40 protein-coding genes, 1 rRNA gene and 7 pseudogenes (1 of these 48 running past the window's edge) are annotated in these 55,755 nt (G+C 43.8%); 36 read left to right on the top strand and 12 right to left on the bottom strand.

Annotated features, from left to right (window positions below; all coding sequences use genetic code 11):
* Together M3194_RS05195 and M3194_RS05190 are read left to right on the top strand one after the other, a co-directional pair.
* Positions 1 to 1,647 (top strand): 23S ribosomal RNA (locus M3194_RS05195); the annotation flags it as partial.
* Positions 1,648 to 2,049: 402 nt separating this feature from the next.
* Positions 2,050 to 2,688, top strand: a complete 639-nt coding sequence (locus M3194_RS05190) for a cell wall hydrolase (protein WP_251652061.1) — start codon at positions 2,050 to 2,052, stop codon at positions 2,686 to 2,688.
* Positions 2,689 to 2,733: 45 nt separating this feature from the next.
* Here M3194_RS05190 and M3194_RS05185 read toward each other — a convergent pair whose 3' ends face one another.
* Both M3194_RS05185 and M3194_RS05180 read right to left on the bottom strand, forming a co-directional pair.
* On the bottom strand, positions 2,734 to 4,080 hold the full coding sequence (locus M3194_RS05185) for an Nramp family divalent metal transporter (protein WP_251652059.1): 1,347 nt from the start codon (positions 4,078 to 4,080) through the stop codon (positions 2,734 to 2,736).
* Between the two features lie 268 nt (positions 4,081 to 4,348).
* Positions 4,349 to 4,561 (bottom strand): hypothetical protein, encoded by a 213-nt coding sequence (locus M3194_RS05180; protein WP_251652057.1) that lies wholly within the window; start codon positions 4,559 to 4,561, stop codon positions 4,349 to 4,351.
* A 193-nt stretch (positions 4,562 to 4,754) separates the two neighbouring features.
* Here M3194_RS05180 and sigK (M3194_RS05175) point away from each other — a divergent pair, with 193 nt between their 5' ends.
* From sigK (M3194_RS05175) to M3194_RS05115, 15 genes and pseudogenes are all read left to right on the top strand, one after another.
* On the top strand, positions 4,755 to 5,453 hold the full coding sequence (sigK, locus tag M3194_RS05175; RefSeq protein WP_251652055.1) for an RNA polymerase sporulation sigma factor SigK: 699 nt from the start codon (positions 4,755 to 4,757) through the stop codon (positions 5,451 to 5,453).
* A gap of 158 nt (positions 5,454 to 5,611) precedes the next feature.
* Positions 5,612 to 5,836, top strand: a pseudogene (locus M3194_RS31615) (RHS repeat-associated core domain-containing protein); the annotation flags it as partial.
* Between the two features lie 9 nt (positions 5,837 to 5,845).
* Positions 5,846 to 6,544, top strand: coding sequence for a pre-toxin TG domain-containing protein (locus tag M3194_RS05165; RefSeq protein ID WP_285889144.1), 699 nt, complete (start codon positions 5,846 to 5,848; stop codon positions 6,542 to 6,544).
* The gene (locus tag M3194_RS05160; RefSeq protein ID WP_251652053.1) at positions 6,545 to 6,763 is read left to right on the top strand and encodes a hypothetical protein; all 219 of its coding nucleotides are present in this window, start codon (positions 6,545 to 6,547) and stop codon (positions 6,761 to 6,763) included.
* A gap of 108 nt (positions 6,764 to 6,871) precedes the next feature.
* Complete coding sequence (locus tag M3194_RS31610) at positions 6,872 to 7,006, top strand: Imm30 family immunity protein (RefSeq protein WP_397334280.1); 135 nt, start codon at positions 6,872 to 6,874, stop codon at positions 7,004 to 7,006.
* Between the two features lie 232 nt (positions 7,007 to 7,238).
* A complete protein-coding gene (sigK, locus tag M3194_RS05155) occupies positions 7,239 to 7,817 on the top strand; it encodes an RNA polymerase sporulation sigma factor SigK (RefSeq protein ID WP_311289617.1) in 579 nt (192 codons plus the stop codon).
* Positions 7,818 to 8,576: 759 nt separating this feature from the next.
* Positions 8,577 to 10,286 carry a fibronectin type III domain-containing protein gene (locus M3194_RS05150; protein WP_251652051.1) on the top strand — a complete coding sequence of 570 codons (1,710 nt, stop codon included), beginning with the start codon at positions 8,577 to 8,579 and terminating at the stop codon, positions 10,284 to 10,286.
* Positions 10,287 to 10,505: 219 nt separating this feature from the next.
* A complete protein-coding gene (locus M3194_RS05145; protein WP_251652050.1) occupies positions 10,506 to 12,290 on the top strand; it encodes a hypothetical protein in 1,785 nt (594 codons plus the stop codon).
* A 39-nt stretch (positions 12,291 to 12,329) separates the two neighbouring features.
* A complete protein-coding gene (locus M3194_RS05140; RefSeq protein ID WP_251652049.1) occupies positions 12,330 to 16,061 on the top strand; it encodes an RHS repeat domain-containing protein in 3,732 nt (1,243 codons plus the stop codon).
* A gap of 25 nt (positions 16,062 to 16,086) precedes the next feature.
* Entirely contained in the window at positions 16,087 to 16,497 is a 411-nt protein-coding gene (locus tag M3194_RS31605; protein WP_397334272.1) for an RDD family protein, read from the top strand.
* Positions 16,498 to 17,040: 543 nt separating this feature from the next.
* Entirely contained in the window at positions 17,041 to 17,493 is a 453-nt protein-coding gene (locus tag M3194_RS05135) for a hypothetical protein (RefSeq protein ID WP_251652048.1), read from the top strand.
* Between the two features lie 608 nt (positions 17,494 to 18,101).
* Positions 18,102 to 18,614: pseudogene (gene sigK, locus M3194_RS05130) on the top strand (RNA polymerase sporulation sigma factor SigK); the annotation flags it as partial.
* 455 nt (positions 18,615 to 19,069) lie between these two features.
* Entirely contained in the window at positions 19,070 to 20,077 is a 1,008-nt protein-coding gene (locus M3194_RS05125; protein WP_251652047.1) for a hypothetical protein, read from the top strand.
* Positions 20,074 to 21,528 carry a hypothetical protein gene (locus M3194_RS05120; RefSeq protein WP_251652045.1) on the top strand — a complete coding sequence of 485 codons (1,455 nt, stop codon included), beginning with the start codon at positions 20,074 to 20,076 and terminating at the stop codon, positions 21,526 to 21,528. Before M3194_RS05125 ends, M3194_RS05120 begins: the two co-directional genes overlap by 4 nt.
* Before the next feature lie 741 nt (positions 21,529 to 22,269).
* Positions 22,270 to 23,649, top strand: coding sequence for an ABC transporter substrate-binding protein (locus tag M3194_RS05115; protein ID WP_251652044.1), 1,380 nt, complete (start codon positions 22,270 to 22,272; stop codon positions 23,647 to 23,649).
* 88 nt (positions 23,650 to 23,737) lie between these two features.
* On the opposite strand, the gene M3194_RS05110 is transcribed toward M3194_RS05115, so the two are convergent.
* Positions 23,738 to 24,520 (bottom strand): helix-turn-helix transcriptional regulator, encoded by a 783-nt coding sequence (locus tag M3194_RS05110; protein WP_251652043.1) that lies wholly within the window; start codon positions 24,518 to 24,520, stop codon positions 23,738 to 23,740.
* 53 nt (positions 24,521 to 24,573) lie between these two features.
* Here M3194_RS05110 and M3194_RS05105 point away from each other — a divergent pair, with 53 nt between their 5' ends.
* Complete coding sequence (locus M3194_RS05105) at positions 24,574 to 25,398, top strand: sugar phosphate isomerase/epimerase family protein (RefSeq protein WP_251652042.1); 825 nt, start codon at positions 24,574 to 24,576, stop codon at positions 25,396 to 25,398.
* Positions 25,399 to 25,595: 197 nt separating this feature from the next.
* Positions 25,596 to 26,042 (top strand): annotated as a pseudogene (locus M3194_RS05100) (sigma-70 family RNA polymerase sigma factor); the annotation flags it as partial.
* 46 nt (positions 26,043 to 26,088) lie between these two features.
* Here the strand turns inward: M3194_RS05100 and M3194_RS31600 are convergent.
* From M3194_RS31600 to M3194_RS05090, 3 genes and pseudogenes are all read right to left on the bottom strand, one after another.
* Positions 26,089 to 26,157, bottom strand: a pseudogene (locus tag M3194_RS31600) (hypothetical protein); the annotation flags it as partial.
* A 441-nt stretch (positions 26,158 to 26,598) separates the two neighbouring features.
* Complete coding sequence (locus M3194_RS05095; protein ID WP_251652159.1) at positions 26,599 to 28,035, bottom strand: alpha-L-fucosidase; 1,437 nt, start codon at positions 28,033 to 28,035, stop codon at positions 26,599 to 26,601.
* A gap of 34 nt (positions 28,036 to 28,069) precedes the next feature.
* A complete protein-coding gene (locus M3194_RS05090) occupies positions 28,070 to 30,097 on the bottom strand; it encodes a beta-galactosidase (RefSeq protein WP_285889084.1) in 2,028 nt (675 codons plus the stop codon).
* Positions 30,098 to 30,296: 199 nt separating this feature from the next.
* Between M3194_RS05090 and M3194_RS05085 the strand changes: the two genes are divergently transcribed.
* From M3194_RS05085 to M3194_RS05065, 5 genes are all read left to right on the top strand, one after another.
* Positions 30,297 to 31,958: an extracellular solute-binding protein gene (locus tag M3194_RS05085; protein WP_251652041.1), complete on the top strand. Its 1,662-nt coding sequence runs from the start codon at positions 30,297 to 30,299 to the stop codon at positions 31,956 to 31,958.
* A gap of 94 nt (positions 31,959 to 32,052) precedes the next feature.
* On the top strand, positions 32,053 to 32,961 hold the full coding sequence (locus M3194_RS05080) for an ABC transporter permease (RefSeq protein WP_251652039.1): 909 nt from the start codon (positions 32,053 to 32,055) through the stop codon (positions 32,959 to 32,961).
* Between the two features lie 19 nt (positions 32,962 to 32,980).
* The gene (locus M3194_RS05075; RefSeq protein WP_091179955.1) at positions 32,981 to 33,850 is read left to right on the top strand and encodes a carbohydrate ABC transporter permease; all 870 of its coding nucleotides are present in this window, start codon (positions 32,981 to 32,983) and stop codon (positions 33,848 to 33,850) included.
* Positions 33,851 to 33,885: 35 nt separating this feature from the next.
* Positions 33,886 to 35,652: a sensor histidine kinase gene (locus M3194_RS05070; RefSeq protein ID WP_251652037.1), complete on the top strand. Its 1,767-nt coding sequence runs from the start codon at positions 33,886 to 33,888 to the stop codon at positions 35,650 to 35,652.
* On the top strand, positions 35,627 to 37,210 hold the full coding sequence (locus tag M3194_RS05065; RefSeq protein WP_251652036.1) for a response regulator: 1,584 nt from the start codon (positions 35,627 to 35,629) through the stop codon (positions 37,208 to 37,210). Before M3194_RS05070 ends, M3194_RS05065 begins: the two co-directional genes overlap by 26 nt.
* 1 nt (position 37,211) lies before the next feature.
* Here M3194_RS05065 and M3194_RS05060 read toward each other — a convergent pair whose 3' ends face one another.
* Positions 37,212 to 38,027 carry an AraC family transcriptional regulator gene (locus M3194_RS05060; RefSeq protein WP_251652034.1) on the bottom strand — a complete coding sequence of 272 codons (816 nt, stop codon included), beginning with the start codon at positions 38,025 to 38,027 and terminating at the stop codon, positions 37,212 to 37,214.
* A 347-nt stretch (positions 38,028 to 38,374) separates the two neighbouring features.
* Between M3194_RS05060 and M3194_RS05055 the strand changes: the two genes are divergently transcribed.
* The 3 genes from M3194_RS05055 to M3194_RS05045 all read left to right on the top strand — a co-directional run bounded on the left by M3194_RS05055 (position 38,375) and on the right by M3194_RS05045 (position 41,998).
* Positions 38,375 to 40,054 carry a type 2 periplasmic-binding domain-containing protein gene (locus M3194_RS05055; RefSeq protein ID WP_251652032.1) on the top strand — a complete coding sequence of 560 codons (1,680 nt, stop codon included), beginning with the start codon at positions 38,375 to 38,377 and terminating at the stop codon, positions 40,052 to 40,054.
* A gap of 110 nt (positions 40,055 to 40,164) precedes the next feature.
* Complete coding sequence (locus M3194_RS05050; RefSeq protein ID WP_251652030.1) at positions 40,165 to 41,070, top strand: ABC transporter permease; 906 nt, start codon at positions 40,165 to 40,167, stop codon at positions 41,068 to 41,070.
* 19 nt (positions 41,071 to 41,089) lie between these two features.
* A complete protein-coding gene (locus M3194_RS05045; protein WP_251652028.1) occupies positions 41,090 to 41,998 on the top strand; it encodes a carbohydrate ABC transporter permease in 909 nt (302 codons plus the stop codon).
* 143 nt (positions 41,999 to 42,141) lie between these two features.
* Here M3194_RS05045 and M3194_RS05040 read toward each other — a convergent pair whose 3' ends face one another.
* Entirely contained in the window at positions 42,142 to 44,157 is a 2,016-nt protein-coding gene (locus M3194_RS05040) for a beta-galactosidase (protein ID WP_251652026.1), read from the bottom strand.
* Between the two features lie 145 nt (positions 44,158 to 44,302).
* On the opposite strand from M3194_RS05040, the gene M3194_RS05035 reads away from it, so the two are divergent.
* Positions 44,303 to 45,136, top strand: coding sequence for an AraC family transcriptional regulator (locus tag M3194_RS05035; protein WP_251652024.1), 834 nt, complete (start codon positions 44,303 to 44,305; stop codon positions 45,134 to 45,136).
* Between the two features lie 56 nt (positions 45,137 to 45,192).
* Positions 45,193 to 45,723, top strand: coding sequence for a phosphotransferase-like protein (locus tag M3194_RS05030; RefSeq protein WP_251652022.1), 531 nt, complete (start codon positions 45,193 to 45,195; stop codon positions 45,721 to 45,723).
* 9 nt (positions 45,724 to 45,732) lie between these two features.
* On the opposite strand, the gene M3194_RS05025 is transcribed toward M3194_RS05030, so the two are convergent.
* On the bottom strand, positions 45,733 to 46,581 hold the full coding sequence (locus tag M3194_RS05025) for an AraC family transcriptional regulator (RefSeq protein ID WP_251652155.1): 849 nt from the start codon (positions 46,579 to 46,581) through the stop codon (positions 45,733 to 45,735).
* A 192-nt stretch (positions 46,582 to 46,773) separates the two neighbouring features.
* Here M3194_RS05025 and M3194_RS05020 point away from each other — a divergent pair, with 192 nt between their 5' ends.
* From M3194_RS05020 to M3194_RS05005, 4 genes and pseudogenes are all read left to right on the top strand, one after another.
* Complete coding sequence (locus M3194_RS05020; protein ID WP_251652020.1) at positions 46,774 to 48,231, top strand: alpha-L-fucosidase; 1,458 nt, start codon at positions 46,774 to 46,776, stop codon at positions 48,229 to 48,231.
* A pseudogene (locus M3194_RS05015) lies at positions 48,232 to 48,390 on the top strand (sigma factor-like helix-turn-helix DNA-binding protein); the annotation flags it as partial.
* A gap of 213 nt (positions 48,391 to 48,603) precedes the next feature.
* Complete coding sequence (locus M3194_RS05010; RefSeq protein WP_251652018.1) at positions 48,604 to 49,191, top strand: DUF1349 domain-containing protein; 588 nt, start codon at positions 48,604 to 48,606, stop codon at positions 49,189 to 49,191.
* A 16-nt stretch (positions 49,192 to 49,207) separates the two neighbouring features.
* Positions 49,208 to 49,441 (top strand): annotated as a pseudogene (locus M3194_RS05005) (sigma factor-like helix-turn-helix DNA-binding protein); the annotation flags it as partial.
* A 395-nt stretch (positions 49,442 to 49,836) separates the two neighbouring features.
* Here M3194_RS05005 and M3194_RS05000 read toward each other — a convergent pair.
* Both M3194_RS05000 and M3194_RS04995 read right to left on the bottom strand, forming a co-directional pair.
* The gene (locus tag M3194_RS05000) at positions 49,837 to 51,078 is read right to left on the bottom strand and encodes an MFS transporter (RefSeq protein WP_251652016.1); all 1,242 of its coding nucleotides are present in this window, start codon (positions 51,076 to 51,078) and stop codon (positions 49,837 to 49,839) included.
* A gap of 67 nt (positions 51,079 to 51,145) precedes the next feature.
* Positions 51,146 to 52,279 (bottom strand): winged helix-turn-helix domain-containing protein, encoded by a 1,134-nt coding sequence (locus M3194_RS04995; protein ID WP_251652014.1) that lies wholly within the window; start codon positions 52,277 to 52,279, stop codon positions 51,146 to 51,148.
* A gap of 451 nt (positions 52,280 to 52,730) precedes the next feature.
* Here M3194_RS04995 and M3194_RS04990 point away from each other — a divergent pair.
* Positions 52,731 to 52,847, top strand: a pseudogene (locus M3194_RS04990) (LysR family transcriptional regulator); the annotation flags it as partial.
* A gap of 104 nt (positions 52,848 to 52,951) precedes the next feature.
* On the opposite strand, the gene M3194_RS04985 reads toward M3194_RS04990, so the two are convergent.
* Entirely contained in the window at positions 52,952 to 53,923 is a 972-nt protein-coding gene (locus tag M3194_RS04985) for an SDR family oxidoreductase (RefSeq protein WP_251652012.1), read from the bottom strand.
* 506 nt (positions 53,924 to 54,429) lie between these two features.
* Between M3194_RS04985 and M3194_RS04980 the strand changes: the two genes are divergently transcribed.
* Positions 54,430 to 55,098, top strand: coding sequence for a Type 1 glutamine amidotransferase-like domain-containing protein (locus tag M3194_RS04980; protein WP_251652010.1), 669 nt, complete (start codon positions 54,430 to 54,432; stop codon positions 55,096 to 55,098).
* Between the two features lie 427 nt (positions 55,099 to 55,525).
* On the top strand, positions 55,526 to 55,755 hold the 5' end (the start) of the coding sequence (gene cysD / locus M3194_RS04975) for a sulfate adenylyltransferase subunit CysD (RefSeq protein WP_251652008.1). 694 nt of this gene lie beyond the right edge of the window; 230 of the gene's 924 nt are visible here — the first part of the coding sequence; it begins with the start codon at positions 55,526 to 55,528; the stop codon falls past the right edge of the window.

Genomic DNA, 55,755 nt, shown 5'->3' with positions numbered 1-55,755 from the left:
GTATACAAGTGAGAATGCCGGTATGAGTAACGAAAAGACAAGTGAGAATCTTGTCCGCCGAAAGCCTAAGGGTTCCTGAGGAAGGCTCGTCCACTCAGGGTAAGTCGGGACCTAACGCGAGGCCGAAAGGCGTAGTGGAAGGACAACAGGTTGAAATTCCTGTACCACCGTAAACCGTTATGAGCAATGGGGTGACACAGAAGGGCAGTGACGCGGACTGATGGAATAGTCCGTCCAAGCAGTGAGGCAGAGTTGTAGGCAAATCCGCAACTCGCGTAAGCTAGGCTGTGATGGGGAGCGAAAATTACAGTAGCGAAGGTCATGTACTCCGGCTGTCAAGAAAAGCCTCTAGCCAGGTGAAGGTGCCCGTACCGCAAACCGACACAGGTAGGCGAGCAGAGCATGCTAAGGCGCGCGGAAGAACTCTCGTTAAGGAACTCGGCAAAATGACCCCGTAACTTCGGGAGAAGGGGTGCCTCGGTAGGGTGAATAGCCCGAGGGGGCCGCAGTGAAAAGGCCCAAGCGACTGTTTAGCAAAAACACAGGTCTGTGCGAAGCCGTAAGGCGAAGTATACGGGCTGACGCCTGCCCGGTGCTGGAAGGTTAAGGGGAGCGGTTAGGAGCAATCCGAAGCTGTGAACCGAAGCCCCAGTAAACGGCGGCCGTAACTATAACGGTCCTAAGGTAGCGAAATTCCTTGTCAGGTAAATTCTGACCCGCACGAATGGCGTAACGACTTGGGCGCTGTCTCAACGAGAGATCCGGTGAAATTTTAATACCTGTGAAGATGCAGGTTACCCGCGACAAGACGGAAAGACCCCATGGAGCTTTACTGCAGCTTGATATTGGACTTTGGTACGATCTGTACAGGATAGGTGGGAGCCTGGGAAGCATGAGCGCCAGCTTGTGTGGAGGCATCGTTGGGATACCACCCTGATCGTATCGGAGTTCTAACCTGGAACCGTGAAACCGGTTCGGGGACCGTGTCAGGTGGGCAGTTTGACTGGGGCGGTCGCCTCCTAAAATGTAACGGAGGCGCCCAAAGGTTCCCTCAGAATGGTTGGAAATCATTCGGAGAGTGCAAAGGCATAAGGGAGCTTGACTGCGAGACCAACAAGTCGAGCAGGGACGAAAGTCGGGCTTAGTGATCCGGTGGTACCGAATGGAAGGGCCATCGCTCAACGGATAAAAGCTACCCTGGGGATAACAGGCTTATCTCCCCCAAGAGTCCACATCGACGGGGAGGTTTGGCACCTCGATGTCGGCTCATCGCATCCTGGGGCTGAAGTAGGTCCCAAGGGTTGGGCTGTTCGCCCATTAAAGCGGTACGCGAGCTGGGTTCAGAACGTCGTGAGACAGTTCGGTCCCTATCTGTCGCGGGCGCAGGAAATTTGAGAGGAGCTGTCCTTAGTACGAGAGGACCGGGATGGACGTACCGCTGGTGTACCAGTTGTTCCGCCAGGAGCACCGCTGGGTAGCCAAGTACGGACGGGATAAGCGCTGAAAGCATCTAAGCGTGAAGCCCCCCTCAAGATGAGATTTCCCAACTAGTAAGACCCCTTGAAGACGACGAGGTTGATAGGTTCGGGGTGGAAGCACAGCAATGTGTGGAGCTGACGAATACTAATCGGTCGAGGGCTTATCCTAAAACAACCCCCAAAAAGTGAAGCAAATGCTTCGGAGTTGATTCCGAGTACTTTGCGGGGCCCCGGTGTAAAACCGGAAAGCTTAAGGAAATCATTCATTCGCATCCAGTTTTCAAGGCGCAAAGCCATAAGGAAGTCTGTCGTTAATTCGACAGGCTTTTTTTGTTGTTTTATTGATTGCTGTTTGTAAACATTTGTATTTGTTTATACCCACTATAATGTCTTATTAATCACGAAATATATGGAGTATCGGGTTAATTCATGTATTATTTCTTGAATAATGAGAGTTAAATTAGAACAAATTAGAAAATTCTATGAAAACCAATTATTCAGGGTAGTTATGGTAAACTCGGAAAACGCGAGTCTAAAGACAAGCAAGCATACATACTGGAGGGATCGCATAATGAAACGAAAGCTTGGAACACTCGTCATATCGATGCTGATAGCATCTATCCTCTGCCTGCCTTTGGAGGCGTCAGCTGCGTCGTTAAAGGTTGGCAGCAAGGGGACAGAGGTGCAGGATTTACAGGAAAGGCTGTATATGCTGAAATATTATAAAGGCAATATAACGACCTATTTTGGCGCATCAACCAAATCGGCTGTTGCAGCCTTTCAGAAGGGCGCCGGTCTGAAGCCGGATGGCGTGGCAGGCTCTGTTACCCTTCATGCCTTGCATAAAGTAACCGTAGACCGGTCGGATTTGTCCCGCATGGCGAGGGTTGTAAATGCCGAGGCCGGTGGCGAAAGCTACAAAGGGAAGGTCGCGGTAGCGGCTGTTATTTTAAACCGGACAAAAACGAATGGTTTTCCTAGTACGATACGGGGAGTTATTTTTTCACCCAGCGCGTTTAGCGTAGTAAGTAACGGACAGTTCTGGAAGATGCCAACCGTCAGCGCCCTGGATGCTGCCAAAGAGGCAGCAAAGCGCATTGACCCGACTAAGGGAGCATTGTACTTCTACAACCCGAAAATGACGGATTCCAAATGGATGAAATCGCGTCCGGTAACGGTGAAGATCGGTAATCATGTTTTTACGAAATAAGAATAAGGCCTGTCGTTACGAAGCTCGTAACGACAGGCCTTAATTTTATCCAAAGAAGGTTTTGTAGAGTAAGAAAACGTTTAGTGCGATAATGACAGTGGCTACGAACCAGGCAAGAAGCTTGATCCAAAGCGGGTTGGCGAAGGAGCCCATTTTCTTCTTATCGCTGGTGAACTGAATGAGCGGAATAACGGCGAAGGACAGCTGGAACGACAGAATAATCTGACTTAGAATCAGGAGCTGTGCCGTACCGCTCTCACCCGAGATCGCTGTAACAATAACCGCCGGTATGATGGCAATAAGCCGTGTAATCAGGCGGCGCAGCCATGGCTTCAGCCGGATGTTCAGGAAGCCTTCCATGACGATTTGGCCTGCCAGTGTACCTGTCAGCGTCGAATTTTGCCCCGAAGCAAGCAGTGCTACTCCAAACAATACAGAACCTACAGCCGTTCCAAGCAGCGGTGTCAGGAGATCATAGGCCTGTTCAATCTCGGCGACATCCGTCATTCCTGCTTTGTGGAAGGTAGCTGCGGCAATGATGAGGATTGCAGCGTTAATAAATAAGGCGAAGAATAGGGCAAGAGAAGAATCCCAGGTTGCATATTTGATTGCTTCCCTTTTGCCGAGCTCAGTCTGCTCGTATTTTCTTGTTTGCACAATCGACGAATGCAGGTACAGGTTATGCGGCATAACGGTAGCACCAAGGATACCGATGGCAATGTACAGCATAGCCGGGTTAGAGACAATGTGATGGGTTGGGATAAAACCGGTGAATAAAGCCTGCGTATCCGGTTTGGCCAGAAAAATCTCAGTAATAAAGCAGGCGCCGATTGTGAAGATTAGTACGATAACAAGCCTTTCGAGAAACCGAAAGCCTTTATTCTGAAGCATCAGAACGATAAATACGTCTAGAACCGTAATAATAACGCCGTAAATTAAAGGGATTCCAAATAATAAATTAAGCGCGATGGCAGAGCCAATAACTTCAGCCAGATCGCAGGCAGCGATAGCAAGCTCGCATAGAACCCATAATGTGAAAACAACCGGCTTGCTGTAATGATCCCGGCAGGCCTGCGCCAAGTCTCTCCCTGTTACGATGCCCAATTTTCCTGCCAAAGCCTGCAGCAGAATGGCCATCAGGTTGGAGATAAGAATAACGGACAGCAGTGTATAGCCAAACATAGCGCCGCCTGCAATATCGGTGGCCCAGTTACCCGGATCCATATAGCCTACGGCTACCAGATAACCGGGACCTGCAAAGGCGAGGAACTTTTTGAGCCAGGAGCCTTTATTAGGAATGCTTAGTGACCGATGCACCTCAGGCAAGGAAGGCTGCGAGCCTTTTGTTCTCCAAGCGTCGTCCTGTGAACCCATTGCGGATGGTTCAATCATGTGAATCACCTCTGACTTTTCTTTTAGGTATAAGATAAAGTTGCCCTAGTGCAACTTATTTTGAATAAAAAAACCACATACCTAGGTGTATGCAGATCAATTCTGAAAGTTCCTATAAATTTATTGTACTCGTGCAACTTTTTTTGTCAATGACAACTTTCCTGCATGTAAGTCTGTTCCTTCGAAATTTATTTTACCCCGGTTCACCGGAAGATACACGAATCGAAATAAAATGGCTGCCCTGATCAGAACAGCCGTGTTTGTGGCTTTATTGATTCTTTCCCTTTTGCCAATCAAGTCCTTCAGGATGGCCGTCAAACTTATGCTGAACGTTGTCTACAATCTCTTCGACGGCCTCGCTGACCATATCCAGCGGTCCGGAGTCCTCGTGATCCTTAGGCGTATTTATGCCTGCAACTGTATTGGATGTTTCATTATACTTTTCGTTAAACTCCTCGTTGCGCTTTTCATTTTTATGCATGCTTACAGCCTCCTTATAACCGATCATGAGGTAGTTTACCCCGTTTGCGAAAGCTCCAAACAGATACCAATCGACGAATTTCTACGTACATGCACTTCTGGGCCGGCGCCTACATACAATGTAGAACCGACTTCATCGTGTACCAGAGGTATGTTCATGCCCCTGGTAATCCAGCTTATGGGGGTGCAGGAACATGGGACTTTTTGCTGCTGTTGCTCTGTTCATCAAGCAGCTCTCGCTGCTTGTATCGTATGTGAAAAATAATGCTTTTCCGCAGCCGCTTCATGAAGAGGAAGAGATGAAGCATCTGCAGCTGATGGCGGAAGGCAATGCGCATTCGCGCAACCTGCTGATTGAACATAACCTGAGGCTGGTCGCGCACATAGTAAAAAAATTCGATAACACAGGAGAAGACCTTGAGGATCTGATCTCGATCGGAACCATTGGTCTTATCAAAGCGATTGAAAGCTTCCAGACGGGTAAAGGGACTAAACTGGCCACATTCGCTGCCCGTTGTATTGAGAATGAAATACTTATGCACTTACGTTCGTTGAAGAAGACACGTAAGGATGTATCCTTGCATGATCCGATTGGCACGGACAAAGAGGGCAACGAAATCACTTTGATCGACATCCTCGGCACGGAAGCCGACGATGTTGTGGACCGGGTGCAGCTAAAGATCGAGAAGAGCAAGATTTACCGTAACCTCGATATTCTCGACGAAAGGGAGCAGGAGGTGATCCGCGGCCGGTTCGGCCTGGATCATGGCGGGGATGAGCGGACGCAGCGGGAGATTGCGAAGGAGCTGGGGATCAGCCGCAGCTATGTGTCACGGATTGAGAAGCGGGCGCTCATGAAGCTGTATCATGAGTTTTATAAGGCGAAGAAGTGAAGGGTAATAAGTCTTTCAGATTGTGAAATATTTTTGAAATTTAGACAATCCATGAGGTGGATTGTCTATTTTGTTTGTGCTTTTTTAGTCTTTTAGTAATGACTTCAATCTAATATGAGCTTGGTCAGGTTACCGATACGTATCAATACGGCAACTTTGGCGAAGCAACCGGACATGTTGGAGAAACAGAGCAGCCATTCCGTTATAATGGTAGAGACGGCGTGATAACCGACCCGAACGGTCTGTACCAAATGCGCGCGCGATACTATAATCCGGAAATCAAGCGATTTATTAACCGAGATGTATTGGCTGGCTATATCGGTGATGGTCAAACACTGAACCGTTATGCTTACGTTAACGGAAACCCGGTTTCTTATGTCGATCCATTCGGATTGAGCCGTGATGGGGATTCGATCTGGCTTCAGGGCGGAGACTTCCTGCTCGACGTTGTACCGTTTGTCGGTACGGTAAAAGGCTTCCAGCAAGCGTTCACGGGTATGAACTATGTGACTGGTGAACGACTATCTGTGGCAGACCGCTGGGCGGAAGGTATTGGCGCGACACTTAGCGTGGTTCCGATTCCGGGGCTGAAGTATTTAGGGAAGTATGGGACTTCGGAAATTATTGATGCTAGCAGAGGCCTTGCAAAGGGGACGAATCTCGATTTCATTAATGAAACAGGTCGACTTGGTGGTAATCTTTACACTAAAAAAGATTTAAAACTATTAGGTAATTACCTCGGACGTAGAGGGGTTTCACTTAAGGTTGGTGATGAATACTTGCCGCCTGGAAAAGGCGGAGGGTTCAACTACATCACTGATGAGCTAGTTTTAAGAAGCAACCCCACTCAGTATGAGGTTTGGCATGAATTATCTCACTACATCCAGTACAAACAAATAGGAAAAGATGCTTATACAAACTTACCGAGAACAAAAGGCGAAGTTCCAATGAACGATTTATCTAAGTTTAATGCTCCAGAGCAGTTTGTTTTTGATATGCTCTCAAACTCAGAGAGACGATGGAATTTGTTAAATGCCGAAGAAAAGCAACATGCTATTGATTACATCATGGAGTATGGAGGTATCAGATAAATGACAGAGAACGAAGCAAAAGATATTGCAATTAAATTCATTGGTTGTAACGCTTCAGAACATTACACATTAAATTTTATTAGTATCAACAAGTCTCCTCGTAATCCGAATCACTGGTCAGTTGCTTTTGAGGTCAGGCCATCTAATGGAGGGGTATTAGAAGGTCCAATTTTTGTACTAGTAGATGATAGTAGTTCTGAGGCATGGTTTTTTGGCTAATATATACTTGTTGAGTTGTTTTATTACCTTGATTGGCTTAATGCCTTTCAAGGTTTTTCTTTGGTGGGGGATACCGAGTGTGGAGCGATAATGTAATTCACATCACATATCAGGAATTTATGTTTTGGTTTTGATGATGCAACAGAACATCATGAAGTTATGTTTGGATTGATACATGCAATTGAGTCATATGATAAAACATTTGGCTTAGAAGAGCCAAATGTTAGCTATATCTCTTCCTAGCATGTTACCACATGCAAGAGAATGGGTAAAAACGCTGCATAAGTGAATACTTAACCATGACCCGTCTAGGAAAATGTTCGCTGAGATAATTTTAAATTCTGACACTGGAATTAAAAAAATCGTTAATCAATTAGTAAATGAAATAAAGGATAGAAACCCCAAAAAATTTGAAACTACCGTTTCTGAATTTTTGTCCAATGTAGGAAACTAAACCTCAAACCTTGATAGCTTCATGCCTCTCAAGGTTTTTACTTTTGTATGTAGGTTATATAATTCAACATTTACATCGTTTCGTGTTCACAATGTCAAAAAATTCGATAATACCGGCGAGGATCTCGAGGATCTGATCTCGATCGGAACGATCGGATTGATTAAAGCAATTGAGAGCTTTCAGACGGGAAAAGGAACAAAGTTGGCAACGTTTGCGGCCCGCTGTATTGAGAATGAAATACTTATGCATTTGCGTTCTTTGAAGAAGACGCGTAAGGACGTATCCTTGCATGACCCGATTGGTACGGATAAGGAAGGCAATGAAATTACGCTTATCGATATCCTTGGCACGGAGGCCGACGATGTCGTGGACCGGGTGCAGCTGAAGATCGAGAAGAGCAAGATTTACCGAAATCTCGACATTCTAGACGAACGGGAGCAGGAAGTGATCCGCGGCCGATTCGGACTGGATCATGGCGGGGATGAGCGGACCCAGCGGGAGATTGCGAAGGAGCTCGGCATTAGCCGGAGTTATGTGTCCAGGATTGAGAAGAGAGCGCTCATGAAGCTGTATCATGAGTTTTATAAGGCGAAGAAGTGACATTGATTATTTGAACCATTCACTGGTAGCAGCGATGAGGTCAGCGGCCCATTCACCATTATTCCACCCTAATAAAAATGCTAAGGACCCTTGTATATCAAGGGTTTTTCTTTGTTTCTGTCAACATAATCATTCTGGAGTTTTTATCAGAGTGCTTTTTTCAGCGGATGCTGATTTTATGGATAGGATAGTCCAAATTAAGTTTCTCTTTACTCAGTTAACTGCGGGTAGCCGATCAAAAGATCAACTGCCTTTTTTATTGAAGTACCTGGACAGTTATGCTCACTAAGATTGCGATACATGGAAAAGTGTTGCCATCATTTTTATTAAGTTAGGAGTTACTTATGTACGATGCCGATAATACTGGATGTAACGCTAGGCATTCTTGGAGATAATGAGTTACAAACTGGAATTATGTCAGGCTAACCGTGGAGAGTAAATAATCGGGGTGATATGTGGGCAATTGTCCTGCTTCTGCGACTGCTGCAGTGGGAAGGTTCGGACCGCAGGCGCTCAGGTGAAGAGCGTTAATAATCGCCGCATGATGGCAATCAATTAAACAATCGGTTACTGTCGTCCGTTAAACTAATTTACCAAATATTAATAACTGAAAAGACCCTTAGTTAAGGATATTAAATTATAATGGATATTGCTGTTATTTTATTTTGTGTAGGTATAAGAAAAGGGAGTGAGGAAGATTAGTATACTCAGATAAGCAAATAGAATAAAAATAAAAATCTGACAACGGGAGATTATTAGATGAAAAGATCTTTATCTAAAATGATTTACACAGCAATATTAATTGCAATTCCCACAACACTCTTATTGAGCTCAAATATATTCGCAAACAGTGGAGAGACAAATAGTGCAGTGCTATCCGATTCCGATAATCCTTGCCTATTCGAAGGATTCAATAAAGTAGCATATCCAGTTTCACAAATGAACCTCAATAATGAAAATATAAAAAAGCCAGCACTTAAAGAAATTGAAGATCAGCGAACTGAATTCACCAAAACATTTCTAAGTAATAACTCTTATATAACAACAACTTCTACATCTCCTCAGCATTATTATGAAGAAGGTAAATGGAAGGATATTAATACAAGTATTACTTACGACTCGCAAACTAAAAATTATAGGACTTCAGGAAGGGAAATTACGACCAACTTTAGCAGTCAGGGAGCTCCAGAAATAAAAGTAAATTCGAAAGATTACCAGTTCGTTTACAAACCACAGAATGCAAATGTAATTGAGCCTTCAGTATTTAACGATACCATTATTTATGGTAATCTGTGGGACGGTACAGATTTAATCTATACGAGCAACTATGATAATTTACTATTATCACTAAAGTTAAATGGACCTAACGCTCCACAGAAGTATGTTTTCACTCTTAATTCAACAGGTACTACCCCTGTCATGGATTCGAGTGGAAACATTAGTTTCTATGACGAAAATAACGAAAAAATTTTTAATATACCCAAAATAGGAGTAAGAGAAATCTCTAATAATGCATCGAAGAGCTACGATGGAGTTTCAATGAATCTTTCAAAGGTTGACGATACATGGGAAATCACAATTACTGTTAACGATAAAGATTTAAGCTATCCGTTGTTGTTAGAAACTACAACTGTTGTACAGTCTTCATGGATTTATACGACTAACAAAAACTATTTCCCGCTCCCGTCAATGCAATTTAATGAAGTGAAAAGTATAGCAGTTTGCTCGCAAAGTGGAGATTACAATCATAGTGTAAATATACCAGCAGAATTATATCTTGCTTATAACACTGTTCCAAGTGAAGAAGCGTTTGGATGCTGTTCTCTTAGACCTGGAGAGGATGGAATAACTGTCATGAATGTAGGAACAGTTAATGAATTTGACGGTGAAAATAGTACTTTTTACAGCGATTCGATGAGCCCTCCTCTTGATGAGCGCTTATATAATGAATGTAATGTGCAGCTTAACTGTACCATTAAAGGAGTAGCATTATATCACCCAGACTGGTATAACTACTTTCATACTGAAGAAGTCCAAGTTTACCATGAAGCATTGCCTCCACCAATTCTACCAGCTACTCCTCAAAATTTACGAACGTCAAACGTGACTACGAATAGCGTAGATTTAGAATGGGATTATGCTACAAACACTAACATAACAGATTACACACTGTATATTAATGGTTCTTCAGTTTATACAATAAATCTTCCATCTACAGCTATTCGAAAGTTTACAGTAGGAGACCTTTCCCCATCCACCGCTTACACTTTTAATATTTCAGCAAGGGATAAGAGTCTTCAAGATTCAACATTAAGCAATGCTGTTACTATTAATACCAAAGATAGATTTAAATCTCAGTACTTCTATGATGCTGCTGGGCGCTTAGATTATATACAATTGTCTACTGGTAAGAAAATTAAATACAACTATGATAGCAATGGGAATCTTGTTAGCACTGTGCTCCAATAAAGGATACTTTGATTGTGATGGAATAAAGTGCATGAATGTGTTGCTAATTCAGAAAAGCGAATTTATAGCACCATCATTAAACACGATCTTGAGTATGAAATAGACAAGCTTATTTACTTAAAGAAATACATTACAAGCAAACGGTAAAGGCGGAGTGAAATTGGCGTTATTAACACTAGGTTCAGTGAAAGTATCTTTTATTTATAAGGTGGAGATTTTGTGTATAGATTCTATAAACTAACGAAATATTTATCCATTCTAATAATTATGAGCATTTTCTTTAATTCAATAATTATCGATTCATATGCAGAGTCTAATACGGATGATGATAGTGAACTGCAAAGTATAAATAAAGAGGTAAATACGAACTACATAGAAAAACTGAAATTTGAGGATGACGAACGTCAATGGATAAATGACCAAATTCAGAAAGAACTTGGGCGTAATTCTAGTACTCAAAATCAAATAAAAGGACTAACTTCAATTCAGCAAATGAAAGAAGCAATGAGTGTCCAAGAGACATCTGACCGAGATCTCAGTGAGCGTTTAATTAGATTAAAAGATAGAGAGTTAAATAACGCATTAACTAAGAGTAACGAAGAACTTGTGGGGCTGAATCTACGAGCTGCCGCTACAGAAACAGGCATAGATGAATCGAAAATTCAAGATAAGCTTGATAGCGGACTAACTTTACAAGAAGGAACAAGCATTTCAAAATCAGAAGAAGGAAGCCGCGGTAGCAACACAAATAAACCCCGAACAATTGTAAATCTTTCTGAGGAAGCAAAGAGCGAAATTACTTCTGACTTAGGTACTATTGATCTAACTAAAACGAATGATTTTTTAGCTAAAGCGTTACCACCAAAGCCTGTAAAACCAAATCTTGAACTTTTAAAAATTGGATCGGGTGAAGCACCGTTTAAAGTTAATCATGACTCTGAGAATATCTCTACAATTTCTGGATCATTGTCTTTAGCTGAATCGGACTTAACCCTCCCTGGACGTAATGGACACAGTTTTTCACTTACAAGAAACTATGATTCAGGATCTTCACAATTATATGAAGCAGATGTGAAAGAACATGTATCTTCTGTTCCCATCTACAACATTAATACAAACTATAAAGTAGATGTCTATGGGACGGTATACTATATAAACTATAATTACCACGTTTTAAATAATAAGTACAAATGCAGTGATAATTCCTTGGTGCTACAAGAGAGCTCATGGTATGATCCAGCATCACCAATTCATGAAGAATTCTCTTCGATAAGTGAACGATCCGAATTCTATAATTCATTGGAACGCTATAAGGTGGAAAATGGACCTGACTATTGTGCCACTGCAGACCGTTACTATTTGCACCAATTCTATTTAGTTACAGAGCTAACATCTGCTTACAAATATCTCTTTACAGATTCAGTTAACTCTGAGGATGGTCCGTATCTATATACCGATGCCCAAGATGCTGTGTCTTATTTTAACAGCCAGAAGGGAAAATTGGCATTTAGCGAGTCCGATGCTGGTTACGATTATAAATTCATATATGATTCTGCTTCACTAATTAATACACCAATTGATAGTTATAATCAGGTTTCTTATTCTAATGATATTGTTGATTCAAAAGATCAGAAGAGAGCGCCGCTTGGTATTGGCTGGACTTGGAATATTCCATATCTTACTTTTGATGATGGCACTTTTGTTCATCTTGCTAACGGCAGCTCGTACAAAGTAGAATCAGGCGTTCTGAAAGGATATCCCTGGAAGGATCTCACTTTAGCAGCAGATACTTCAGTGACAGTTAATGGTTTAAAATCTGCACAGGTTTTGAAAAATGTGCTCACAGGCGAAAAGCAATATTTCGATGATAAAGGAAAGGTATTACAAATCTCCGATTCGTATAATAACAATACGACTTTTAAGTACGCGGACATTGCTCCATATAATACATTATTGACAGAAATTACGGATGCCATTGGCAATAAAATCACTATTCAATATTAAACATCTGCTGTAACCCTTACAATGGGTGATCGACAGGTTGTGTACAAAAAGACTATTCAAAATGGTAAAGAATTACTCACCCAAGTAATTGACCCGATGAATCGTAAAACAACTTACGATTATTCAATATCCACTGCAAAATTTGATTTACTTAGTACAACACCAACTACCCAAAACCCATTCGCACTGATTACAGGTGTGACGTATCCAACAGGGGCTAAAACTGTTTTTGAATATGAAACGACCCCTTTTAAACGTTACACAAGTGCTAGTTCGGTTAATGAAGTATATCGAATTGCTACGCGTAAAGATGTAGTTTCCTATTCGGATCAAACAATTTCCGAATCCAACCGTATGTCTTTTGTTTATCCAACTGACATGGGAAGTTCGTATGATGTCGATATGAATTTTACAACCAAGACCTTTAATGGACAGGTCGAAACGCTCTATACGTATAAAAAGGATTATATTGACAACCAAACGCAACCAATGATTTACAACACCAATATTGAAGCTTCTGATTTGACTACAAAAAAGATAATTAACAATACGTATGACGAAGCAAAACAAATTCCTGCTCCTACTTCTACAACAACCTATTTTCGTACAACATCTGCTGAGTCGGAACATAATATGGATTCACAAACCTATGATGACTATGGAAACATACTTACTAGTACGAATCCCTTGAATCAGACAATTGTGTATACGTATGATCCTGTGACTCATCTAAGAATAACCGAAAAATGGCCTGCCTCAAGTACAACTTCATTATTTGTCGAAATGACTCGCAATCAACAGGGCGATGTAAAAGATTATAAACTTAAACAAAACGACACATCTGGTTCTATACTTCAACATTCAGCATACGAGTACGATAGCTTTGGTAATGTGATTACAACAACAGATTATGACACAACAAAACAAGCGATAGTGAAATTTGAGTATGACGCTGCATATGGGAGTGCCTTCTTGACTAAGCAAACATCTAGTTACAAGGATTCTGACGGGATTCAGCAGAGCATTATCATCAGCTCTACTTATGACAATCTTTCCGGAAACATGATGACGTATACGGATGGTAGAAATAATAAGTCATCCTATCAATATGACAAATTGAATCGATTAACAAAGGAAACATATCCGGATAATTCTTTCGTTAGTGTTGTTTATGATGATACGAATAATCAAACTACTAGAACAAATGAAGCTGGAGCTATAACTAGAGCTACTTTTGATGGTTTAGGTCGGGAAGTTAAAAGTGAAATTTATGATAAAACAGTAAATGAATCAACTCCTACCTTTAAAGCAAAGAATAAAACAGGTTATGATGCTTTGAGTCGGAAGATTTGGGATGAAGATGCTTCTGGTAATCGTACTGCGTATACGTATGACAATCGGGATCGAATAATTAAAGTGACAAATCCAGATTTAACTTATAGCCAAATTAGTTATGATGACATTTTGAGTACGGTTACCGAAACCGACGAAGAGAGTAACTCAATAAAGAAACTCTCTGATCGCTTAGGTCGCGTAACGAGCGTGATGGAAATGGAGAATGGTTCATTCGTTACGAAAACGAAAACACAGTATGATAATTCAAATAACATTACACAAGTTACGACTTATCTTTCCCCAGGTAGTGTAGGGAGTATTACAAAATATTCGTATGATTTGTTGAATCAATTGCGCATAGTGACAACACCGTTGAATGAAGTTTTCACTTATGATTATGATCAACTTGGAAATTCTACTGGAATTACCTACCCGGATAATAAGAAGATATCACAAGAATATAATGAACTTGGTAATATTATTAAATATACTGATGAATCCGGCAATATTAAGAAAATGTATTATGATGCTGAACGTAATCTGTCCAAACTGGTTGATCGTAACAATCAGACCTTTACCTATCAATACGATAACAGAAATAGATTATTGAATCGGTATGGACCAAGTGAGACTGTAAGCTATCAGTATTACCCTGATGGGAAACGCAAGTCAATGACGGATAATACAGGACTTACTCTTTATGGGTATAATAACTTCACAGGTTTGCTCACTAGCAAAACTTATCCTGACGGTAAAACCATTCAGTATGGATACGATCAACGTGGCAATCGTACTGATCTCACAGATCCGTTCGGAAGAAAGATAGCCTATGGATATGACTCCGTTAATCGTATAAGCACTGTAAAAACGGATGATAAATTATCAGCAAGTTATGATTATTACCGTAATGATAAGATTAAAACAATAACACATGGTAATGGTCTAACAAGTAATTATGAATACGATGGACTAGACTTACAATCGGTACAACTTAAAAATTCTTCGGGTGTGATCAACTCTTATAAATATGTCAGTGATTGGAGTGGCAATATAACACAACGAACCGAAAATGGACAGACCAATTCGTACACCTATAATGCATTAGGACAAATTCTTACCAATTCGCAATTTAACGAGATATACGGATACAATGTAAGGGGAAATCGATCGAGTCTCACATCAGATGATACACCTTCATTTAATAACTTTAGTTATATGTATGATGAGTGGAACCAATTAACAAAGGTAACAGATAAAGATTCGGAATCTGTTGAGTACACTTACAATGGTGACGGTCAACTTTATGAGCGGTTTGCAGATGGTCTTCGGACTCGTTATTATTGGGATGACCAGCGTTTAATTGCAGAGGCTACTATAACCAACACTTCTATTAATCCGAAGGCATCTTATGTGTATGGTAACGGCTTGCTTGAACGTATTAATGCTACAAATCAAGCAAGAGCAACTTATCTCCTAAATGGGCATGGAGATGTTGTTGAGTTGCGTGACAATAATGGCAATATATTAAATTCTTATACCTATGATATCTGGGGTAAGCCAATAATTGAACGTGAAACCGTCGATAATCCTTTCCGTTATTCATCTGAATATTGGGATAAGAAATCTGGTTTACAGTACCTTAGAACAAGATGGTATGATCCTTCAACAGCCAGGTTTATTACAGAGGATACGTATGGAGGCCAAATTGATAGCCCGCTGAGTTTAAACCGATACACTTATGTCCAAAATAATCCATTAACAAACATTGACCCATCAGGTCATTGGTGTACGGCAGTTGTTCATGGCAAGTTGTATTCACATGCTGGAGGATGCGATGGTGGAAATAAAGGTGTAAGTGTTAAAAAAGATGTAGGTAATGCAAAGTGGACTCCAGATTATCTACATGTTAGTGCTAAACAAATTTATGCTTCGAAACCTGAAGGTTCTCCGATGACCGCAGCAGATCTTGATATGAGCGAGCTCCCAACCTTACAATTCAAACCAACTCAAGTAAATAAAGAAACTCATCCAATGCTTGATGCTAGTGCTGAATGGGGAACTGGAATTGGAGTCGTAGTAGGGCCAGGAGTGTTTAATGGTGAAGTTAAAGTAACAGTTACGTGGGAATGCTCGATATGGGGGGGATGTGATCCAGAAACCCAAACTCAAGCTAATGAAGTGGTAATTAAAACAAAGTTTTTACCAGTTGGAATTGGGGCAGAAGCATCTTCGAAAATGGATAAAAACGGTAAAGTAACTGGGGCACAAGAATATTATGGTGGAGCGTATATAGGGCCATATCAAGTTGGAAATTTAAAAACTACTGACGATTCTCGTATGGTATTAGAGTTTTCTTTGGGAGGATACTTGGGAGTTGGTGGTGAGGTACATTTTAAGGTTGATCTTACGAGTTTCTATGAACAGATAGTGCATTGAATAAATTAGATTATATTAGGAAGGAATGAAAAAGAATATGTACTTTTTCCGAAGGTGGTTCGCACTAATTATCGATATAATAGTGGTATTAGTAATTACAATTCCACTTGTAATTTTAGTTTTAGTAAATAACAAAAGCATTAGCCTTGATTCTACAACTCAAATGTATATCCAATTAGTTTCATTTATAGCATTATTAATATATTATATAATCTCAGAGTGCTTTTTTGGGGAAACAATTGGGAAAAAGCTTATGGGGTTAACGATAAAATCAATCACGCCTAAAAAGATTTCATTTTTTAGGGTCTTAATTAGAAACTTACTCAGAATCTTGGATCAAGGATTATTTATTGGTTATTTATTAATATTTGTTTCTAAAAAAAAGCAACGAATTGGTGATATGATCTCAGGTATCATAGTAACTATGAAACAGTAAAGATAGCATGCTTCGCCTTTACCTCTAAGAGTAAGGATTGTACTCCAATACAAACTCTTAGAGGTTTCTTTATTTTTCATAAGTTGTTCTATCTTTTAATTGAAGTTAGAATAGAAAAGTGATAAAAATACAAATGATTCACTCTAATCTTAGTTTGACATATTGATGATACGGATAGAAATTATTTTGTTGTACTTATTGATGGAATTAACTTTAATGAAGTCTGTAATTTTGCATCTTTTCACCAAGACTATTGATTGAATCGAACCAAGTTAAAATGGATAAGTTATTATTAGAGATTCCTTCTGAGTTGGTGTATAAAATTATTGTTTGCGTACATGATGGAACGATTCTAGTTTATTAAATGGAAATATATTAGTGGATATACATTTATTTTTCTGAGTATTCAAGGATTAGCCTGACTACAGCTTTATAAAGGTAAGACAACGCCGTTTTACTATTAAACTTCTGAAAAACAGTTAACTCAACTAATTCACACAATAACTTCGAAAATTAGTATCTTATTATGACTAGGAGAAAAACATGAAATTTCGAGGGACAAATGCAATAATTGTCTGGTCAATAATGAATGTTGCATCTATTATTATGAGTCTTATATATTTAAATATATTAATCTCCATTATTTTAATGATTGTATTAATATATGCTATTATACATTATTTCTCATATGACGTTGAAATTAAAGAGTCAAAGATTATAGTGAAGACTTTCTTCATTAAGAAACAAATCTTTGATATTAGTACGATAAAGTTAATTCATGCAATTACTACCAGAAAGGCTGGGTACATTGAAATTCAAATTGGAAAGTCATATCCAGAAGAATTTTATATTCTAGTTTTTAAAAATAATTCAAAGTTTAAAATAAATGCACATCTAAAATATAAAGGAACAAGTTTTGGACGTTACTTGAAGAAACATTATCATATACCATTTAAAGAATTTGAAGAGACTAAATATATTTACGGTAATCCGTAGGAAAGCAATTAATGCAAATTCTTAATCAAGCAATAGAATGTGGTCGTCTAAAGAAAGAGGAATTAAGTATCAATATTCAAAATAAGTTAGGTGCATGAAAGCTACACCTTCCGGCCAAGTTTAAGTTCGTCTAATAATGAGGATGGAAATATTATTTATCATTACGATAGTTGGGGAAGGATGGATCAGCAAACGATATCTGGGAAGGTCTACTCATTTGACTATGATAAATTTGATCGATTATACCATTTGACTTACCCGATGGCCGACCCATCAGGGAATAAATGGTATTACTTGTGGGTTGACGATGCGGCTAAGAATATTTGGAATGCAGCCGAAAGCAGAACAAGTGCCATGCAAAGTAACCCTAACTGGTATACTGTTGGTAACTGGGCAACATTGGAACTTTTGATACGGTAAAGGGAACCTTCGCACCTGAAAAACCTTTATCATTACAGCACTGGGTAGACTCAGCCTCAACTGTATTTCTAATACTGGGATTGGGTAAAGGCATCAGTGGTAATGCAGTTAAGAATTCTACGAAAGATGCAGTACAAAATGTATTGTTCCCCATTTTTTGATTAACAGTATTTACATCGTTTCGTGTTCACAATGTCAAAAAATTCGATAATACCGGCGAGGATCTCGAGGATCTGATCTCGATCGGAACGATCGGATTGATTAAAGCGATCGAGAGCTTTCAGACCGGAAAAGGAACGAAGCTGGCGACATTCGCCGCCCGTTGTATCGAGAATGAAATACTTATGCATTTGCGGTCTTTGAAAAAGACGCGTAAGGATGTATCCCTGCACGACCCGATTGGCACGGACAAAGAGGGCAACGAAATCACGCTGATCGATATCCTCGGCACGGAGGCCGACGATGTTGTGGACCGGGTGCAGCTAAAGATCGAGAAGAGCAAGATTTACCGTAACCTCGATATCCTCGACGAGCGGGAGCAGGAAGTGATCCGCGGCCGATTCGGCCTGGATCATGGCGGGGATGAGCGGACGCAGCGGGAGATTGCGAAGGAGTTGGGCATAAGCCGGAGTTATGTGTCCAGGATTGAGAAAAGGGCGCTGATGAAGCTGTATCATGAGTTTTATAAGGCGAAGAAGTAGAGGTAAGATCTATTTTCACATTAAAAGCTAGACAATCTACTACTCATGTGGATTGTCTTTTTTTCATTGTTACAGGTTTAAAAGTTAGAGAGATCACTTTGAGATAAAACGGATTATTGGTTAAGCAAAGCTTCACATCGTTCCTTCATCCAAACGCTGGCCACTGAACGGGAGTGTATGCATATACCCGGATGGACCATATTCCGGCGTTGCACTCGCTAGATCACCGTTTGTCGATGCAGAACGTATCCCTAGATGGCACAGTCCTATTTATAACTAAAGATTCACCAAATTATTCATAAAGCAACCTCTTGGACGCTAGTGGATGGTTTTTTTCAAGCTTAGTTAACTTTAGTTAATATACATCCAATAAAATTCGCTTTACTCTTATTTTGAAAAATGTCACAAGGAGAGATTCCATGGCAAATTATGCGGAACCTTAAGAGCTTTAGCCCATGGCAGACAGGTTAATCCTTTGCTACTGGCTGCTACTACAACGATCTTTGCTAAATCCAATTATCAAACTAAGAGGTGTATTTATGGGGACTACTCACATTGACATGCATGAGGATCATAAAGACAAAAATGATAGAGAATTGAGAAAGGAAGCGGAGGAATGCGAACGAGATAGTATCGTGCATGCCATAGAATTTAAAGCCGAGGAAAGGAAGCTTCTCTCTGACATCACCGAATCGATCAGAGAAGCATCACTCAAAATTGAAGAGAATTTAGATGTTCAAATCAAGCTTGAAGCATTAGAAGAGAAGCAACAAGAATTTGAAGTGCAATATCAAACAACTATTCAAGAAAAAATAAGTGAACACGGCATTGAATACGATAAGAAGCTAGAAAAGATGGAAGAAAGGATGAAGGAAACACTGAAAGAAATTAAGGAAGCGCAAGAAAAGGTGAAAAACAAAGGAACTTTTTTCACAAGACATAAGTTCATTAGTTTCGTTATTGGAGTTGGAATCAATGTCGCAGCATTAGCTGCAGCATTCATTACCGCCATTTATGCAATTAAAAAAGGCAATGAAAAAGCCAAGATTCCTGGTTTATCCGATGAAGAAATGAAATATATTCGTAACCTTGTTGAGCAATGGAGAAACCTGGATGATCGAGTATTCTGGTCAAAAATGGCACAGAAAATTAAACTAACCGACTGGTCCATTGATTGTCAGATTTATTTCATGACGTACATCAAACAGCTGAGCTTAGAAACAAAATATCCAGGATCTAGTGAGGATAAAGTAAATAAAGTAAATGAATTAGTAGATCTATTTGATCAAACAAAGGATATTTCAACCATTTACACACAAGTTGCATCCTTTATTTATACAGATCCTGCCACACAGAAAGACGTCTATTACAGTCGATTTATTGCGGCTGACTTGTGCCAGCTAGCTTTAAATGAAATTAGAATCGAATTGAAGATGAAAGAAAGTAGGGCTGAAACGAAATGATGACAATAGAAACAACGCAATCACGTTCCAACCTGACGCATCATCCGGTATATGGGAAATACCTATTTGTGTGGCCAGTAACCAGTCAAATTAATATAAATGATTACTTTATAAAGTATCTCGAAATTTCACAGAATTTCTTAGAGAGCCTTTCGGGAGAAGCAGCCACTGATTTAGAGAGACCCTTGATAGCTATTCCTAAGGAATATTACGCAACTCTTAGTAATGATGCAGCCGAAAATTTACGAAGACGCGAAACACTAACCTATAAAGCTTTTGAAAGACGGTTTCCTTTGCTGGATGGTGAGTTGTTAATCGAGGAATTGGCAACAGGACTTTTGCAAGATTGGCGGGGGTTTAAAGCTGGGACTTTCGTATATAGCAGAAAAACGAATTTTGCCGAGCTGTTTTTCATATTCCCGCATGTGTCTATTCACGAGGAGACCGGTATCATTATTACATCCGCTCATGTGATATCTTCACCGGGCATCCATCTTGCAGCTGTAGATCATAATCAAGCAGCAATCACAGTTATAGATTGCGCCTTAACGTTTACAGAGCTGGCTTGTTTTGCAATTCCAGTTGCCGGTGTATTTGTTTCAGGTGCAGTGTCTGTCATTCATACCGTATTTTCGGAATACATAGCACCGACACTATTGCCGCTAAGTCCAAAGAAATCTGTAGCAGATAGTCTGCAAGATATTCTGAATCGTCATGATATTGACCTCAGCTTTAATACTTTTATTACTTATTACAACTGGTTCCATGATCATTATGAGATTGAAAAAAATAAACAAATCGTTGAGGAGTCGGAAGATTACCACAAACAGTTTAAGGAAACCTTAAGCTATTCCCTTGATCCTAATTTCGGTTTGCAAAATAGCCTCACTTTATTACAAAATCCAAGCCATGATATATGGGGACTAAATGTTTTCATGTTTGGTGCTTCATTCGATCTCACCCTACGCAAAGTTGCTATATTGGTCGATAGCTTCGTGCAGCGCAGACTGGATTCTATTGAGTTTCCGATCATGCTGGAAAGATATAAGCAATACATTGAACATGCTAACGCTACGATTCAAAAAATCGAAGACATTATTGAGAACCGTTTAGATCAGGTATCGGGTACATACCATTTTGGCTCTAGTACTTGTTTTGGAGCAGGATGTGCTGCAGGAACCGGCTGGCGGTTTGATGACGAAGCGGCTGGAATTCTGGATAGAGAACACCGTTATTATGATACAGATACTTGCAAAGGGTCAAAGGAAACTGCTCTCGCACGAGCCGAGAAAGGAAGAGAACAATATTTGGACAAACTCCGTGCCTCTATGGTAAAGACCTATTATCACAATCAAAAAGAGAAGTATATAACTATTATTGAAGAATGGACAAATAGCTATCGCGAGCGTAAGTCACAGTGGGAAGAGCACATTGCAAACAATGAAAAATAGCGTCCAAAGTATATTTGAAGCATGGTGTATTTTTATGAACTACGGCTAAGCACGTTATAGTAATGGTCAAATTGAAACGGTTCTCAAACAGGAAAGATGTTATCAAGCTAATTAGGGAATGCATTGTAAATCGGAGAGACTTTACAGTTGAGACGAAACTCGCAGGTGGCAATGTAATTCGCCAAATGCGTGAAGCGAAAGCAAATGATTTGAGATTAAGACGTCATCTGACTTCATTGGAAAATTTAATTGAACACTTGGATGTTATTGATCACTTCCAGACTGGCAAGGGGACAAAGTTTTATGAGGCGAAGAAGTGAAAAGGTTATTCTTAAATTAAGTGGTACTATGAGGTAGTTGATAATGTCAGAAAAGAGCATTGCGATCATGCAGTGCTCTTTTCTTATGCTAATTTAGATTTTTAGTATTAGTCCCTTTGTTAATTACCCCATTGATCGGAATAATCCCCTTTCTTTCTAACTCGGCAATCTTGCTTTCGATTTTGCTCATGACCTCCAGCTCGCGTTTAAATGAGACAGGCTGCCTTTAGGAAGCTGTCGACTTTTTGGATTAATGATTTGAAAATCTATGTCTGAATTTTCGCTCTTTATAGAATTAATGTTTGAAACTTACAAATCAAGTTTAGATTCTCCATGGTTTGTTTGCCGGAAAGCAGATAACATTTCTTATTGTAAGCGCTGTACTTCAGAAGAGACAGCCAAATTATGGGGGGGATATTAGATGTGGAAAAGGAAGTCGCTGCTTATGTCGTTGATTCTGATTCTGCTATTGGCTGCTGGATGCAGCAGCAACGGCGGCAGTAACAAAAACAACAACGCAGGAGTCGACAGTACGCCTGCTTCATCGGAATCGGAAGCCAATGATGCAACTCCTGCTGCAATTCAGGATGATACCGGAACACCTGAGATGGATTTCGACATGGGCGGTCGAACTATTAAATGGGTTTCCTGGTATGACGAATCCATCAAGGAAGATAATCCGGATAATATCAAGCGAAAGCAGAATCTGGATGAACTAATGAAAAAACATAATTTCAAGATTGAATATGTCATAGTTGACTATGCAGAATATTCCAGCAAGGTTACAGCCTCGCTGCTTGCCGGAGAACCGATCGGCGACATTATCCGGATGGCGAGACCGTGGATGATTCCATCGCTTGTTAAGCAGGAGCTATTCTCTCCTGTAGACGAATATACGAAGAATGACAAGGTATTTATTCAGCAATATACAAACGATTATTCGCAGTATGAGGGCAGAGGCTATGGATTCCGCTCCGGAATTAACGGCGCATCGTCAGGTATTTTCTATAACCGTACTCTGATGAATAAATTAGGCATGAAGCCACTGCAGGATTATGTGAATGATGATAACTGGAACTGGGATACTTTCATCCAGGTTGCCAAAGAAGCTAACAAAGATACGGACAATAACGGTAAGCTGGATACATGGGGTGTCGCTACAGCCTCTATTCTGGTGCAGGCGCTGGCTTCCAATGACGCCAATCTGGTCGCAGATGATAAACAGAATTTGGAGGATCCGAAAACAAAGGAGACCCTGGAGTTCATCTCCAAGCTTGCTACGGAAAACGTCGCTAGACCTACAGAAGGCGGAGACTGGACGGAACCTGGGCAGTTTTTCCGTCAAGGCAACACGTTGATGTATGCGGGAAGCGATTATGAGATGGATGGCTTCAAGAAGGATATGCCGGATATGGATATCGGATTCCTGCCATTTCCTAAAGGACCTAGCGCGGTGGAATATCGCTCGCATTTGACGATCCCGAACTACATGACCATTCCGAATATAATAGAGCATCCTGAGCAGTTGGTCTATATCTATGAGAAAATCAATGATATCGATTCGATTTACGATTATCCGAAGCAGGCCTCGCTGGAAACGTTATTTAGCAATGAGGATGATATCAATAACGCCAAGAAAGCAGGAGAAACGATTAATAGAGTTGACGGAAAGGATGGTTATCCGAATATGCCTTACTATGAAATGGTCGGCGAAATTCTGGAGGGTGTATCGGTATCCACAGTCATTGACAAATACAAAGAGCAATTCCAGTCGTCTATTGATGAAGTCTGGAAGAAGTAACAGCCCTTTGAACGACAAGGACAGGTCCCCGTTGCAGCAGTAATGGGGACCTCTGTCTTTCATCTGCTATGCCGTTATAACACGAAGATCATTTTATTTTGGCGGCGGATGGAGGATATCCCTTTATCTCTTTAAATACTTTGCTGAAATAATAGATATCTTGGATGCCGCAGCGCTCTGCGGCATCCTTAACGGTGAAATCACCGGAAGAAAGCATCATTTCTGCGTTATTGATCCGGATGCGGTTGACATATTCTTTGAAAGACATTCCGGTATTCTGCTTGAATAGCTTTCCGAAGTACACAGGATGCAGTCTCAAACCTTCTGCGATTTCATTAATAGCTATATGATCTGAGTAATGTTCTGTTAAATATTCTATAAGCTTCTTTATTCGGGGATCCAAAGAGGTTGGTAAATTTCGGTGAAAGCTGGTTAACAGACGGTGGATGATCAATTCGAATAGTGCCCGTGCCTGAATATGGTAATAAGGCTGCTTGCTCATCCACACATGGTTAAATTCACGCAGATAGCTTAGGATCTCTTTCGTGATAACCTTTTTCGTCAGCCCCTGAAAGGGCATGTGAATATGATTATGAGGATCTGCCCAGTAGAAGTTAAAAGGATAGGAATGCATAGGAGTATCTTTAAAGGTATGAGCTTCCCGCACACTGCCGCTAGGAACATAGATGAGATCTCCTGCTTCAGCGGTGAATTTCTTGCCGTCAATATAGTAATTAGCCTTTCCTTCAATAACAAAGGTGAGATCGTGAAAGCTGATTCTAGCCTTTTGTATGGTCCAATCCGGATAACATCTTCGATCAACAAACAAAAAGATATTAGGAACAAGATAGGGATGGTGTTCTAGGTCCAATATGGTTCGCCTCCTATAGAGCATATATAGATTACATGCAAAGGGAGATCGTTATGATTACATTAACAGGCTTTGCTGATGAAATCGCATCAGAATTGGATATTCAGCTGGATGTCCTCGAATCGGAACAAATCCATCATCTAGAGCTGCGAAGCGTTTGGGGGAAAAATGCATTACAGCTCACTGATGATGAAGCCGTAAAAGTAAAAGGAATATTAGAGGACAGGGGGTTTCAGGTATCTTCCATAGGCTCTCCATTAGGTAAAATTAAAATAACCGACAATTTTGATCTGCATCTCGAAGAGGCCAGGAAGGCAATATGGCTTGCATCGTTTTTTCAGGTTTCATATGTCCGTATTTTTTCTTTTTATATTCCTGACGGTGAACATGATCGCTACCGTTCGGAAGTTCTCTCGCGCATGCAAAGTCTTGTGCAATTGGCGGAGAGAGCAGGTATCGTTTTACTACACGAAAATGAAAGCCATATTTATGGGGACAACGGCGAAAGGTGCCGGGATTTGTTACAAGCCATATCATCGCCTTATTTACGCGCTGCCTTTGATCCGGCAAATTTCGTGCAATGTAAGGTGAGTCCAGTAACTGAAGCCTATCCTTTGTTGGATGAATATATCTCCTATATTCATATTAAAGACGCTGTCATGGAGACTGGTTCAGTTGTTCCATCCGGTGAAGGAGATGGACAGTTGAGGCAGCTTTTACAAGTATTGAAGCAAAAAGGATATTGCGGATATCTGTCGCTGGAACCACATCTGCGGGCCGCTGGGAGACTGAATGGGCTTAGCAAGCCGGAATTATTCATTGTTGCTTCAAGAGCGATCAAACTATTATTAGCAGAGCAGAATATACCCTGGTCTTAATAATGCACGGGCAGCCGGTTTGTTGCGACCGTTTTTTTATTTCTTTCATGATAGGTTTAGATTTAAATGACTTCAATCACTTTCAATAAAGCTCTATAATCGCTAAGGTGAAAAATCTATAATTAGACAGGCAACTTAAATGAATTGAATAAATTTGGAAGGCAAGGGATAGCAGCTCTAGTGGTCGCACAAGGTGAATTCGCATATCCAATCGTGTAGTTGGCACTGCATCGTTTCGTGTTCACAATGTCAAAAAATTCGATAACACAGGGGAAGATCTCGAGGATCTGATCTCAATTGGCACGATTGGATTGATTAAGGCTATTGAGAGCTTTCAGACCGGAAAAGGCACAAAACTGGCAACATTTGCCGCACGTTGTATTGAGAACGAAATACTTATGCATCTTCGTTCATTGAAGAAAACACGCAAGGTTGTATCCTTGCATGACCCGATTGGTACGGATAAGGAAGGCCATGAAATTACGCTGATCGTCATTCTTGGCACGGAGGCCGGTGATGTCATAGACCGGGTGCAGCTGAAGATTGAGAAGAGCAAAATCTACCGCAATCTCGATATCCTCGACGAACGGGAGCATGGCGGGGATGAGCGGACGCAACGGGAGATTGCGAAGGAATTGGGGATTTTTAAACTGCACCCCGTCAAGTAGACACTACAAATAAATAAAAACACTAGGCGGCCTTAGTCCTGAATGCCACGGGACTGAGGCCGTTTAATTTTGCCTGTAAACGCTCATGGTTGTAGAAGGTTGAGGGTGATTTTCACGGTATTTACGATTTTACTAAAGATAATAATCGGATTGCTGCTTGCAATTCTAGCAAATAAGGAGGTCCGGCTCAAAAATTTTCATCGCGTCATTCTATTTATGCTATCAATCATCCCGATGCTTGTTGTCGGTATTATCTTTAAATCTATTTTTAATCCGGAGTAGGTACAGCTTTAATAACCGTGCTGTTCGTCATTAAGACACTATTAGGCTGCTTTGCCCTTGGCCATCATTCCCATTTTACTCAGCGACATTTTGACTTTATGAGACATGAGCTTTGAAAATAAGGAGCGCCTCTTATGATGGGTTTGTAGACAACACATCAAGGAGGCGCTCTTATGACGTTACTTTTCAAGTATATGCTCCTACAGAAACAGGATTTATTTTTTCACCTGTCTGCTGTAAAGGGAGCTTATCATGAGGTTGGATTTCCCTCGTTGTTATATACTTCAAACCCGGAAATCGTTGGACACCAACGGGACTCCTCGATCACCAATCTAATCTGTCTTGCTGTCGTCTTATCGAAGGTGAGAATACGTTTATAGCCCACAATCGTACATCCGGCAAGCGGCTTCCATGTGTCGTCCTCCAAAACCTCTATACGAAGCTTTTCAATACGTTGACCAGAGCGAATATGCTCTTGCAGTACAATTGTATCGAAGGTACGTACTGATTTTAGGTCAATGTCAATAACCGCCCGCTCTGTACCTTCTCGTGGACGCCAGTAAGAATCCTTGTTGCCATCAAGCATACGCATCGCGTTATGGTTATCGTCAAGCGATTCCTCTGCGACTGCAAGAGCTCCGGAGGCAAGATTTTGATCAAATACAGTTCGGATAACTTGGCCAAGCTCCGCCATGCGTCGAGCATCGTTCTCATGGATAAGCCCTCGTTTGTCGGGAGGCAAGTTCAACAGAAAGGTAGAGTTTCCTCCAACCGCTTTGTAATAAATATCGAGCAGAGCTTCAAGGCTTCTTACCTTGTCGTCTTCGGCAGAGTGGTAGAACCAGCCTGGCCGGATGGACGTATTCACTTCAGCGGGATACCATATAAGCTTATCTTTGCTTTTAATGGCTTCTCTGCTTCCCAGATTCTCGTCGCGTGAATTAGAGCGTTTTGAGAATTCGCCATCGTCCACATGCTGAGAATCCTCCTGAATTTTCTCGCAATCCTGAAGCTCTTCGGGAACAACGCTCCATTCCGAGTCCCGGGTATGGCCTGCTTCATTGCCGCACCATCGAACATCCGGGCCGCATACGGAAATAACCGCATTCGGCTGATGCTCGCGAATGACCTTGTAATAGCCGTCCCAATCGTAAATCTGCTTTAAGCCATTAGGTCCTTCTCCGCACGCGCCGTCAAACCACACACAAAAGACATCCCCATAGTTGGTGAGAAGCTCTCGAAGCTGATCCTTGAAGTAGTTGTTATACTCATCCGTTCCGTAACGCTCATCATGCCGATCCCATGGCGACAGATATACGCCAAAGGCCAGACCGCCTTCGCGGCATGCATCTGCTACTTCTCTAACTAAGTCGCCTTCTCCGTCTCGCCACGGACTGTTCTTGACCGAGTGATCGGTGTATGCGCTTGGCCATAGACAGAAGCCGTCATGATGTTTGCAGGTTAGGATCAGCCCTTTCATGCCTGCCGATTTGCATACCTCAACCCATTGCTTTGCGTCAAATTCGGTTGGATTAAAAATGGAGGGCTCCTCGTCGCCAAGACCCCATTCTTTATCCGTAAACGTATTGACCCCGAAATGAATAAAGGAATAGAACTCAAGCTCTTGCCAAGCCAATTGTCTTGCTGACGGCACGATCTGCGCGGCATGTTTGATTTGTTCGGTCATGGTCATAATAAGTCTCCTCCAATAGTCGTAGTCGTTAAATTAGCAATTCTGCTTCGTATCCGCTCAAGACCATCACTTGCTCGTAATGACGACCGGTCAATAATCCTTTTGCAGGCTTGTTGATTTGAATGGTTTGATCCGTGCCCGTTGTGTTCACATAGATGGTAGAATCATCTTCCAGCTTGCGGGCGACTACGCCAAGAGGTGTAGTTGGCCCTGGGTTAACCCCCAGTTTCTGATATAATTGCTCAAGCATCGAGCTTAAAAAGGAAGTGTCGGCAGGAATAGCGACATAAATGGCTTCTCCCTTGCCGTAAATGTTTCTCGTAACGGCAGGCGATAATTCAAGCGTATTTGTGAAAGATGCCATTGCCTTGGCAGTGCGAGTTTCGAGAATTTCATAATAATCGATTTCAGGCACATGTTCATTTCCCCCAAGAAGGATAGCCGGCCGCTCTCTTTCCAGCCGGAGTTCAGCCTTCTCCAATCCACCCGCATTCTCAACGGGAGTATGGCTTCTGGTTCGCATGAAGGCTCCGCAGCGGATGCCGAATACATCGCTTAGTTCACCAGGCAGGGTAGTGTCGAATACCTGGTTATGCTCGTTAACCTTCGCCGAGTAGGCCGTCATAATGACGGTTCCGCCATTCTCCACATAGGAACGAATGGCCGCAGCGGAGGCCTTGTCCATTACTGCATGGCCAGGCACAATCAATATCTTGTAGTCCTTGCGCATATCTCGCAAATTTACGATGTTGCAATCCAGATTAGCTCTTACAAGCGCCTCGTAGGCTTGAAGCACCTGATGGGTATAATCTGTTTTGTAGAAGCTCCGGTTGCCGGCCATTACCTTCAAACTTTCATAAGAATAAGCAATGGCAATCTCCGGTTGCGGCTTTCTAGGGAAGCCACGGTCCTGCAGCAGCTTGAATTCTTCCGAGAATTGCTTGAATTCATCATACTTCCATCCCGGAATGCCGTCATGATCGAGCAGACCGAATATATACTGCTCCTCACCGCCCAGCATGGAGCGCCAGGTCCATGCGCAAACCGCTTGGGATCTATGAATGAGTGACAAGTAGGCATACATTCTCATCGCTTTGCGCGGAGAGCCGTAGCCTCCAAAATCACCTGTCTGGAATTCGAGACACCATATCGGCTCGTCAAGCTCCCCAGTCCGATGATCCATGAAGAAGCACGCGGCAGTCAAAGCACGCCTATCTTCAGGGTTGGTGCCCGGATAGAAGCCTATGCCCGGCAAATCCACAATATCCCGGTATTGCTTCAAATAATCGAACCCGTAACCGGGATTTTCGGACCAATGATTGGTCGTCTCTCTTGCACCAGGAGCTAATTTTTTGACCAGCATGCTCAAGCTATGCATATAGGCTAACGTTTCGTCGGAATAGAAACGCCACATATCCAGAACGCGTTCCGGAGCGCCTTGGATGTGTCCGGATATGGGGAGGACGACATCTTGGAAACTGTTTAGCTTACGCGACCATCTCTGGGTAGTCCAGGCTGCATTCAGATTTTCAATCGTTTCGTATTTAGTTGCCAGCCAGTCAACAAAACGTTCTCTGGCTGCGTTGGAATAAGAAGGGGCACCGGAGCCAAGCTCGTTGCACAAACCAAAAGCATACAGCGCAGGGTGGTTTCGATACCGGCGCACCAGCTTTTCGGCAAATCTTAACGCATATTCCTGAAACGCTGGATGCCCGATATCATCCATATAACGCGATTGCGCTTCCATTCGATTTCCGTTTGAATCCGTCAGGCTGATGCCGGGATATTTTTTGTGTAGCCATGTAGGAGCAGGTCGGGTGGCAATATCGAGTACGACCTTGATTCCGGCTTCATGAAACAGGTCCATAACCTCATCAAACCAATCAAAAGTAAAATTCCCTTCAGAAGGCTCATAGCTGTCCCAGCATAAATGCCCGAGACGTACTATATTAAAAGAAGCCTCGCGCATTAATTCAATGTCGCGTCTCCACCGCTCTGGTGGCCAGTCGTGCGGATGGTAGTTAGTTCCCGCAAACAGCAAGTTGATCACCGCCATATAAAAATTATAAAAGATACAAACTATATTAGATGCTGTAATGTAAATAAGAAATATAAAAAATATATTTAATTATATAAAAATATGAACATCTAAAATACTGACCAAAATAGTTATATATTTATCGTTTTATTTATATTTAATCGCTTTAGAGGAGGGCAGTATACTGAGAATCAAACCAATACAAGGAGGTCGTGAAATGAAAAAAAGAATCACAAGAAAAACGTCAATCGCCCTTATTGCCGGTCTTGCTCTGTTGACTGCAGCCGGTTGCAGCTCATCTGATCCGAATTCGAATTCAAGCTCGAATCAGAACGAGCAGGGAAGCAACGGAAATTCAACAAAAGGAGAGGCCACGATTACGCTGGGACGAGTTGTCGGCTCAGACAATCAATTTAAAAATGGCGAAAGTATTGAAGATAATGTTCATACCCGGTGGGCGAAGGAAAGGTTTGGAATCAATTTCAAGGTAGATTGGACGGTTGGTACCGGAGAAGCTTACTCCACCAGACTCCGGCTGCTGCTTAATTCCAATGACAAGCTGCCGGACGTATTTACGTTAAGCGACCCGACTTTGGAGAACCAGGTTGTTGATTCCGGCAAGGTGATGTCAATAGACGAAGCGTTTGATAAATATGCATCGCCGCGAATCAAAGAGCTGTACGCGCAATATCCTGAAATCTGGAACACGGTGACCTACGATGGCAAGCATTACGGACTTCCGACCTTTAATGCGAACAGTTCCTTCAGTGTCTTATGGATACGTCAGGACTGGTTGGACAAGCTGGGGCTCAAGGCGCCAAAAACAATTGAAGAAATGGAAACCGTCATGGATGCGTTTGTAAATAAAGACCCGGACGGAAATGGAGTCAAGGATACTATTGGTTTGTCTGTGTCTCTAAAAAAAGGCGTATCGGCCGTTAAAGATACCTACATGGTTTCAAGCGACTTTATTTTCGGTAAAAAAGCCGTTCCGACTTATTGGACAGAAGCAGAGGATGGAACGCTGCAATACGGATCCATTCAACAGACGGTCAAGCAAGGACTCGCTAAACTTAGCGAATGGATGAGCAAAGGTTATTTGGATAAAGACGCTGGCGTGCAGGATGAAGCGAAGGCGGCGGAGAGCTTTGTCCAAGGAAAATCGGGCATGGTATTCGGACCCACCTGGATGGCGACGTTTCCGTTTAATGCAGATATGAAGTTTGATTATGTCCCTGTTCCGATTCCTGCGGGCGTAGACGGAAACATGGGATTTGGCAGCGAACCGCAATCTTCCGTCCGTTTTTATTTCAACAAGGACTTTAAGTATATGGAAGCCTTCTTTAATTATCTGGATGCCATTATGGGACCAGGTTTTTACGATCCCGAATCGGAGCTGGCCAACGGTTGGGCGGAGGGCTACGACTATGTCATGGTTAACGGAGAACCGGTATATGATCACGATAAAATCCCCGGCGGCTGGATCGATGTAAAGAAATATTCTATCTACGGCAATGATATTCAAACGCCGAAAAAGGAGCTTGAAGTAATGGCCAAGCTTGGTCAGGACGTTAAACCGGAAACCCCATATGAGAAATATTTCTCCGCAAGACCGAAAAAGTGGGCTGATGCGGCTGCTGTTCTTCAAACCTATATCGATGACGCTGCTGTATATGATCAATTCACCGGACCGCCAACGAAGACAATGGCGCAGAAGGGCGAATTGCTTCGCAAGATGGAAAACGAAACATTCTTGAAAATTATTTACGGGCAAGAGTCGCCAGATTCGTTCGACAGCTTCGTGAAAAAATGGAAATCATCGGGTGGTGACGAGATCACCAAAGAAGTAAATGATTGGTACCAAGCGGTTAAAAAATAAGGATTGCATCAATAGCGGCAGGCCTTGCGCAAGGGATTGAAACGTTAGGTCTGTCTCGCTCTTACAATGGAAATAGGAAGGAGCTGCACAGACAATGGAATGGAAAAAAGGCAGGATAAGATTTATTCGCCAGCTTCCTCTTCATTTGCTTATATTGCCGTCAATCATCTGTCTGCTTATATTCAATTATGCTCCTATGGCTGGTCTGCTCATGGCATTCCAGGATTATAAGCCCCGTCTCGGCATTCTTCATTCGCCGTGGGCCGGACTTGCGCATTTTCGATATATGTTTTCGTATCCGGACAGTGTTCAGGTTATTTACAATACTCTACTGATAGCATCTCTTAAAATAGTAGCGAACACCGTGGTGCCTATTGTGTTTACACTGCTGCTTAACGAAGTGAGAGCAGTTGTATTCAAACGCTTTGTTCAAACTTTCGTCTATTTGCCGCATTTTCTATCTTGGGTCATCCTTGGCGGTATTCTCACAGACGTACTGGGGAATAAAGGTATTGTTAATAATCTGCTCTCCTTCACGGGCGCAGATCCCATTTTCTTTCTAGGAGATGGCACTTGGTTTCGTATTACGGTCATTATCAGCGATGTGTGGAAAGAGTTTGGCTTCTCAACCATTATTTATCTCGCCGCCATGAGCGGAATCAATATGGCCTTGTATGAAGCTGCTGAAATAGATGGCGCCGGCCGTTTCAAGCAGACGCTGCATGTTACTTTGCCGGCAATGGTGCCCGTCATACTTGTTGTGAGTACGCTGGCTCTGGGTAACATTCTGAATGCCGGCTTTGATCAGATATTTAACCTGTATAACCCGCTTGTATATCGAGAAGGGGATATAATCGACACCTTCGTATACCGGGTTGGCCTAATGGGCGGATCGTTTAGTTTTGCGACAGCAGTCGGCTTGTTCAAATCGGCAGTCAGCTTTGTATTAATTGTCGTGTCGTATAGACTTGCTTACCGGTTTGGCAATTATCGTATTTTTTAAGTAAAGGCAGGCTGATCTTATGTATCGTAACACACTCCGATATCGTTGGTTTGCATCGTCGAATGCGCTGCTGCTTACGGTTATATCCATATTATGTATTCTGCCGCTTGTCCATGTGGCCGCTGTTTCTTTCAGCTCGAGTTCTGCAGCAACGGCAAATCAGGTTTATTTCTGGCCAGTTGGGTTTAACAAAGAGGCCTATCTGAGAACGCTGGATAATCCCTTGTTCCTGCACTCTCTGGTTCTATCTGTAGAGCGGACGGTTGCCGGTACTCTGCTTTCTATGATGCTGACCGTCACAGCGGCGTATACCTTGTCGCGCTCGTTTTACGGAAGGGCTTTTTATTCCTGGTTTTTTGTCTTTACCATGCTCTTTAATGGCGGACTCATTCCAACCTATATGGTAGTTACAGGGCTTCATTTAACCAACACGCTTTGGGCTCTTATCCTGCCATCGGCAGTTAACGTGTTTAATACCATTCTCATGATGCAGTTTTTTCGTGCAATCCCAAAAGAACTTGAGGAGGCCGCGCATATTGACGGAGCCGGTTACTTAAGATCCTTGACTTCGATTTATCTTCCTTTATCGCTTCCTTCTCTGGCCACGCTGTCGTTATTTGCGATGGTCTGGCACTGGAACTCTTGGTTCGACGGATTAATCTATATGACCGATTACAGGCAATATCCGCTGGCAACGTTTCTTCAGACGATTATACAAAGCGGAGATATGAGGAATACCAATATCGATCCCGGACAATTGCAGGTCCTTTCGGAAAGAACCGTACGTTCGGCTCAAATATTAATTGGAGCGCTTCCCATATTAATCGTTTACCCGTTCCTGCAGCGTTTTTTTGTGCAAGGATTGACGATGGGCGCCGTGAAGGAATAGAATAGGCAAAAAATCGGGAGTCGGGAGTAATCGCGATGATCAACAAGGAACGAAGTCTCTTTTCCAAATTGGTAGGGGCACTTATTTTGCTGCTGGTTCCCGTATTAATTGTCTCCGTATATTCAAATCGGGTTAACGAACGCGTGATTACTCAGCAAATCAAGGAATCGAGTACAGGCCGCGTATCGACGTTAGCCGCCCAGATGGATCATATCATTATGCAGATGGAAACATACTCTCAAATGTTGATCAGAGATCCGAATGTCATTGAGTTTCAAGACTTATCTCTGCTGACCAACAGTTATTATGAACAGGTGAAAAGAAAGAAAGTGATCCAGGACAAGCTCTATTTGCAAAGCGCTTCTACAAACTGGGTTAATGATATTACCGTTTATTCCCCCCATACGGGTGAAACATTGTCTACCGTTCACGGCATTCGTTACGAGACCGATCGGCTGGAAAAATTAAGCCGGGAGAATTGGAATTTCGTATGGAACGTCAGCGGTTCGGGTGATAAGGGAAGGATCATACACCTGACCTATGAACCCCATATAGCAGGAGGGAACGGCATAAGCCAAGCCAATTCCATTATCGAAATCAGCTTTGATATGAGCAACGTTATTCGCTTGCTGGATCAATTTCAGTCGCAAGGCAGCGGAGATGCTTTGTTTTATAAAAATAAAGACGATTATCTAGCCGCCAATTCGATTCCGCCGACGCTTCTTAAGGAAGCTTTGTCGTTATTAAACAATACCGGACTTCATGGAGAAGGGGATATTACCTTATACATGAGCGGCATATCCTATCTGCTTGCGTATTCCAAAGTAGAGTCTCTTGATGGGTATGTGGTAAATATCGTTCCGCTGCACGATATACTGACACCGCTAAGAAAGAGCAATCAATTTGATTATCTTGTGCTTGGTTTATTGCTTATTGTTGGCATTGCCGTATCATGGATTCTGTACCGCAATGTTCAAATGCCGCTCCGTGCATTGGTCAAAGGCGTGCAGCAGATCAAAATGGGACAATACAAATCCAGAATTTTGTTCCAGGCAAGCAACGAATTCCGGCTGATTATTTCCAGATTTAATGAAATGGCGGATCAAATTCAGACGCTTATCGAGAATGTGTTGGAGCAGAAGCTGCATGCTCGCGAAGCTGAGCTGAAGCAGCTGCAGTCCCAAATTAATCCGCACTTCCTGTACAACAGTATCTCTTATATGATAAGCATGACCAAGCTGGACAAGAAGGAAGCGGTACTTCAGATGGCCTATCATTTGTCGGATTACTACAGGTATTCGACGCATGTGGAGCGTCAGTTGGTGGATTTAGGCGAGGAGCTGAAGAATGCCAAGGATTATTTGGAGATTCATCGTTTGCGCATGAAGCGCATTAATTATGTCATTCGGGTTGATCCGGACATGATGAATGTGAAGGTTCCGCGATTGTTCCTGCAGCCCATTGTTGAAAATGCCCTCATTCATGGAATTGAAAACCTGGAGGATATCGGGCTTATCACAATAGCGGGAAGTTATAGTGACGGGAAATACAAGATAACAGTCGAGGATAATGGGGGAACCATGACGCACGAACGGCTGCAGTCGCTCAAAAGATTGTTAGTTGGCCGGTTTGGTGAAGGGGCAGACAGCTGCGGACTGCAAAATGTAAATCGGCGGCTTCAACTTCGATACGGCGAGGATGCCGGACTGCACCTGTCCATCAATCGAGAATCTGGACTTCGTGTGGAATTGCGTTGGAGAGAGGAGCCGGAGAAGGATGAAGCTGTTAATCGTAGACGATGAAGAGCACTTGGTCGAAAGTATCGCTGCTATCCAAGCTTGGGAAACAATAGGCATAACTAAAGTGCTCTCGGCATATTCCGGAAAGCAGGCCCTTCTTGTCATGGAAGCTGAAGCTGCCGACATTGTCATTACCGATATCCGCATGCCGGGGATGAATGGCATTGATCTAATCAGAGAGATTAAGAATAGTTGGCCAGAGACAGAGTGCCTGCTGCTTACCGGACACGCGGAATTCGATTACGCGCAGCAAGGGTTAAAGAATAAAGCCTCTCATTATTTGCTCAAACCGGTGAAGGATGAGGAACTGCTCGCTGCCGTGCGGGAAGCTGCCGATTACTTGCAACAGGAGCAGGAGCGAAAGCTTGCATACCTGCATTCCCAATCCATGATTCATCTTAATTTGCCTGTCCTACGTTCCAATCTGCTGAATAATTTAATTCAAGGACGAGCTTTGCAGGAGAAAAAGCTGCAGGAGCAGTTTCGTTTGTACGGAATTTCGATCGATATGGAGTATCCGGTATCCCTCATTTTGATACGTTTGGAGGACCGAGGTCGGCGGTACGAGCCTTCTGATATGTCCATATTAGGGTATGCCGTCTCGAATATTGCGGAGGAGCTGCTTCTCCATAACCGGTATAACTATTGGAACTGTGAAGATTTGTACGGTCATCTATTGTTCGCTGTCCAGCCTCAGAATCATAACCCCGAACAGTCGCATCTATTCGATGAACTAGGCGATCAAATGAAAAGAACCGTTAATGAACTGCTGCATCTGACGATAACGGTCATCCTTTCTCCCCCGGGTTCTTTGCCGTCTCAAAGTGAAGAAATGTATCAGCGGTGCCTGGCAACGATACGCTCGCAAGTTGATCAAGAAGGCGATTATACCGTTCGATTGGGAGCGGATAACGTGCGGCCTGCGTCTCATGTGGTAGCTTCTTTGTATACGCCTCCGCTGCTGCCTCATTTGCTGGAAGCGGGCAAGTGGGAGGCGGCAAATGAAAAGCTGCAAGAGGTATTCCTGGAGTGGAATGAGAAATACAGCGGTTCAAATGAGCATTTATCAGAAATTTACTATTCGCTCAAGTCCGCGTTTTCGTATTTCGTTCATAAGAACGGAGGGCTTCTCGCCGACTATCGGCTGCAAGAATCACGAGAAGTGAAAAGCCTAGGCGACCTGGAGTACTGGGCTATGACCATGCTGAGCAAACTTCGCGAACAGTTGAATACGGAATTATCGGATTCCCGGCATTCCATTGTTGCCCGGGTTCATCAATATGTGCAGGACCATTTATCGGAAGATGTGTCCTTGCAGGCCATTGCCGACCACGTGTATATGCATCCTACGCATTTGTCCAAAGTATTCAAGCGCGAAACGGGAGAAAACATTTCCGAATATTTGCTTCGTTTGCGAATGGAGAAAGCTGTCTTTCTGTTGAAGGACAGCCGTTACAAAGTGTACGAAATTGCAAGCATCCTGGGCTATAAGAACCCGACTTATTTTATCAAAGTCTTCAAAGAGCAGATTGGAGTAACGCCGCAGGAATTCAGAGAGTAGCTTAGTTAAGATCCCTGTAACTCTGCGGCGTAATGAATTCATTCTTGCGGAATGTGGATACAAAGTGGCTAGCGTCCAGAAAACCCACTCTTAAAGCGACGGCTTTAACGGTGAGGTTTTTTTCGTTGATCAGCAATTCCTTTGCCTTCTGAATTCTTAAGTGAATGAGATATTGATAGGGGCTCATGCCCGTTGCCATTCGGAACAAGTAATTCAGGCGTTGCGGGCTAACGCCGGTATAATCGGCTAATTGGTCTAGTCCAAGAGACGGATCCGAATAGTTCTCCTCCAAGTATCGGATTAATGGAATGACACGAGCGGTATGCTGGGAAAAGGAGCGCTGGTTATCCACTTGTCCCGAGCGCTTCAGTTCCATCAGGAAGCGGTAGACGAATGCCGAGCCGTCTATTCCGTTAAATTCGAAATGGCTTCTTGCTAGATTTCGGCTTCTTTTGTGCAAGGTGGATAATCGAGAATGAGACTCCCAGCTGATCGCGGTGCAAGTCGCGAGACCAAGCGAAGACACGAGAATGGAGGCCATATTCCCATTAAAAGTAATATACCAGGTTGACCAAGGGTAGGATGTCGTCTTGTAACGGTGCGGAACGTTGGGGGGAAGCAAGATGCCCTGATTCGGACCGAGAATAATGGTTTTGCCTTCGCATTCAAATTGTCCTTCTCCGCCTGTCGTCTGCAGCCAATGATAACAGTGATAGCCATGGGGGCGTATGAATTCATCCTGCCATTCATTCCATCCCAATAGTTCGATATAGATGGGCAGAGTCCGGTCAAGAGCGGTGACTAACATTTGTTTCATATAGTGCTTCATGGCATCTCTACTTTCATTTTTTTATATCATACTTGCATTATACCTGATTTTCCTTCCGTGATCCATCTTATATAATTTATATAAGAAATGACTAGTCGGGCATAAATTGCAATTAAATAAGCCTAATTATCTTTTTTTGTAAGTGCTTACATATCTTTAGTCCCGGGACTCTATTTCAGAGCTATATTTTGTGTTGAAGAGTTATGAAATAGAATTATTTTATATATCAAATTAATAGAATATTCAGACTTATGAAGGGAGTGATGTTGTTTCTGAATAACCCGGTAGGGCTGGAAGATGCATTTGCTGAACAAATTCAATAAAGGGGTGCCCAAATGAATAAGAGAAAACGAATAGCCGCATTTTTAACCTTCGTTATGGTTTTGTTGATGCTTGCCGCTTGCTCGCAAAACAATGGTTCAGGTCCTGCAAAAAATTCAGGCTCGCCAAATGTAAAAGGTACAAACTCAGAATCAGCATCAGAGCCGGTCACCGTAAATTTATTTGCAGGGACATCCAGCTTTAACGGAAATTTGGACAGCAACTGGTTCACCGAATATGCGGAAAAAAACTTTAATATGAACATTAACTGGATTACGGTTCCGAATACCGACGTAGCAACAAAACAGCCTCTTCTGCTTGCAAGCGGCGACTATCCTTCCGTGTTTTGGGCCGGTTCTTTCAGTAACGAGGATTTGCTTAAATATGGACAGCAAGGCGTGTTTGTTCCGTTAAACGATTTGCTGAAAGCTCATGCGCCTAATGTATGGAATGCGATTGAGAATACGCCTGCTCTTAAGCAGGGAATCATTGCGCCGGACGGCAACATATATGGCCTGCCATTCTACAATTATTGCTTGCATTGCTACTATTCCAGCAAGCTCTGGGTGTATAAACCGTTCCTGGAGAAGTTCAACCTGAGCATGCCAACCACGACAGATGAGTTTGAGCATATGCTGGAGGTATTCAAGGAAAACGGCATTTTGCCGCTGACGGGTTCCACGGATGGCTGGAATTCAGATCCGACAACATTTCTGATGAATGCCTTTGCTTACAATGATGGCGGTAGCTTTTTGCGCGTCACGGACGGCAAGGTTGAGCTATCGGCCATTCAGGATGAGTGGAAGCAAGGGCTGGAATATATGAACGGATTATATTCGAAGGGCTTAATTAGCAGCGCGGCGTTTACGCAAACCAATGACGTGCTAAGCAAGCAGGCGATTAATCACGAAGTCGGAGTCGTGCCTTGGGGCTGTATGAACTGCGTGGTTGGCGCTGATCATATGAGTGATATTGTGAACTGGGAGACGGTTCCTCCTCTTAAGGGGCCAAATGGCGTCTCGTATGCGGCATTCAGCGGCAACGGTGTAAGCGGGGCTGTATTTGCGATAACCAACAAAGCTGCTGAGGATGAGAAAATCGCGGTTATGAAAATGCTGGATTATATTTGGACGACGGAAGGGACTACGATTACGGATTACGGCCCTGAAGGGGAGTATTGGACAAAGGCCAAGGACGGCGAAAAAGGATTAACCGGAAATCCCGCCTTGTTCGACATCAATTTCCAGCCTCCAACACCTTTCACTTGGGGTTGGAATCAGCTCGGACCTATTTATCAGTCGGAAGAATGGCGTAACAGCATTGTTGCCAAGCCTCCTTTTTCCGCGGACGGATCTGGTTCAGAGGCACTGCTGCAATACTATACGGAAAAGGATTACAAAGGAAAACAGCCGAAGGAAGTCGTTCCTGCATCCATCTGGATCGATCCTAAAGATTCACAATCGTATTCTCTCTTGAAGACCAATATCAATAACTACGTAAAGCAGTGGACAGCCGAGTTTATTGTCGGCAACAAATCGATTTCTAAGGATTGGAAGTCCTATGTTGATGGTGTTAAGAAGCTTGGTCTGGATCAATATCTTTCTATTACTCAGAAAGCCATGGTGAAGCCTTTTGATACTAGCGGCTTCCAACGAGATGAGACTGTCATTCAGAACTTGGAGTCGCTCAAATAAGTCTAAAAGCTTCAGTACATTGGACATACCGAGAGAAGCTCACGAGACAGGTGTCATCCTCCTCGTTGCGGGGGGATGACACAATTTATTTTAAAGAAGGAATGATAGGAATGAAACGGAGTATTGCTCTAAAGAGACATTGGCCTCTATATGCCATTATCGCTTTGCCAACTGCCTTCTTAATTGTATTCAGCTATTGGCCTATGCTGGGGGTACAAATCGCCTTTCGTAACTATAGCCCGGTATATGGAATATGGAAAAGTCCTTGGGTTGGATTGCGGCAATTTGAGTTATTTCTTACTTCTCCCTATTTTTGGCCACTTGTAAAAAATACGCTGTCTTTAAGCGTATATTCGCTCGCTGTTTCGATTCCTTGTTCCATTCTTTTGGCTATCGCGTTAAACGAAGTGCGGCATGCGCGCTTCAAGAAGACGGTGCAGATGTTCACTTACGCTCCTTATTTTATCTCAACCGTTATACTGGTGGGCATGATTCAGATCATCCTCTCTCCTACAAGCGGACCACTTGCTCTTTTGTTTCATTTACTCGGAGATACCAATCCGCCTAATGTATTGGCGAGCGCAAATGGATTCTCGTCCACATATGTCTGGTCCGGGATCTGGCAGGAAACCGGATACGGAGCCGTCATCTATCTTGCGGCGCTAGCAAGCGTAAATCCGGAGTTGTATGAGGCAGCCAAAATAGACGGGGCAACCCGATTGCAAAAAATCCGGTATATTGATCTGCCGGGAATCCGGTCAACCATTATTATCTTGATGATTCTAAGCGTCGGAGGATTATTAAGTGTAGGCTTCGAAAAAGTGTATCTGCTGCAGAACAATCTTAATCTAAGCCGGTCGGAGATTATTTCAACTTATGTGTATAAAGCGGGTCTTGTAAATGCTGATTTCAGTTTTGCTGCCGCTATTGGTTTGTTTAATGCCATCATCGGATTAATCCTGATTTCTATCGTCAACTATACGGCCCGGAAAGTATCGGACAACAGTTTATTCTAAGTAGAGAGGAGAGCTTCTAGTGAAACAGATATCCGCAATCCGGGAATCCAAACAAGACCGTATATTTTTATTCTGTGTATATGCTGGCCTGAGTCTCGTCCTCGTCATGGTCCTGTACCCGCTTATTTATATTGTCAGTTCATCCTTTAGCTCGGCAGCGGCTGTGCAAAGCGGTAAAGTATGGCTATGGCCGGTTGATCCAACGCTGGATGGTTATATTGGCGTATTTAAGTATAATGCGGTCTGGACAGGCTTTGCTAATTCCATTTTTTATACAGTAGGCGGGACTGTATTAAGCGTAGCGCTAACCATTATGATGGCGTATCCCTTGTCGAGAAAGGAAATGGCAGGGCGTAAAATATGGATCTGGGCCATTTTATTTGCCATGCTCTTCAACGGGGGACTTATCCCCTTTTATCTTGTGGTCAAGGATCTGGGGATGCTGGATTCGCCACTGGCCTTAATAGTGCCAACAGCGCTAAATGTCTTCTCTATTATCATAGCAAAAACATTCTTTCAGACCTCATTGCCGAATGAAATCTATGAGGCGGCACAGCTTGATGGGTGCGGAGACTTTAAATTTATGATCAGCATCGCTATTCCGTTGTCAAGGCCAATTCTGGCTGTTCTGGTACTATGGGCCGCAGTAGGCCAATGGAACTCCTATTTTAATGCCCTGATCTTCTTGAATTCGCAATCCCTATACCCGCTGCAGCTTGTTTTGCGACAAATACTGGTTGAAAATAAAATTGACTATTCCGGCATGTCGGCAACGCTTGACGCGCAAAAGCTTGCGCTGATGCAAAATATGGAGACACTGTTGAAGTATTCGCTTATTGTTATCACAACAATTCCGATATTAGTGATTTACCCCTTTGTGCAGAAACATTTTGTTAAAGGAGTCATGATAGGCTCGGTGAAGGAGTAGTTAGTATTGTAGTATTGGAGTTGGTAGCTCCAAACTCGTAAATTTTGGGAGATAGTAGGCCGTCCTGGAAATTACTTAGAGGCTGCCGGCTCGAGAGGCAATAAAAAAACCGCCGTAAATCAAGGCGGTTTTTCTTACTTGTATCATCTCTTTAATAAAACGTGTGCGGCATAAGGCTCCAGAATAATCCGTTCTTCAATCATCGCCCCGCTTAAAGCATCTTCGAATACGCCGCTCAATTCCACTTCGATAGATTCGTTCTTGTGATTGAGAAGCATCAAATAATGTTGGCCATCCTTGGTTCTCTCGACCGCTTCGACTCCATCATAATTCTGGGGCAAGCTCCGGGTGATACCTTCGCGGTCAATAATTAAGTTCATCAGGTTATCCATTGCGGCATCGTCTAGATCGCAACCCACATAATAAACATGGCCTTTGCCGAAAGCGTTGACGGTGACGGCAGGGGTCCCTTTGTAATAATGGCTATTATAGCTTGCCAGTGTTTGTGCTCCTGTAAGCTTCAGAACGTCGCACCAGACAGAAGCGGTCCCTTCTCCGAAGGAACCGTTAATGCTAACCGTTCTTCCAAAGTTTACGGAATCAAATTCCTCCAGTTCGACTCCGGCCAGCTCGCTGAACATACCGGGGAAGGTCAAGGTGGTCATCTGATTGTTCCATGTACGCGTACCCGAGCGGAACGTAATAAGCAGGGATCCTCCATTTGCTACGTAAGTCTTGCATTTTGCCGCGATATCTTCCGTCATCAGATTGAAGGCTGGCATAAGGACCAGCTTATATGGAGTGAAGTCCGTATCCACACCAGTGACATCCAAGCCAACATGATTTATGGCCATGGACCTGTAGTAAGAATCCAACAGGCCTCCATACGAGAATTTCTGATTGTGCGGCTGCGCCCGATGGCTCCACGCGTTGTCGTAACTCTTAACGAGTGCCACGGAATTGCGATTCGTCGCATCGACGATCAGATTCGACAGCTGTGCCATCTCGCTGCCAATACGGGTAATTTCCCTGTAACGTCTCCGGCCGATGCCGTCATGATCTAGAATTCCATGCCAATATTGTTCAATACCAACCGTACATGCCCGCCACCGGAAGTAGACCATAGCTTCTGCTCCATGCGCGATCGCCTGATAGGTCCATAGACGCACTTGACCTGGTTCCGGTGTGTCGCCCATCGAATGCCAACCGCAAGGTCCGCTCTGTTGTTCCATCATCCAGAAATTTCGTTGTTTAATGCCTCGCATTAGATCGTGCGCCATTGAAACTGCTGTCGGCGTGGATTTTGCCCACATATGGTTTGGGTAATTATCCCAACTGATAAAATCAAGATCTTGGCCCAGATCAAAATAATTCAATTCGCTGAAATGGCCCATGAGATTGTGTGTGATCGGTAAGGTGCTGAATGCACGGATTTCGTCAATTTGAATGCGCTGATACGATACTGTAGCATCGGAGAAGAAACGCTGATAGTCGAGCAGCATGCCGGGATTATGATTATATGGCGTGGACAGCAACTGGTTTGAGCCTCCGTTTTGGCTAAACCCATCACTCGCGGAATATCGGGGCAGAATGATCTCTTCCCAATTTCGATAGGTGTGGCTCCAAAAAATCGTTCCCCATTCTTCATTCATTTTCTCGATTGAACCATACTTGTTCCTAAGCCAGATTCGAAACGCATTCAAGTCGCTCTGGCAATAACAAGCACCGCCGAACTCGTTGTCTATCTGCCAGGCAACAATGTGCTCGTTATCCTTATAGTGTTCCGCCATGGCCCGGGCGATTTTCTTGGAGTAGTCGCGGTATATGGGATGATTTAAGCAATAATGCCTCCGCGTTCCGAAGCCCTTCGTTAAGCCATAGACATCCACCGGATACATATCCGGATGTTTGTCCATCATCCATTTGGGTGCTGCGGCAGTGGGCGTCCCAAGAATAATCTTCATTCCTTCGCTTGCCAGAATATTAATCGAACGATCCAGCCAGGAGAAGTCATAAATCCCCTCCTCCGGTTCCATTTTGGCCCAAGCAAATTCCGCTAATCTGACGATATTGATATTCGCTTCATTCATCATCTTGGCATCGATCGGCCAACGCTCCTCCGGCCAATGCTCGGGATAATAATCTACACCGAAATACATGCGAAAGATCCCCTTCCCAACTAAATATGTTAGTATTATGCTTAAATAAAATTGAATAGCTTTATTATAAACATTGTAAAAGAGAGGGTAAATCCGAATAATTTGATCAAACGTATTACAATTATGCTATTTTGAGGTGAATCAAATGAGGATTAATCATTTTTTGGCTCCACCCCGCTTTACCCGATTCTTCTGCTATCCTGACTCTTTCGGTCATTATTTTGATGATCCGACGCATAAGGAGAATCGTGAGGCCGGACAGCTTGATTCGTATAATTGGCATATCGTGCGCGGCGGCAGAGGGTATTTGGAAATCGGTGGCGAGATCGTGGAACTGCAGGCAGGATCCGGCTTCCTCTATGGTCCGGGTGTCAAACAATGTTATTATGCCGATACGGAGGAACCGTGGGACATCCGATGGGTGCATTTCAACGGAGCAGGAATTAAAGAGCTGCTTCAAGGCAAAGGGGAAAGCGAAGCTTGGATATTCTCTTGGAAGAATGCGGAACGATTGGATGTGCTGTGGGGAAAGCTGCTTACCTGTGGCGTCCCTTCTCTGCAAGGAGGGGAGGCGCGGCTATCGGCGCTGCTTTATGAGATGCTCGCCGAGCTCGCTCTGAACGCAGGGGATACCCTAGGAGCACCTTCGCATGGACAGAGGAGCGAGCTTATCGAGGCAGCGGAATGGATTCGCACCCATAGCGAGCAGCCTTTAACGCTGGAACAAATGGCGAATCAGGCTGGTTGCAGTATCTCTCATTTCAGCAGACAGTTCCATTCCTTAATCGGAAAGACGCCAATAGAGTTTCTCACAGAGTGCCGTATCGTACATGCTAAAGCACTTCTTGTCTCGACCGAATTATCCGTGAAGAACGTAGCCGATCAAGTGGGTTTCGCCAGCAGTGCTTATTTTATTCAACGGTTCCGGAGGTCGGAGAAAATAACCCCTGAGCAGTTTCGTCAGTTAAGACGTGGATAACTGCGGGGATAATCTGTTCTCTCAATCCATGTATCATGCCAAAGAAGGAGTTTACTATGATTAAAGGTAAGGTTATCCTGTTGAACGGTGTTTCAAGTTCAGGCAAATCTACAATAGCAAAACTACTGTCGGAAAAATTACCAAATTATTTAGTGTTGGGATTTGACGATCTAGGTAGTTTACTATCAAAAATGCGTAACAATAAAAAAGAACCTTCGACATGGGACATTATAAACAAACAAAACTATGACCTGCATTTTTTAACATTTATACTGCACAGACTGACTAAAGTTATCTCGGAATATTCTTTTAACATTATTATTGATACTGTTTTAGACGCGGAAAGCGATGCCGTGGATTTTTTAGAGCAGTTCAAGGACGAAGATGTATTATATGTCGGCGTGCATTGTCCGCTCGAAGAATTGGAAAGACGTGAACGCGTTCGTGGTGATAGAACTATCGGCATAGCAAAGGAACAATTGAAAATTGTACATCAAAATATGAAATACGACGTTGAGATCAATACATACGAGAATTCAACGGAAGAATGCGTATCAAAGATATTGAATGCCTTGAAAATTAACTAAACTGTCTATCTACTGTATAGTAGGCACAATTGTTCGCGCCCGATAAGCGCTTGGCGTTAATCCTTGCCGTTTTTTAAAATGCGACGTGAACGACTCGGAAGACTGATATCCGACTTGTTCGGAGATTTCGCCGATTGTCAGCAAGGTTGCATCAAGCAGGCGAGCGGCTTCCTGCAGACGTGCTTCCAGCAGCTTTTCACGCAGAGACATCCCGTATTGCTTGTGAACCGCACGTTCGGTTTGCCTGACGCTAAGGCCGAGCTGATCGGCAAGCGTTCTAATCGTGATATGCTTATAGTTATACAAGATGTTGTTCTCGATCAGTACCATTCTTTTATCATCCAAAGTCTTCAGTGGAGCAGTCTGCAACGTCGGCCGATTGTTCGTATAGTTCCGGACAAGTCCGATGACGATCTGCTCCAATTGGATCGTTATGTTACGCCGATAACCTATTGAGCGGGTATTTATTTCCCAAGCCAGCTTCTCGAAAACATGCTGCAGTTGCCGACTGTCCTGTCCAATCCAGAATGGCGTTTCCAAAAACAATCGCGCTATTTCGCGGATATCTTCGGAATCGCCGCCGCTTCTCCCGTACAACCGTTCATGGTGATTGCGCCCGCTCGGGAGCGCCTCGAAGAAAATACAATACTCAAACATCGGATCGGATGGATCCGTAATTTGCTCATGATCGATACCAGGTCCCGTCATGTATAAGCTGCCGGGCGAAAGCGGGAATTCTCTTCCTGTCGCAATCAAGCGCCCGTGTCCGGACGGAATGTAATGGAGCTCATAGCTGCCGTTGCTGTGACGATGTTCGGGCATGGAATGGTAGAAGAACCCGGATTTAATATATAGCACGTTCAAAACAAGCCTCCCAAGCGAAAGCTTGAGATCTAGATTATCTAATTGAATCATCGGATGCCCCATCGGCAGTCCTCCTAGCTGCGCTATTGCGACATATTTGTCCTAATGGACGTCGCATTTACCCGTATTCCGAGCTATTCCGGCTCGCTATGATTGGATTATAGCACACGCGGAAGGAGTGTAAGGATGGATAGAAATGAATATTTAAAACGAATTGACGAGAAGGTCGCATCGGGCAACTTCAGCGACGACTGGGATTCGCTCAGCGGTTTCCGTATTCCGGAATGGTACAAGGACGCCAAATTCGGCATTTTCATTCACTGGGGCGTCTACGCCGTACCGGCTTTCGCCAATGAGTGGTACCCGCGAAATATGTATATCCAAGGCACGCGAGAATTTGATCATCACCGCGCGACCTATGGCGATCATCAAACGTTTGGTTATAAAGACTTTATACCGCTCTTCAAGGCGGAGAAGTTTAATGCAGCCGATTGGGCCGAATTGTTCGAGCAAGCTGGGGCTCGGTATGTCATGCCCGTCGCGGAACATCACGATGGTTTTCAGATGTACAAAAGCGAATTGTCAAAATTTAATGCATTCGAGATGGGACCAAGGCGAGATGTGCTGGAAGAGCTGAAATCAGCCTTAGAGGCAAGGGGATTAGTTTTTTCCATATCGTCTCACCGGGCAGAACATTGGTTTTTCATGTCGCATGGCAAAACGTTCGAGTCGGATATCCGTGAACCGCTTGCGTGCGGCGATTTCTACTGGCCTTCGATGCCGGAACCCGATCATCAGGATTTGTACGGTTCCCCGCCGAGTAAGGAATATTTGGAGGATTGGCTGCTTAGGTGTTGCGAACTGGTCGACCGTTACCGGCCCAAAATCTTTTACTTCGATTGGTGGATCCATACGGCAGCATTTAAGCCTTATCTCAAGAAATTCGCGGCGTACTATTATAATCGCGCGGCCGAGTGGGGATATCAAGGCATTATCAATTACAAGCACGATGCTTTCAAGTTTGGTTCCGCGGTTCTTGATATCGAACGGGGCCAATTCGCCGATCTGCAGCCGTTCTATTGGCAGACCGATACCGCCGCAGCGCGCAACTCTTGGTGTCATGTCGAGGGGATGGACTACAAATCATCCGTTGAGATTATTCAGGATCTCGTCGATGTCGTGAGCAAAAACGGCAATCTGCTGCTCAACGTTGGCCCCAAAGCCGACGGTACGATTCCGGAAGACGACCGGCGTATTCTTCTTGATATCGGCGGCTGGCTGAAGACGAATGGTGAGGCGATCTACGGAACCACATTCTGGCGAAAGTTCGGCGAAGGGCCTACGGCAGTGGAGGAAGGACAGTTCACGGACGGCAAGGCGAAATTGTTCACCAGCGAAGACATCCGATTCACGATGAAGGGGAGCGCTTTGTATGCGCACGTTCTATCTTATCCGGACGATGGAATCGTGAAGATCAAATCGTTGAAGGAGCGGGCTCACCATTTCCACGGCATCATCCGCGAAATCAATGTTTTAGGGTTTGATGAAAAGCCGGTATGGGAAAGAACCGATGAGGCGTTGATAATCCGAACGAGAGAGGTGCGGGGCCCCTATCCTGTTGTCTTCCGAATTCATGTTGATTAAGACGAGCGGGAGCAGGAAGTGAGTCGCGACCGCTTCGGCCTGGATCATGGCGGAGATGAGCGGACGCAGAGGGAGATTGCGAAGGAGCTGGGCATTAGCCGGAGTTATGTGTCCAGGATTGAGAAGAGAGCGCTCATGAAGCTGTATCATGAGTTTTAAAAGGCGAAGAAGTGACTAGGGAAGAATTCTCAGATTGAAGCAAAGACAATCCACTCTTTGAGGTGGATTGTCTTTTTGTCATAGATCAAAGTGGGATCCTGCGATACGGATTCATATATTTGTACTGTCCTCTACTGAACTGTATGATATTTTTATAAGTGAACGATTCATACGATTTCGAAGGCGAAAGAATTTATTTCAGGAGGTAGAATAATGGACTTTACATGGATTAATGAGAGTGAAATTAATGAAACGGATGGCAGGATAGAAATATTCGCAACAGAGAAAAGCGACTTTTTTTGCCATCACGGAGCAGCCGGAGAAGAAGGAATTACACCGGAATCTGTGTCTAATGCGCCTTTTTACTATACGGAAATATCCGGGGATTTCGTAATGCGAGTGAAGGTATCGCTTGACTTCAAGGATACATACGATTCGGCTTGCATCATGGTCATGAAGGATTTGACCCACTGGGCAAAGGCTTGTTTTGAATTAACCGATTTCGGTACTCATGCAGTCGTTAGTGTGGTTACAATTGAAGAATCGGATGATGCAAACGGCTGCAACATTGATGACAATACAGTGTGGCTCCAAATGTGCAGAAGCGGAAGATCGTTTGCGTTCCACTATTCTACGGATGGAGAACATTTTGATATGATGAGATTTTTCGCTTTGCCTGTAGACGAGATTGTCAAGGTCGGTTTATTGGCACAATCCCCGTTAGGAAATGGCGGAAACAGAATTTATGAAAATTTGACTATCGAAAGAAAAACCGTCAAGAATATTCGAATGGGTAAATAGGATCATTGCTACGAAGGTGGACCGGTTGCAGCTGAAGATTGGGAAGAGCAAGATCTACCGCAATCTTGATGTATTTGATGAGCGGGAGCAGGAAGCAGTCCGTGGCCGGTTTGGCCTGGATCATGGCGGCGATAAGCGGACGCAGAGGGAGATTGCGTAGGAGTTGGGCATCAGCCGGAGTTATGTGTCCAGGATCGAGAAGCGGGATCTTATGAAGATGTATCATGAGTTTTATAACGCGAAGAAGTGATACTGATTGCATGAACCATTCACTGGAGGCTCATCGAGAGCCTCTTTTGTTTTATTTAAGGACCAGTAAGTTATCTTTTGCGTCGAAGGAAACTCCAATCTGTTGTGACTGCCGATGTTTGAGTTGTTCATGAGAGCAAGCGAAAAAACGCTCATTAAGATTTGTAAAAGGGAGGCGGATCTATTTTATCTGAATCATTATGAAAATTTTTGTTTAATAGACAACCTATTCTATTGGTGATGGCTTACAGCAACACTAGATGATTTATATCTTAGTGCAATCACAAAGACTTTGAGAACGTTAAATATGTCGGTCTGTTGTTGAAGTAAAGGGAAAATAATGACTTTGGGCAGCTGTACTCCAAACCCTTCAGACTGGCCCTATTATGAATCGACTTAAGCGGTACTTGAAACCTCCGGCTTCCGGGTATCGGTCTTTCCCCACATCTGCCGACGCAGCACAATTCCGACGAAACCGATTATCCCAACCGCGAGCCCGACGATCAGGAACGTGCGGCTCGCTCCCATTAGACCAATCAGCATGCCGCCGCTGAGTGGAGCAATGACGAAGATAATGCTGCTCAAGGAATCAAATATGCCGCTGACGCGGCCAACAGCCTCAGGCGGCGTTTCTTTCTGCAGAATGTAGTTCATGCCCGAGGAGGTAAACCCGGTACCGATCCCTCCAATGAAAAATACCAGCAGCATGAGCCACAGTGGACTGTCTTGCTGGAAAGTGCCGGCTCCGGCGAACATCAGGCCGATTAGCGCTACGCCCCCTCCGAGTAGCCGTCCGTATGCCGTAAGCTCTTGGTAACGGCGAAGCCATGTTACGCTCGCGAGTCCGCCAGCGCCGATCGCGGTCACGAGCCAGCCTATTAAATCGGGTTGTTCCGGAGCAATCTCGCGGAAGAGGACGGCGAATTGAGCATCGATCATTTGGATGCCGGCTAGCCCGATCAAGCTGAAGAGAAGACTCATGCGCAAGGTGCGGCTGTTCCAGAGAAAGCGCCATCCATCACGCCATTCGTCCCGCAAGCGTACCTTCTCCCTGGTTGGCGATGCGGGGGCCAATACGCGCCCATCAGCGACGGGCACAAGCAGGAGCAAGAAGGCGGACACTACGTAGCAGATCGCGTTCACCGCCATGCTGACGGAAGGGGAGAAAGCAGACGCCGCGGATGCTCCAAGCAGAGGCCCGAATATTTTGGACAGCTGGAAGACGGCTCCGTTAAGAGAGGTTGCCTGCAAGAGCTGATCTGGCGCAACAACGGCTCGAGTCATTGATTGTTGGGCGGGAAAGTGGAAGACGCGGGCGGTTGATCGGATTGCGATCAGCCCGAGCAGAACTCCCGCGGTAGGGGCGAAGATAAGCATGACGGTTATTCCCGAGCGCAAGAGATCGGTGGCGATCATCAGGTTCCGTTTGTTCCAGCGATCCGCCAAAATCCCTGCAAACTGGCTGAATGCAATACCAGGCACGGCAAAACAAAGAGGCAGCAGCGCGATCGTCATCGCGTCCGCCTTCCAAATGAAGCCGAGAAGAATCGTGACTGCCATAAAATCGAAATAATCGCCGAAAGCCGAGAGGCCGTAGGCGACGAACATTTTTGCGAACGAGCGATTTTTTCTTAACATCGGAACGCGAACCCCCTGAATGAAATCGATATGATTCCAATCGTAGCAGGGGATTGTCAGAGAATGATCAGAGATGAATTCTAAGCAACTGCTCCGTCAGTGGCAGCAGCCCTTCAAAGCCGTAACGGACAGCGAGCTGGTCCCGCTGTCGTTGATAGGCTAGCCGATAAGTTTCGTCGCACTCGTGGATGGATAGAAATCGCAGCATGGTATTTAAGCTAAATAGCAGATGGGGGAGGAACTCCGTATGGCGGAGCGTATCCATCCCTTCATCCAGCGCAATTCTCGCGGAGGGAATGTCGCCTTGCCGGTATAGGAGCAGTGCCGTGGCCACAAGATAGGCTCCCCGCTCGCGCTTGATCGGATGACGTACCAGGAGCTCGTCGTATTCGCGTAGCTTGGCGTCCGCAGTCTCGAGTTTCCCCGTCGATATCGCAAGATACGTTTCCTTCAGCAGAAAGAGTGCTGTGAAGCTAGGGGAGTCAAGCCCTTCAATCTCCTGCCTGATCGCTTCGATAACGTTGCGCGCATCATCCGGCTTGCCGGCTTCCGTATAGAGGAGAGCGAGACTTAACTGCAAGTCATACCGCCATTCCAGTGTCTCGGCTTTGGCAAGAAGCTTCACGAAGTAAGGGAGCGAAGCTGCGGGCTCCGGTTGAATGATGGAGTGGATGTATACGGCATACGTCAGCTTCTGCCAGAGAGAAACGCAGTCCGTTGTAAGGAGCCACTTGAAATCGCCGCGAATAAAACGCAGATAAGCGTCATTATAAGGGTCACCAGGCAAGCTTAGTACTTCGCGGTTCTCCGCTAGCAGCTGCATGGCCGCTCCCATGCCAAGGCTGTGATACTTAGAGAACAAACGTTTCACGTCTACCGCGAACTGTTCGTCAAAGCTTAGTGGATTGTCTTTCGCTTCGGGGGCGCGACGCACGAGCTTGTAGCCCTGGCCTCGGACGGTCTCCACTCCGAGCAGATGGTTCCAGCCGGCCAACTTTCTGCGAATGCGGTAGATGTGGTCATCCACGGTCCTGTCGGTCGGGGCTTCCATAGACCATACGGCATCAAGCAAAGCCTCCCGGGTGAACGAGCGACCGGCATGCTCGTAAAGAAAGCGGAAAAGCGCGAACTCCTTGGGCAAGAGCTGCACGCGTTCTCCCGCATATGCGACTTGATAAGTATCCGAATTGAAATGAATCATGTGAGACTCCCTGCCTTTTCACCTTACGTTTGCCAATACTTCTTTCTTGATGATGGCATGGCGGTTCGGAGAAAGCAAGCAAACGTCTACAATCCATTGCGGAGGTATATTAGGATAGCAGCTGGTCCAGAAGAAATTAGCTCTGGCGGCGCATAAAGGTGCCGTTCAACTAATGAATTGTTTGAAGGGTGTTTTCTATCCATTAGATAAAATTATTTATTGTATAAATAGTGTTTTTTATAAAATCCAAAACAATGAACACTACGTTGGCGTCTTTTTTGGTTATAAACATTGTGAGGCATTCAGAAGATATTGCAGATGATTTGGCATGCGCTACTGATGAGGTAGATTGATCCTGACGTAACGCACGGAGGGGTACCACACATTCCGATTAAATGTGGTGTATCAACGAGATGTACTCTGTATGATGGCAATCAAGGAAGGAGCAGTCATTTTGGATTTTGAGTGGTACAGAAGTTTTATAACCGTCTATTAGCACAATTCGTTTACCGAGGCTGCGAAAACCCGGATTATGACTCAGCCGGCGATGAGTCAGCATCTAGCTTCTCCTTCTCTGCATCAAACAATTAACGATGAGCATCTATTTTCAAACTAAACAATTTTTATATGGGCAAGTTTCAGTTGTCGGAAGAACGAACGTTATGTCAGCACTCACGAACTCGTACACTCTCCGCCGTCTACATGGAGTACCTGACCGGTAACAAAGCTGGAATCATCCGATGCTAAGTATACCCATGTTGGCGCTAACTCAAAAGGCTGACCAGATCTCTTCATGGGGTTGTTCGAACCCCACAGGGCGACTTCATCGCTTGTCATGCTTGCCGGGATTAAAGGCGTCCAAATTCGTCCAGGCGCCACTGCGTTAACTCGGATCCCTTGATTTACTACACTGCTTGCAAGTGCTCTGGTGAAGCCTACAATAGCCGATTTACTTGCCGTATAGTCCAGCAATAGCTTCTGACCGATGTATGCAACAATTGAAGTTGTATTAATAATCGTACTACCTGGTTTCAAGTGAGGAAGTGCTGCTCTTGTCGTATAGAAATGAGAATATACATTAACCGTAAAAATTTCGTTAAATTGTTCGTCTGTTATATCGCACAGCGAATTTTGCTGAAATTGGACGCCTACATGATTCACAAGAGTGTCTAACTTTCCGAAATAAGCTATTGTTTTTTCCACGATATCAATGCATTGCTGCTTATTGCGCAAGTCGCCCGGAAGAAGAAGACAACGCTGTCCTAATTCTTCGACTCTTGTCTTCGTACGGTTTGCATCCTCATGCTCATCCAAATATGAAATCGCTACGTCCGCACCTTCTTTGGCAAAAATAATGGCTATAGCAGCTCCCATGCCGCTATCTCCTCCAGTAATTAATGCCACCTTCCCTTTTAACTTTTCACAGCCTTTGTAATTCGGATTTTCAATGATGGGAGAGGGAACCATAAGTCGTTCTATTCCTGGGTGACGAAGCTGTTGTTGCTCTGGAAATGATACCGGGATCTCTTCATATCTCGTTATTTTCCCGTAAGTCGGATAAAGAGGGTATGGATCATTTCTAACATTCTGCGCAAACCATTTTTGCAGCTCGTGAAAGTCTTTCTCCCTATTATTATTGTTCATTGAGAATGAATTCCTCCTCAGATATATAATTCAACAAAGCTTATGCTATGGTGGGAAAACCTATGCCCTACTTGATATTTTTCATTCCGATGAATCATGGTAGCGAAAATGCAATAGTATGTATCAATCTGTTTAGATCAGGAGGGATCGACTATGACCATGTTTATATTCAACCCCCAAGCACGGACGTTACTTATTAATCATTCAAACGAAAAAGTTACGATGGAATACTTAAACTACTCATGGCCAATGCCTATCATTACAATCAGGCCACCTTACTATACGAATCCGCGATACGTTCCTGCTTACCCGCTAATTTAATGGATGCGCCGCGAGTGGATGCGTGCAATAATGAAATAACAGGGCTCCGACCCAATGGTGATCTGAGCCCTGCGTTTACCAATCGTAAAGATTGATTACCGTTACTAACGGACAAAGGTTTGTCTATCGTTCCAGCCCTATTCTAAACGACAAAACGCACACAATGACAAGGAAGGAGTTAAGTTATGAAATTATTGCTCACATCTGGAGGCATTATTAACAAAAGCATACACGACGTGCTAGTAGACATGCTGGACAAGCCGATCGCGGACTCCAACGCTCTGTGCATCCCCACCGCGATGTACGGACACCCCTGGGTCGGCCCGGGCGTCAATGCCTGGCAGTTCATCAGCGGGAATTCCGAGAATCCCATGGTCGAACTGGGCTGGAAGTCCGTCGGGGTGCTAGAGCTCACAGCGCTGCCAAGCATCAGCAAAGAACGCTGGGTGCCGTTGGTCCGGGAGACGGACGTCCTGCTGGTGGCCGGTGGGGACGCGCTCTACTTATACCACTGGATGCGCCAATCCGGATTAGCAGACCTCTTGCCCTCGCTGCAGGCAGTTTATGTGGGAATGAGCGCCGGGAGTATGGTCATGGCACCTAACATTGGGGAATACTTCGTTGGCTGGACTCCAACCACTGGCGGTGATGAAACGCTTAATCTGGTTGATTTTGCAATATTTCCGCATCTGGACCACGAGATGCTTCCTGGAAACACCATGGCTGCTGCAGAAAGATGGGCCGCTGGGATGCAAGGGCCGACATATGCGATTGATGATCAAACCGCCATCAAAGTAATCGACGGAGCAGTCGAGGTTGTTTCCGAAGGGAAATGGAAATATTTTTCGCCTTGATATCATCCACTGCGGAGAAGTTAAATAGCTAACTAATTGAGCTGCCGGAGCATGATCGGCAGCTTTTTTACGTTTACGGGCAGTTATGCTTAATGGGGCAGCAGCGCTAATTAAAGGAAGTAGCAGTCATTTACATTGAACGGCTGCCTTAGCTTTTTTTTGAACTAAGCCGGGAGATTGCCAAGGAGCTGGGCATCAGCCGCAGCTATGTGTCCGGGATTTGACATCCATGTCATCACTCGCTTTTTCCTAAAATGGAATTATACAATCTTTATTATGCTCGATTGCGTCCTCTCTTTGCGTGAAAACAAGCAGCTCAAAAAAATTAAAGAAAATACTTTATTCCACTTTGCATAAAAGTGAAAATCTGATACGATACAGTATATAGTCTATAGATTTAGTAAGGATTAAAGGGAGGCACTTTTTCATGGAAAAATTGACGCTTGATTCCATAGATGCAACGACACATCTGGATCAACTCGAGGCTGAAGCGATTTATATTATTCGAGAAGTAGCGGCGGAATGTGAAAATCCCGTAATGTTGTACTCGATCGGCAAGGATAGCTCCGTGATGCTGCATTTGGCGCTGAAAGCTTTTTATCCGGAGAAGCCGCCGTTTCCATTCCTGCATATCGATACAACGTGGAAGTTTAAAGA

Source organism: Paenibacillus glycanilyticus (genome assembly GCF_023715145.1).
Taxonomy (GTDB): Bacteria; Bacillota; Bacilli; order Paenibacillales; family Paenibacillaceae; genus Pristimantibacillus; species Pristimantibacillus glycanilyticus_A.
Note: the sequence above shows the minus strand (reverse complement) of the source record. Positions and strands in the feature narration are given on the sequence as shown.

Excerpts from the sequence above, each read along its gene's own strand:
- M3194_RS05190 (WP_251652061.1), top strand. The coding sequence starts at position 2,050 with ATGAAACGAAAGCTTGGAACACTCGTCATATCGATGCTGATAGCATCT.
- M3194_RS05185 (WP_251652059.1), bottom strand. The coding sequence starts at position 4,080 with ATGATTGAACCATCCGCAATGGGTTCACAGGACGACGCTTGGAGAACA.
- M3194_RS05180 (WP_251652057.1), bottom strand. The coding sequence starts at position 4,561 with ATGCATAAAAATGAAAAGCGCAACGAGGAGTTTAACGAAAAGTATAAT.
- sigK (WP_251652055.1), top strand. The coding sequence starts at position 4,755 with ATGGGACTTTTTGCTGCTGTTGCTCTGTTCATCAAGCAGCTCTCGCTG.
- M3194_RS05160 (WP_251652053.1), top strand. The coding sequence starts at position 6,545 with ATGACAGAGAACGAAGCAAAAGATATTGCAATTAAATTCATTGGTTGT.
- sigK (WP_311289617.1), top strand. The coding sequence starts at position 7,239 with ATGCCTCTCAAGGTTTTTACTTTTGTATGTAGGTTATATAATTCAACA.
- M3194_RS05150 (WP_251652051.1), top strand. The coding sequence starts at position 8,577 with ATGAAAAGATCTTTATCTAAAATGATTTACACAGCAATATTAATTGCA.
- M3194_RS31605 (WP_397334272.1), top strand. The coding sequence starts at position 16,087 with ATGAAAAAGAATATGTACTTTTTCCGAAGGTGGTTCGCACTAATTATC.
- M3194_RS05135 (WP_251652048.1), top strand. The coding sequence starts at position 17,041 with ATGAAATTTCGAGGGACAAATGCAATAATTGTCTGGTCAATAATGAAT.
- M3194_RS05125 (WP_251652047.1), top strand. The coding sequence starts at position 19,070 with ATGGCAGACAGGTTAATCCTTTGCTACTGGCTGCTACTACAACGATCT.
- M3194_RS05120 (WP_251652045.1), top strand. The coding sequence starts at position 20,074 with ATGATGACAATAGAAACAACGCAATCACGTTCCAACCTGACGCATCAT.
- M3194_RS05115 (WP_251652044.1), top strand. The coding sequence starts at position 22,270 with ATGTGGAAAAGGAAGTCGCTGCTTATGTCGTTGATTCTGATTCTGCTA.
- M3194_RS05105 (WP_251652042.1), top strand. The coding sequence starts at position 24,574 with ATGATTACATTAACAGGCTTTGCTGATGAAATCGCATCAGAATTGGAT.
- M3194_RS05095 (WP_251652159.1), bottom strand. The coding sequence starts at position 28,035 with ATGACCGAACAAATCAAACATGCCGCGCAGATCGTGCCGTCAGCAAGA.
- M3194_RS05090 (WP_285889084.1), bottom strand. The coding sequence starts at position 30,097 with ATGGCGGTGATCAACTTGCTGTTTGCGGGAACTAACTACCATCCGCAC.
- M3194_RS05085 (WP_251652041.1), top strand. The coding sequence starts at position 30,297 with ATGAAAAAAAGAATCACAAGAAAAACGTCAATCGCCCTTATTGCCGGT.
- M3194_RS05080 (WP_251652039.1), top strand. The coding sequence starts at position 32,053 with ATGGAATGGAAAAAAGGCAGGATAAGATTTATTCGCCAGCTTCCTCTT.
- M3194_RS05075 (WP_091179955.1), top strand. The coding sequence starts at position 32,981 with ATGTATCGTAACACACTCCGATATCGTTGGTTTGCATCGTCGAATGCG.
- M3194_RS05070 (WP_251652037.1), top strand. The coding sequence starts at position 33,886 with ATGATCAACAAGGAACGAAGTCTCTTTTCCAAATTGGTAGGGGCACTT.
- M3194_RS05065 (WP_251652036.1), top strand. The coding sequence starts at position 35,627 with ATGAAGCTGTTAATCGTAGACGATGAAGAGCACTTGGTCGAAAGTATC.
- M3194_RS05060 (WP_251652034.1), bottom strand. The coding sequence starts at position 38,027 with ATGAAACAAATGTTAGTCACCGCTCTTGACCGGACTCTGCCCATCTAT.
- M3194_RS05055 (WP_251652032.1), top strand. The coding sequence starts at position 38,375 with ATGAATAAGAGAAAACGAATAGCCGCATTTTTAACCTTCGTTATGGTT.
- M3194_RS05050 (WP_251652030.1), top strand. The coding sequence starts at position 40,165 with ATGAAACGGAGTATTGCTCTAAAGAGACATTGGCCTCTATATGCCATT.
- M3194_RS05040 (WP_251652026.1), bottom strand. The coding sequence starts at position 44,157 with ATGTATTTCGGTGTAGATTATTATCCCGAGCATTGGCCGGAGGAGCGT.
- M3194_RS05035 (WP_251652024.1), top strand. The coding sequence starts at position 44,303 with ATGAGGATTAATCATTTTTTGGCTCCACCCCGCTTTACCCGATTCTTC.
- M3194_RS05030 (WP_251652022.1), top strand. The coding sequence starts at position 45,193 with ATGATTAAAGGTAAGGTTATCCTGTTGAACGGTGTTTCAAGTTCAGGC.
- M3194_RS05020 (WP_251652020.1), top strand. The coding sequence starts at position 46,774 with ATGGATAGAAATGAATATTTAAAACGAATTGACGAGAAGGTCGCATCG.
- M3194_RS05010 (WP_251652018.1), top strand. The coding sequence starts at position 48,604 with ATGGACTTTACATGGATTAATGAGAGTGAAATTAATGAAACGGATGGC.
- M3194_RS05000 (WP_251652016.1), bottom strand. The coding sequence starts at position 51,078 with ATGTTAAGAAAAAATCGCTCGTTCGCAAAAATGTTCGTCGCCTACGGC.
- M3194_RS04995 (WP_251652014.1), bottom strand. The coding sequence starts at position 52,279 with ATGATTCATTTCAATTCGGATACTTATCAAGTCGCATATGCGGGAGAA.
- M3194_RS04985 (WP_251652012.1), bottom strand. The coding sequence starts at position 53,923 with ATGAACAATAATAATAGGGAGAAAGACTTTCACGAGCTGCAAAAATGG.
- M3194_RS04980 (WP_251652010.1), top strand. The coding sequence starts at position 54,430 with ATGAAATTATTGCTCACATCTGGAGGCATTATTAACAAAAGCATACAC.